The organism is Marinobacterium profundum (assembly GCF_001528745.1).
Lineage (GTDB): Bacteria > Pseudomonadota > Gammaproteobacteria > Pseudomonadales > Balneatricaceae > Marinobacterium_A > Marinobacterium_A profundum.
Genome location: NZ_BCNS01000072.1, coordinates 1 through 57,671 on the forward strand (window position 1 = coordinate 1; position 57,671 = coordinate 57,671).

The 57,671-nt window shown below is 57.3% G+C and carries 49 protein-coding genes, 4 tRNA genes and 3 pseudogenes (1 of these 56 running past the window's edge); 17 read left to right on the forward strand and 39 right to left on the reverse strand.

The window, feature by feature from the left end:
- Window positions 1-749: 749 nt before the first annotated feature.
- A pseudogene (locus MPRO_RS26275) lies at window positions 750-1,062 on the forward strand (transposase); the annotation flags it as partial.
- A gap of 162 nt (window positions 1,063-1,224) precedes the next feature.
- Here MPRO_RS26275 and MPRO_RS03240 read toward each other — a convergent pair.
- The 5 genes and pseudogenes from MPRO_RS03240 to MPRO_RS26625 form a co-directional block, all read right to left on the reverse strand.
- On the reverse strand, window positions 1,225-2,583 hold the full coding sequence (locus tag MPRO_RS03240; RefSeq protein WP_067286888.1) for a purine-cytosine permease family protein: 1,359 nt from the start codon (window positions 2,581-2,583) through the stop codon (window positions 1,225-1,227).
- A 219-nt stretch (window positions 2,584-2,802) separates the two neighbouring features.
- A complete protein-coding gene (locus tag MPRO_RS03245; RefSeq protein ID WP_067286890.1) occupies window positions 2,803-3,759 on the reverse strand; it encodes an AraC-like ligand-binding domain-containing protein in 957 nt (318 codons plus the stop codon).
- Window positions 3,760-3,931: 172 nt separating this feature from the next.
- Entirely contained in the window at window positions 3,932-6,013 is a 2,082-nt protein-coding gene (gene capA, locus MPRO_RS03250; RefSeq protein WP_067286892.1) for a caprolactamase subunit alpha, read from the reverse strand.
- Between the two features lie 28 nt (window positions 6,014-6,041).
- Entirely contained in the window at window positions 6,042-7,802 is a 1,761-nt protein-coding gene (gene capB, locus MPRO_RS03255) for a caprolactamase subunit beta (protein WP_067286895.1), read from the reverse strand.
- Between the two features lie 307 nt (window positions 7,803-8,109).
- A pseudogene (locus MPRO_RS26625) lies at window positions 8,110-8,230 on the reverse strand (helix-turn-helix domain-containing protein); the annotation flags it as partial.
- 105 nt (window positions 8,231-8,335) lie between these two features.
- Here MPRO_RS26625 and MPRO_RS03260 point away from each other — a divergent pair.
- From MPRO_RS03260 to MPRO_RS03280, 5 genes are all read left to right on the forward strand, one after another.
- Window positions 8,336-8,530 (forward strand): helix-turn-helix transcriptional regulator, encoded by a 195-nt coding sequence (locus MPRO_RS03260; protein ID WP_067286897.1) that lies wholly within the window; start codon window positions 8,336-8,338, stop codon window positions 8,528-8,530.
- A gap of 291 nt (window positions 8,531-8,821) precedes the next feature.
- Complete coding sequence (locus MPRO_RS03265) at window positions 8,822-9,478, forward strand: inovirus Gp2 family protein (RefSeq protein WP_067286899.1); 657 nt, start codon at window positions 8,822-8,824, stop codon at window positions 9,476-9,478.
- A 117-nt stretch (window positions 9,479-9,595) separates the two neighbouring features.
- Complete coding sequence (locus MPRO_RS03270; RefSeq protein ID WP_082708421.1) at window positions 9,596-10,033, forward strand: helix-turn-helix domain-containing protein; 438 nt, start codon at window positions 9,596-9,598, stop codon at window positions 10,031-10,033.
- 160 nt (window positions 10,034-10,193) lie between these two features.
- Window positions 10,194-10,400, forward strand: coding sequence for a hypothetical protein (locus tag MPRO_RS25690; protein ID WP_158651740.1), 207 nt, complete (start codon window positions 10,194-10,196; stop codon window positions 10,398-10,400).
- Between the two features lie 158 nt (window positions 10,401-10,558).
- Entirely contained in the window at window positions 10,559-12,019 is a 1,461-nt protein-coding gene (locus MPRO_RS03280) for an ATP-dependent DNA helicase (RefSeq protein ID WP_158651741.1), read from the forward strand.
- 200 nt (window positions 12,020-12,219) lie between these two features.
- Here the strand turns inward: MPRO_RS03280 and MPRO_RS03285 are convergent, their stop codons facing one another.
- Window positions 12,220-14,115 (reverse strand): AICE-type RepA C-terminal domain-containing protein, encoded by a 1,896-nt coding sequence (locus tag MPRO_RS03285; RefSeq protein WP_067286909.1) that lies wholly within the window; start codon window positions 14,113-14,115, stop codon window positions 12,220-12,222.
- A gap of 701 nt (window positions 14,116-14,816) precedes the next feature.
- Between MPRO_RS03285 and MPRO_RS03290 the strand changes: the two genes are divergently transcribed.
- The 8 genes from MPRO_RS03290 (at window position 14,817) to radC (ending at window position 22,008) form a co-directional block, all read left to right on the forward strand.
- Window positions 14,817-15,182: a hypothetical protein gene (locus MPRO_RS03290; protein WP_216821228.1), complete on the forward strand. Its 366-nt coding sequence runs from the start codon at window positions 14,817-14,819 to the stop codon at window positions 15,180-15,182.
- Window positions 15,175-15,993 (forward strand): phage recombination protein Bet, encoded by an 819-nt coding sequence (gene bet, locus MPRO_RS03295; protein WP_067287063.1) that lies wholly within the window; start codon window positions 15,175-15,177, stop codon window positions 15,991-15,993. The genes MPRO_RS03290 and bet overlap by 8 nt, the downstream gene beginning before the upstream one ends.
- A 70-nt stretch (window positions 15,994-16,063) precedes the next feature.
- Window positions 16,064-17,119: a YqaJ viral recombinase family nuclease gene (locus MPRO_RS03300; protein WP_067286913.1), complete on the forward strand. Its 1,056-nt coding sequence runs from the start codon at window positions 16,064-16,066 to the stop codon at window positions 17,117-17,119.
- A 97-nt stretch (window positions 17,120-17,216) separates the two neighbouring features.
- Window positions 17,217-18,176, forward strand: a complete 960-nt coding sequence (locus MPRO_RS03305) for an AAA family ATPase (protein ID WP_067286917.1) — start codon at window positions 17,217-17,219, stop codon at window positions 18,174-18,176.
- A gap of 146 nt (window positions 18,177-18,322) precedes the next feature.
- Complete coding sequence (locus MPRO_RS03310; RefSeq protein WP_082708419.1) at window positions 18,323-19,318, forward strand: DUF3150 domain-containing protein; 996 nt, start codon at window positions 18,323-18,325, stop codon at window positions 19,316-19,318.
- Between the two features lie 28 nt (window positions 19,319-19,346).
- On the forward strand, window positions 19,347-19,592 hold the full coding sequence (locus MPRO_RS03315) for a hypothetical protein (protein WP_067286920.1): 246 nt from the start codon (window positions 19,347-19,349) through the stop codon (window positions 19,590-19,592).
- A 133-nt stretch (window positions 19,593-19,725) separates the two neighbouring features.
- Complete coding sequence (locus tag MPRO_RS03320; RefSeq protein ID WP_067286923.1) at window positions 19,726-21,426, forward strand: VWA domain-containing protein; 1,701 nt, start codon at window positions 19,726-19,728, stop codon at window positions 21,424-21,426.
- Between the two features lie 84 nt (window positions 21,427-21,510).
- Window positions 21,511-22,008 carry a RadC family protein gene (gene radC / locus MPRO_RS03325; protein WP_067286926.1) on the forward strand — a complete coding sequence of 166 codons (498 nt, stop codon included), beginning with the start codon at window positions 21,511-21,513 and terminating at the stop codon, window positions 22,006-22,008.
- Window positions 22,009-22,168: 160 nt separating this feature from the next.
- On the opposite strand, the gene MPRO_RS03330 is transcribed toward radC, so the two are convergent.
- The 9 genes from MPRO_RS03330 to MPRO_RS03370 all read right to left on the reverse strand — a co-directional run bounded on the left by MPRO_RS03330 (window position 22,169) and on the right by MPRO_RS03370 (window position 32,805).
- Window positions 22,169-22,978, reverse strand: coding sequence for a helix-turn-helix transcriptional regulator (locus tag MPRO_RS03330; RefSeq protein ID WP_245635016.1), 810 nt, complete (start codon window positions 22,976-22,978; stop codon window positions 22,169-22,171).
- A 72-nt stretch (window positions 22,979-23,050) separates the two neighbouring features.
- A complete protein-coding gene (locus MPRO_RS03335) occupies window positions 23,051-23,671 on the reverse strand; it encodes a nucleotidyltransferase family protein (protein ID WP_067286942.1) in 621 nt (206 codons plus the stop codon).
- Window positions 23,661-24,635, reverse strand: coding sequence for an XdhC family protein (locus MPRO_RS03340; RefSeq protein ID WP_067286945.1), 975 nt, complete (start codon window positions 24,633-24,635; stop codon window positions 23,661-23,663). Before MPRO_RS03340 ends, MPRO_RS03335 begins: the two co-directional genes overlap by 11 nt.
- A gap of 121 nt (window positions 24,636-24,756) precedes the next feature.
- The gene (locus MPRO_RS03345) at window positions 24,757-26,010 is read right to left on the reverse strand and encodes a benzoate/H(+) symporter BenE family transporter (RefSeq protein ID WP_067286948.1); all 1,254 of its coding nucleotides are present in this window, start codon (window positions 26,008-26,010) and stop codon (window positions 24,757-24,759) included.
- Between the two features lie 123 nt (window positions 26,011-26,133).
- The gene (locus MPRO_RS03350; protein WP_067286952.1) at window positions 26,134-26,937 is read right to left on the reverse strand and encodes an enoyl-CoA hydratase/isomerase family protein; all 804 of its coding nucleotides are present in this window, start codon (window positions 26,935-26,937) and stop codon (window positions 26,134-26,136) included.
- Between the two features lie 14 nt (window positions 26,938-26,951).
- Window positions 26,952-28,496 carry an AMP-binding protein gene (locus MPRO_RS03355; RefSeq protein ID WP_067286955.1) on the reverse strand — a complete coding sequence of 515 codons (1,545 nt, stop codon included), beginning with the start codon at window positions 28,494-28,496 and terminating at the stop codon, window positions 26,952-26,954.
- Window positions 28,489-29,001 (reverse strand): (2Fe-2S)-binding protein, encoded by a 513-nt coding sequence (locus MPRO_RS03360; RefSeq protein WP_067286958.1) that lies wholly within the window; start codon window positions 28,999-29,001, stop codon window positions 28,489-28,491. The genes MPRO_RS03355 and MPRO_RS03360 overlap by 8 nt, the downstream gene beginning before the upstream one ends.
- Window position 29,002: 1 nt before the next feature.
- Complete coding sequence (locus MPRO_RS03365; protein ID WP_067286960.1) at window positions 29,003-29,812, reverse strand: FAD binding domain-containing protein; 810 nt, start codon at window positions 29,810-29,812, stop codon at window positions 29,003-29,005.
- Window positions 29,809-32,805, reverse strand: a complete 2,997-nt coding sequence (locus tag MPRO_RS03370; protein ID WP_067286963.1) for a xanthine dehydrogenase family protein molybdopterin-binding subunit — start codon at window positions 32,803-32,805, stop codon at window positions 29,809-29,811. Before MPRO_RS03370 ends, MPRO_RS03365 begins: the two co-directional genes overlap by 4 nt.
- 223 nt (window positions 32,806-33,028) lie before the next feature.
- Here MPRO_RS03370 and MPRO_RS26690 point away from each other — a divergent pair, with 223 nt between their 5' ends.
- Entirely contained in the window at window positions 33,029-33,316 is a 288-nt protein-coding gene (locus tag MPRO_RS26690) for a transposase (protein WP_500778568.1), read from the forward strand.
- Between the two features lie 528 nt (window positions 33,317-33,844).
- On the opposite strand, the gene MPRO_RS03375 is transcribed toward MPRO_RS26690, so the two are convergent.
- From MPRO_RS03375 to MPRO_RS26630, 12 genes and pseudogenes are all read right to left on the reverse strand, one after another.
- A complete protein-coding gene (locus tag MPRO_RS03375) occupies window positions 33,845-34,420 on the reverse strand; it encodes a UbiX family flavin prenyltransferase (protein ID WP_245635017.1) in 576 nt (191 codons plus the stop codon).
- 49 nt (window positions 34,421-34,469) lie between these two features.
- Window positions 34,470-35,396, reverse strand: a complete 927-nt coding sequence (locus MPRO_RS03380) for a LysR family transcriptional regulator (protein ID WP_067286970.1) — start codon at window positions 35,394-35,396, stop codon at window positions 34,470-34,472.
- Window positions 35,397-35,462: 66 nt separating this feature from the next.
- A complete protein-coding gene (locus MPRO_RS03385; protein WP_067286974.1) occupies window positions 35,463-37,415 on the reverse strand; it encodes a TRAP transporter permease in 1,953 nt (650 codons plus the stop codon).
- The gene (locus MPRO_RS03390) at window positions 37,412-38,440 is read right to left on the reverse strand and encodes a TAXI family TRAP transporter solute-binding subunit (RefSeq protein WP_067286978.1); all 1,029 of its coding nucleotides are present in this window, start codon (window positions 38,438-38,440) and stop codon (window positions 37,412-37,414) included. The genes MPRO_RS03385 and MPRO_RS03390 overlap by 4 nt, the downstream gene beginning before the upstream one ends.
- Window positions 38,441-38,514: 74 nt before the next feature.
- A complete protein-coding gene (locus MPRO_RS03395) occupies window positions 38,515-39,264 on the reverse strand; it encodes an SDR family NAD(P)-dependent oxidoreductase (RefSeq protein WP_245635018.1) in 750 nt (249 codons plus the stop codon).
- A 79-nt stretch (window positions 39,265-39,343) separates the two neighbouring features.
- Window positions 39,344-40,606, reverse strand: a complete 1,263-nt coding sequence (locus MPRO_RS03400) for a TRAP transporter large permease (protein ID WP_067286986.1) — start codon at window positions 40,604-40,606, stop codon at window positions 39,344-39,346.
- A gap of 4 nt (window positions 40,607-40,610) precedes the next feature.
- Window positions 40,611-41,189 carry a TRAP transporter small permease gene (locus tag MPRO_RS03405; protein ID WP_067286990.1) on the reverse strand — a complete coding sequence of 193 codons (579 nt, stop codon included), beginning with the start codon at window positions 41,187-41,189 and terminating at the stop codon, window positions 40,611-40,613.
- Window positions 41,190-41,259: 70 nt separating this feature from the next.
- Window positions 41,260-42,240 carry a TRAP transporter substrate-binding protein gene (locus MPRO_RS03410; protein ID WP_067286994.1) on the reverse strand — a complete coding sequence of 327 codons (981 nt, stop codon included), beginning with the start codon at window positions 42,238-42,240 and terminating at the stop codon, window positions 41,260-41,262.
- A gap of 88 nt (window positions 42,241-42,328) precedes the next feature.
- On the reverse strand, window positions 42,329-43,060 hold the full coding sequence (locus MPRO_RS03415; protein ID WP_067286998.1) for a sterol desaturase family protein: 732 nt from the start codon (window positions 43,058-43,060) through the stop codon (window positions 42,329-42,331).
- Between the two features lie 29 nt (window positions 43,061-43,089).
- Window positions 43,090-44,550 carry an aldehyde dehydrogenase family protein gene (locus MPRO_RS03420; RefSeq protein ID WP_067287002.1) on the reverse strand — a complete coding sequence of 487 codons (1,461 nt, stop codon included), beginning with the start codon at window positions 44,548-44,550 and terminating at the stop codon, window positions 43,090-43,092.
- Window positions 44,540-46,009: a UbiD family decarboxylase gene (locus tag MPRO_RS03425; protein WP_067287005.1), complete on the reverse strand. Its 1,470-nt coding sequence runs from the start codon at window positions 46,007-46,009 to the stop codon at window positions 44,540-44,542. The genes MPRO_RS03420 and MPRO_RS03425 overlap by 11 nt, the downstream gene beginning before the upstream one ends.
- A gap of 487 nt (window positions 46,010-46,496) precedes the next feature.
- Window positions 46,497-46,628: pseudogene (locus MPRO_RS26630) on the reverse strand (IS3 family transposase); the annotation flags it as partial.
- A gap of 330 nt (window positions 46,629-46,958) precedes the next feature.
- On the opposite strand from MPRO_RS26630, the gene MPRO_RS03430 reads away from it, so the two are divergent.
- Window positions 46,959-47,543, forward strand: coding sequence for a hypothetical protein (locus MPRO_RS03430; RefSeq protein ID WP_067287008.1), 585 nt, complete (start codon window positions 46,959-46,961; stop codon window positions 47,541-47,543).
- 292 nt (window positions 47,544-47,835) lie between these two features.
- Here the strand turns inward: MPRO_RS03430 and MPRO_RS03435 are convergent, their stop codons facing one another.
- The 5 genes from MPRO_RS03435 to MPRO_RS03455 form a co-directional block, all read right to left on the reverse strand.
- Window positions 47,836-49,668 carry a tyrosine-type recombinase/integrase gene (locus MPRO_RS03435; protein WP_067287012.1) on the reverse strand — a complete coding sequence of 611 codons (1,833 nt, stop codon included), beginning with the start codon at window positions 49,666-49,668 and terminating at the stop codon, window positions 47,836-47,838.
- Window positions 49,669-49,893: 225 nt separating this feature from the next.
- Window positions 49,894-49,969: transfer RNA gene (locus tag MPRO_RS03440), tRNA-Gly, on the reverse strand.
- A 34-nt stretch (window positions 49,970-50,003) separates the two neighbouring features.
- Window positions 50,004-50,079 (reverse strand) — tRNA-Glu (locus MPRO_RS03445).
- A 40-nt stretch (window positions 50,080-50,119) separates the two neighbouring features.
- Window positions 50,120-50,195 (reverse strand) — tRNA-Gly (locus MPRO_RS03450).
- Window positions 50,196-50,228: 33 nt separating this feature from the next.
- A tRNA-Glu gene (locus MPRO_RS03455) sits at window positions 50,229-50,304 on the reverse strand.
- Window positions 50,305-50,435: 131 nt separating this feature from the next.
- Here MPRO_RS03455 and MPRO_RS03460 point away from each other — a divergent pair.
- Window positions 50,436-51,131, forward strand: a complete 696-nt coding sequence (locus MPRO_RS03460; protein WP_067287016.1) for a hypothetical protein — start codon at window positions 50,436-50,438, stop codon at window positions 51,129-51,131.
- A 37-nt stretch (window positions 51,132-51,168) separates the two neighbouring features.
- On the opposite strand, the gene MPRO_RS03465 is transcribed toward MPRO_RS03460, so the two are convergent.
- The 7 genes from MPRO_RS03465 to MPRO_RS03495 all read right to left on the reverse strand — a co-directional run.
- Complete coding sequence (locus MPRO_RS03465) at window positions 51,169-51,726, reverse strand: acyl-CoA thioesterase (RefSeq protein ID WP_067287019.1); 558 nt, start codon at window positions 51,724-51,726, stop codon at window positions 51,169-51,171.
- A 125-nt stretch (window positions 51,727-51,851) separates the two neighbouring features.
- Entirely contained in the window at window positions 51,852-52,787 is a 936-nt protein-coding gene (locus MPRO_RS03470) for a 5-oxoprolinase subunit C family protein (RefSeq protein WP_067287022.1), read from the reverse strand.
- A complete protein-coding gene (locus MPRO_RS03475) occupies window positions 52,787-53,476 on the reverse strand; it encodes a 5-oxoprolinase subunit B family protein (RefSeq protein WP_082708420.1) in 690 nt (229 codons plus the stop codon). The genes MPRO_RS03470 and MPRO_RS03475 overlap by 1 nt, the downstream gene beginning before the upstream one ends.
- Window positions 53,473-54,207, reverse strand: a complete 735-nt coding sequence (locus MPRO_RS03480; protein WP_067287031.1) for a 5-oxoprolinase subunit PxpA — start codon at window positions 54,205-54,207, stop codon at window positions 53,473-53,475. Before MPRO_RS03480 ends, MPRO_RS03475 begins: the two co-directional genes overlap by 4 nt.
- Window positions 54,208-54,413: 206 nt before the next feature.
- The gene (locus MPRO_RS03485; RefSeq protein WP_067287033.1) at window positions 54,414-56,051 is read right to left on the reverse strand and encodes an acyl-CoA synthetase; all 1,638 of its coding nucleotides are present in this window, start codon (window positions 56,049-56,051) and stop codon (window positions 54,414-54,416) included.
- Window positions 56,052-56,104: 53 nt separating this feature from the next.
- Entirely contained in the window at window positions 56,105-57,043 is a 939-nt protein-coding gene (locus MPRO_RS03490) for a branched-chain amino acid ABC transporter permease (protein ID WP_067287036.1), read from the reverse strand.
- Window positions 57,044-57,066: 23 nt separating this feature from the next.
- Window positions 57,067-57,671: the 3' portion of a branched-chain amino acid ABC transporter permease gene (locus MPRO_RS03495; RefSeq protein WP_067287040.1), read on the reverse strand. 283 nt of this gene lie beyond the right edge of the window; only the last 605 of its 888 coding nucleotides appear in the window; its start codon lies beyond the right edge, outside the window; its stop codon occupies window positions 57,067-57,069.

Genomic DNA, 57,671 nt, shown 5'->3' on the forward strand with positions numbered 1-57,671 from the left:
AGCCTGTGGGCCTTTTCAACAGCCTCATCCAGGGACCGCCGGCATGGAGTTCCGTCCTGACACGTGCGGAGATTTGATCGCAGCGGTGACCGGGCGAACTCGTGGGCATGCAGCCCTTCTGTTCAAAGTGAGCCTGTAGGCCCCCGACGCAGCTAGTGCTTGGGACGCTGATAGCGTGGAATTACCACCGGCTCGTCGAACTAAGGGCTCCGGCCGTTTTGCGCGTATCGCGTTACTGTACCCGCACTACAAATATAACGGTATGTCAGTGGCAGCCAATCTATCGCCTATTCCAGCAGGCCTCGCTAATGCGGTTGCGCAAGACGATCCAGCAGGCGCATGTGTCGATCATCATTTTTGCTATTTCTGCCATGGTTTGATCCGATTGCAGCTCGATACGCTGAAATTTACGCAGCCGGCTGAATACCTCGGTTTTAGTGATGAGAGATAGCCTATCCCCAATCCATCCAGGACCCTGAACTGGTGCAGTTGCCGGAAACCACGTACATAAGGCTCCTGCATTACATCCAGCACCTCTTGTTCGTCCTGCAGCATCTGCCCATCCGTATGGCAGCCCAACAAAGTTCCGGCTGCGGCATTGCCGCGACCAGCCAATAAACTGCCGGCAGCAGCCGACAGTGGAAGAAAGCTGCGACAGGAGGTTATCGAGCATGACAGTGGCCGCTAGAGCGCCTTCTCATTTGAATCAACTCGTCTCATTCATCACGTTGCATTTGAGGTAACTACGGATGAGGTATTACTGGCTACGTGACGATCAGTGGGAACGCATCAATCATTTTCTACCGAGCAAGCCAGCGACAAAGGCGTGACGGCTCGCGATAACCGCCTGTTTGTTTAGGCGGTTCTGTGGATTGCACGGGCGGGATCGCCCTAGCCGAATTGACCTGGGCTCTATGGGCATTGGCACCGTGGTAAGAGGCTGAAGCTATAGGGAGGCCCAGAGGCGGACTGAGTACCAAAATCCATACGGCCGTAGATGCCTTGGGCAACTCGGTACGACTCCTGCTAACACCCGGGCAGACGTCGGAATATGGTCAGGCTTAAGCACTCTTGGAGGGTTTTTCGCCAGCCAGTGCGTTCCCAGACAGAAAAAGTGGATATGAAACAAAGACAGTCAGGGCAACCCCAAAGGTCGCCCTGACTGCGGGTCAGGAGGAAGGCGTGTATACAGGGGATATTAATGGAGCCCCGGTTTTACGGCACTCAGGCTTCGGCTTTGACGAACCAGTGCTGCCTGGCACTGTTGAGCAGCAGCCAGTAACTGCAGAACGCCACGACAAAGGTCACCGGTGAGGCAAACAGGGCCAGCTCCGGGTTACCGTAATTGAGTAACAGAATTCCGAGTCCGGCCGCGAGGAACCAGGCAATCAGGCCGCAGGGGTTGAGCGCAGTGACGCGGTCGAGCTGATACTCGATGCGGCCATCGAACAGCTGGTCGTAACGGGGCGAAAATATATGAGCCAGCGCAATTGCCACCCAGGCCACGACAAAGATGCCCTGATAAGCCAACGCCTGCAGAATGAAACTGAACACATTCAGCCGCATCAGAAAATATACCACGGCACCCACCGCCATGGCCCAGGCAAAGCGCGGAACCCGGACCAGGCCGAAGCGTTCGAAAAATGCCTGCATGTTTTCTGCGGCCAGGTAAAAGTTGGCTGTATTAATCCGTGTCTGACTGACCCAGACGAACAGCAGCCCCCAGATGCCCATCAGCTGAATGATGGCCAGTACTACGGACACTTCCGACAAGCCGCCCTCGGTCGGGATGGTTGCCGCCAGGAAAATCCCGACCAGGCCATTGACCAGGAAAGTAAACAGATAGAACGGCATGCCAAAATTGACCTTGGCATGGTAATCCGCATCGTCCTGATGACCGAAGCGGGCGTAATCCCATGTATACATCATCAGGATCCAAACACCCATAAAGTAGGTAAAGCAGTTCCACCAGCCATTTTCAACCGGTCCTGTTTCAGGCCCCATAGTCAGCCAGTCGTTGGAATAACCGAACGCCCAGATTGACATGACCACTGCGGCAATCAGACCCAGGATATAAAAAGGCAGCAGTACGCCGTTGAATTTATCAAGCCAGTTCTGGACACTGCCAAAGACCAACGGCACGCTATAGAAGACCACCAGCAAGTAAGCCTCGTTCAGCGTCAACGACGGGAAATAGCTCTGTATCGCCACCGCGATGACAGAACCTTCAAACACGCTGTAATAGATCGCCGTGGCGAAAAATATCAGGGTTGCGAGACTCGCCCCCAGATGACCGAACAATACGCGGGAGAACAAGGCTACCGAAAGTCCGGTCTTGATGGCATAACGGGCGATAATCCCGTTAACGACACCAAAAGTGATTACCGACAGCACCAGCCCGATGATCGCATTGAGGGTGCCGAAGTTCATCGCCAGGGTGGCCGCGACCACCAGCCAGAACATGGCACTACAGATGGCCCACCAGGCCATGGTCAGGGAGCTCTTTTTCATCCGTTCCCCATGGGGTACGGCCTCCACGGAATAATCGGCCTTGTTGCCGTCTAATTTTATATTTCCAGCCATGATGTCTCTCTTTATTGTTGGATTAAGACCCTCCAAAAGTACAAGAGACAGAAAATTGTTAATTGACCGAAAGCGTACGATCTATTGCACTGGACTGTACCGATGAGCGGTGGGTTGATAGATGAGGTATTGTGAACTCATTTCGAGCTCAAAAAAAAACCGGACAAAGTCCGGCGGGTAAAAATAAGACATTGCTCTCTGCTCAAACCTTTTTCATTTCTACAGGTCTTCGCGAGCGGCTTCCCGCGCTTCCCTGGCGGTGCAGCCGAAGCGTGACTTGAACGATCGGCAGAAATGAGCCTGATCTGCGAAGCCCCACCTATAGGCAACCTCGGCAAGGGTGACTTTCGACGAGCCGTTCCTGATATCGTTCATCGCCGCCTGCAGCCGAACTTCCTTAACCCACTGGCCAACCGTCTGGCCGGAGCCCTGAAATAACTTGTGCATGTAGCGTGTCGAAATCTGGCACGCTGAGGCGATCAGCTCCGGAGACAAATCTGGATTGGTGATGTTCTCGCGCACGAAATGCTCGATCCGCATCAGGTGCGCATTGCTTACGCAGGCCTCACCGCTGGCAATGACCCGGTCGTCATCCTCCAGCGTCAGTGCCAGTAATTCCAGCAGCTGCTGACTGGCCAAACTCGCACCTTGAGTGCCCAGGTAGGGTACCTGCCTGACCAGGCTAGCGAGGAAATCCGAAAACAGCGCCCCGGCCCCCTGCAGCAGGCTGAACTCCATATAAAGGAAGCGCTCCGGCGTCCGCACCCGGGTGCGCAGATTGGCATCAGGCACTCGCAGCACCCAGAGCTCATTATCCCGGGCATAGCTAAACTCATAGGGCAGGTCGCTGCGTTCCAAGATGAAAGAACCGGGATTGCAAATCACCTTGTGACGATCCTGACTAAAATCGACCGGCTGCAGTTGCGGAATGGTAATCAGAAAGGGGCTATCTTCTTCTTTGCTGATATTGCGGGCATTGCGCCGGTAACGGGTCGCGGATGTTTCCAGCCGGGAAATGCTGATCTGCTCGACGTTCCAGCACGACAGCGAACCGCTAAAAGCTTCCGGCTCACGGAAATCAAGCGTGAGCGGAAAATAAGTCTTGTCGATCACTTCACGCCAGTACCCCGCCCGTTCGGCACGGGGAATCAGGCTGGTGCTGTAACTCTTGTGCATTTGAGCACCCTCTTATTCTAGTTATTATGCTCCTTGCGATGCTGCCGGCTCCAGAGCTCCCGAAGCGGCGCCTGTCTATCCTTAAACGGTGCCACCCAGGACAACCGCGAGAGCTGCATTCTACAAGCTAACCCCGGGGTCTCCCGGGGTTAGCTTGTGGCGCCCGCGTCTCCTATGCGTTGCGCGTGATGCGATAACAGTTGTTAGGCTCGAGCACTAGCGTCCAGCCTGGACGCACAACGATATTAGTCGTCGGCTCTTCCACCACCGCGGGACCTGCGACCGGGATACCCGGATCCAGCCGCTCTCCAGCATAGACCGGTGTATCGACCCAGTGGCCCTCACCGTCGAACAACATCGGCCGGGTTTCAGTCAGGGCATCGCTCAGTGTGTAACCCGAGGGGGTGAGTTTGCGTACCGGCGGTTTGCTGACCTGCCCGACCAGCGTGGTCTCAATATTGACCAGCTCCACCGGATTATGCGGCTCAGCATAGGTATACAACTCCTCATGCCGCTTGTGAAAATCCGCCAGGATAGTCGCAAGCCTATTCGGCGTAATCGCCCCCCCTTCTATATCTACACTGCACTCATGAATCTGACCGACATAGCGCATCTCAGCGCTGCGCGAGGCCGAAATATCCTCAGGCGCGAAACCATCGGCCTGCAGGTGCTCGGTACCACGTTGCTCCAGATCGTCGAAGCGCACATTGAGCGTATCCAGGTTGGCCGTGCCATCAAGACGCATCGGTTCGGTGGCCATGTAATTATAGCGAACATCGGAAATGATCTGACCGAAGGCACAGAACACCGACGCTACCTTAGGTACAAGCACTGTATTGCTGCCGATCTCCTCGGCCAGGGCGGTGATATGCATACCGCCGGCGCCGCCGGCGCAGACCAGGGCAAAATCGCGGGGATCATAGCCACGCTCGATCGAGACCCGACGAATGCCGCTGACCATATTGAGGTTGACGATGGTGCTGATGCCGTAAGCTGCCCGTTCGACACTGATACCCAGCGGCTCGGCGACATGCTCGCGCACCGCCGCAAGGGCGGCTTCGGCATCCAGCCGAATGGTACCGCCGAGCACGGCATCGGGGTTCAGGTAGCCCAGTACCAGGTTGGCATCGGTCACCGTTGGCCGGGTGCCGCCCTTGCCATAGCAGACCGGTCCGGGCGCCGCGCCTGCGCTCTCAGGTCCCACCTGCAGCATACCGTATTCGTCCACCTGACAGATAGAGCCGCCGCCGGCACCCAGGGTCTCAACCTGGATCATCGGCACCCCGATGCGATAGCGCAGGAAGTCGATGTTCTTATTCAGGTTGGTCTGCCCACCCTTGGTCAGGGTGATATCGAACGAGGTGCCCCCCATATCAACAGTAATCACATTATCAATATTAAAGGGCTTGGCGACGTAGAGCCCCGCCTGCGGCGCCGAAGCCGGCCCCGAGTTGATGGCATTCACCGCCCGCCCCTGCATTGCTTCGCCGATGGACAGACCGCCGTTGGACTGGAAGTAACGCACCGGATGACGCACGCCCAATGAACGGAAATAGTCGTCAATACGTTCGACATAGCGCCGCATCACCGGACTCAGGTAAGCGTTGACGACGGTGGTGGAGGTACGGGTGTACTCACGCACTTGCGGATCAACCTCGGTACCGGTGCAGACGAACACCCCCGGCATCATCTCCTGCACGATCTCACGGGCACGGCGCTCGTGATCAGGGTTGCGCACCGCCCAGACAAAGGAGATCGCGACGCTTTCGACGCCTTCTTCCTTGAAATAGCGCACAGCCTCGCGCACTGCCGCCTCATCCAGCGGTGTGTGCTCCGATCCATCGACCAAAACACGCCCAGGAATCGGCCGGCGCAGATGGCGTGGCACTATCATATGGGCCGGAGGGAAATCGGCATCATAACGGTAGCCTTCCTCCTTGTGACCGAGGCGGATCTCGATGCTGTCTTCATGACCTGCGGTGCAGAGCAGCCCGACCTTGGCCCCCTTCTTCTCGATCAGCGCATTCAGCGCCACCGTGGTGCCGTTGATGCAAAGGTCACACTGCTGAATAATCGACTCCACCGATTCACCCAGCGCCTCGCTGATCTGGGCCAGGCCTGCCTTGATGGCAATGGTGCCGTCGTGCGGGGTCGACGGACTCTTGAAGACCCGCACGTCGCCAGTCTTCTCAGCCAGCACGAAGTCGGTAAAGGTGCCACCGGCATCCACACCCAGACGATATTTACTACGCATATTATTATCCTCAGTCGTTGGCGTTTGATCACGCAGAATGTCGATGGGCCTGTTCACGCAGACGAGAGGTCTGCTCCTCGTCAAGAGAGCCATCCTGCGGCCGGATGGCAACGCCGTATTCGAGCTCGGCACCTTTCAGCGATACCAAACCATTACGATAATCTTCCAGCACCGCATCGATAGTGCGGCTAAACGGATCGCCGTAGCCACCGCCGCCCGGGTTAACATTAGTGACGCGCTCGCCCGGGTTGATGGTGACGATGGTATTGGCCCGGTAGACCTGTTCCTTTCCGTTACCGGACACCACCAGCCGGCCGAGCTTCTCATCCTGCAGCCCGTTCTTCGCCCCAGCCGCGCCCATAGTCGGAATCTGTCGCCCCTCACCGAAGGCAATCACCGTCATCTCGTGACCAATCGGCTCGACCTCCCAAGCCGTGCCCGAGCCGCCCCGGTGGTAACCTGCCCCGCCGCTGTCCTGCACCAGGCCATAACGATGGATGATGATCGGGTAGGCATATTCAAGTAGTTCGATATCACCGGAACTAAGAGCACCGAAGCAGCTCAGCGGGCCACAGGCGTGCCAGCCGTCCATCACCTGGGTGGCACCCGCACCGGAGATAATCGACGCCAGCACCATAGTGACGTACTGTTCGTCACTACGGGGATCGATGCCGGCGATATTGATACCGCTGGCGTGTCCCCAAGAGGCAGTGACCCGTTCGGGCGCCGCCTTTTCCAGCGCCATGCGCACCGCATCGGTCAGAGTCTCCATGGGAGTCGTGGTGCAGTTGACATGGGGCGCGGGTTCCTGGGCGTTACAAAGGGTGCCCTTCTCGCCCAGATCCACCGTTACGCAGCGATAGAGACCCTCGTTGTAAGGCGGCGGCAGCTGCGCAAACATCATCAACCCCAGGTACACGCCGGACATCGAGTTGCCTTCGTAGGAGTTGATAAAATAGGGTATCTGCGGCGGGCTCTGCACCTCGATATGCAGGCTATCGCCCTGCACGGTCACCTTGGCGGTGATTTCCATCTCACCAAAGCCATGGCCGGCGTCTTCAAGCATTGCGCTGCCAAGATATTCACCATCGGGCACCGAGCGAACCAGGGAACGCATCTGCTGATCGGCCGCGTGCTTTAGCTCGGCAATACAGGCCTTGACCGTATCCACACCGTACTTGTCGAGCAGCGCAACCATGTTGCGCTCGCCAACACGGCAGGCGCCGTACTGCGCATTGATATCGCCTTCCTGATCACGGCGCGCACGCATGTTGGTCAGTAGCAGATTAACCACATCCTCGCGCCGCTTGCCTCGTTCCCACAGCTTGACCGGTGGAATGCGCAGGCCCTCGGCATAAATCTCTTTGGCATCCGGATTATAGCCGGCGGGTACCGGGCCACCGATATCGGTCAGGTGACCCTTGCAGACGCTCCAAAATACCAGCTCGCCCTGATAGAACACCGGTTTGTACATGCAGCAGTCGAGAATGTGACTGCCCTTGTAGGCGGGATCGTTGTGGTAGATCACATCGCCTTCCTGAATGTCGTCTCCGAAATACTCGGCCACACACTTCATCGCCGGAATCAGCGAGCCCAAGTGAATCGGGATATCCTGCCCCTGCAGAATCATCTCCGGAAAGTGATCGAACAGCGCATTGCTGTAATCGTGCGCCAGATTGAAGACACTGGAACGCCCGGTTTTCTCCAGCGTCAGCGTCATCTCTCGCTGCGCCGTCTCAAGCGCGCCGCGGACAACGGCCAGCGTGATCGGGTCTACTGTAGCAGCCATAAACTACCCCTTGTTTGTTCTTGTAGGTCAAAACCCCGTAAAGACCATAAAGCCTTCGCAGGAGATTGAAGCCAGTATAAGAACCGGAACCAGGCATTTATTGACGGCCAGTGAACAGTAAATTGTTGCAGAGGGACACAGAGCGGCAGAGGCTGTAGTAGCGGAAGCTGTAACCGACCTGCGCTGTCACCTAGCACGCAACAGAACAGTCGCTGGGATCCAGAGCGAGCGGCTTCAAGTCGCTCCTGAAGGTAATGCGTGTGTAGGGGGCGTTCAGGGGCTAGGGGGTAGCGTGAAGTGCGCGATCGCGCTCTCAGATACTTACGTATGGTGTTGCGTGGCAGTCCAAGTTCCCGCGCGACTGTATTGATGCCATAACCCTGGTGAGCCAGCACGTTGGTCTTCACTGCTTGCTCCTGGGTCAGCATCTCGGCGGCTCAAACAGGGCGCGATGAGACGCGGTGAGTCCCCTCGGAGTAAATTCTTACAGGTCTGCCCTATCGCATGAGTCAATCTGCTAAGGAGTAATACTCATGCGACTTTTACGCTTACCCGAAGTCCTGTACCTGACAGCTCAGTCCCGATCCGGCCTTTACCGCAAAATTAAAGATGGCGCTTTCCCAGCATCCGTGGACCTTGGAGCTAATTCTGTTGCCTGGGTGGAGGAAGAAGTGCTTGCTTGGATTCAAGCGCGTATAGACGAGCGCGACCAGCCAGATACTCAGTAAACCTTGTAAAATCCAAGAGGCTGTCGCCTCATCTATTTATTTTCCTGCAACCTTCTTTTTTCCTCGAGTAGCCAGGGCATCAAAACGCCGTGATTTGTGGGGTTTTTGGGGCTATTTGCCAAGGTTTGCCGTCCATATGGCACCGGTATAATAATATAACCCCCCTCCCCACTCTCTGAGCGCTCAAGTGCGCCAAGTCTCCATACTATATACATAATTTACTGACTAAACATTTTGTCAGTAATGGTGCGTGCATGGCTACTGAGGATTCTGACTTCAACGGAGTTCATCATGTATCAAAAACGTGTACCGGGAAATCATAATCTGACATTCTGGAACGAATCCGATTATCGCGGCTGGCCTGTCTACAACGGCGGGTTACTGGTCAAGGAGTATCTGGATCGTCTACTTTACGTTATCGACAACGCCACACAGGACTTCACGAGAGTATTTGCTGTACGGGTAGACCTGAGGTGTGCCGGACCGACAGGTGACATCATATCCAGTAATGAAGTCATCGATCGCTTCAAGAAATCGCTTGATTCCAGACTGGATAGCTATCAGAAACGTCGGGCTCGACAGGGCAAGCGTGTCTGCCGCTCAGCGGTCAGAATGGTCTGGGCCAGGGAGTTAAAGGACTCCCGTACGCCACATTACCATCTCTTACTGCTATTCAATCGTGAGCAATTTCACAGATTGGGGGAGTACCACTCTGTTTCTGGCAGTCTCATGACCATGATCAGAGATGCCTGGTACTCGGCTTTAGGTCTCTCGCTGCATTTGGCGCCAGGTCTGGTTTATATCCCAGAGAACGCTGAGTACCACCTTAACCGATCTGATCACTACGCACAGCTGCCGGCCCTGTTTTTCCGTGCCAGCTATCTATGCAAGGTCGACACCAAGTGCTTTGGCCAAGGGCTCCAGAACTTCGGTGGGACGCGCAAGTAACAAGGTCCCGACTGTCGGGCTCTCCTGCAGATGATATGGCTGCGGCTTTGCCGTATGCCCCCTTACAGCAGGAGAACGATTATGTCCGACGATAGCCTATCCATCACCGAACTCTGGATGAGGCGCTACGAACAAGCGCACCCTGAAGCCTTACAGCAGGGGATATGTAGGCCTCATGCCCCGAAGAACCACTGGCAAGCCCATCCGCATAATTCCGAAACTCCGTCACAGCCGTCGAAAACAGGGGGTAATGCGTGTCTTTGGCCCGCTCCCGGAGACCCTATTGTCAGGACAGCCGATCCGGTGGTGCTGGCGGCTATAGAGGCGCGTAAATCGCTGAAGCTGACACAGGCAACCTTTGCCCGTTGCTTGGGGATCAGTCCTCGAACTGTCAGTGAGTGGGAGCAGGGGCGCCGTCAACCCAGTGGTGCTGCACGGACGTTACTGCACTGGGCGGCGCAAAGGCCTGAATACCTAAAGCAGGCCCTTCAAACCTATAGGCAGTGCAAGGCAAAAGGTCTGTCACCAGGAGGAGCCAGTACGTCAGCGCAGTAAATTTCTACGGATGATGACAATGATACAGACAGGTATGTCACTTCAGCCCACGGACGGGATTCCCACACTTTCAAAGGACCTCATCATGCTAGACCTTCCCTCAATTGACGACTCTCAAGAGAATGCAAAAATACCAACTAAACCTATTAATAAGCGCGCCATGAACCGTGAATCCAGCCGCCAATTGCTGGAGAGCCGAAACATCGAGTACTGCACCAACAACGACGGTATCCATCTGATAGTCACCGGTAACGGCTGCTTGATCGACTTCTGGCCAGGCAAAGGCAAGTGGATAGCGCGTGACCACAGCATGTCTGGCTTCGGCGTCTTCAATTTGATCGACATGATCGAATCAGGCCAGCTCTGACTTCGACTGCTCATCGCCGGCTCACATCGTAGAGCCGACGCCATCCGGTGCAGTATTCTGTTAATCGCCTGCACCTTTCAACACCTTCCCTGCGACAGCTTCTGCATATGGGCTACCCGAGCTTAGGGGAAGCTGTGGCCTTTTCGGACGTATATCACATGCACAAACAGATTCAGCTCAACCCGGATCAGCTCGAAGCGCTGAAGGCTATAGAGCACTTTCTCAACACCCCATCTAGCCAGGCGTTCGTCCTTTGCGGCAGCGCGGGTACAGGCAAAACCACACTCGTCGCCAAGATTATTGAGCTTGTTCATCGCTTGGGGATGAACAGCATGCTGGTGGCCCCGACCGGCCGTGCGGCCCAGATACTGCAAGGCAAGCTCGATAGGATGCTACCCAATGCGATTGGGCCTGCCACGGTATCCACACTCCATGGGGCAATCTATTACATGGCGAGCCTGAGCGTCGACGACACGCGCCCAGAGGAAGGGCTCAGTGCTGTACAGATGGATTTCCCAATCAGGAAGCAAGGTAACCCCTTTGATCTGATGATCGTTGATGAAGCCTCCATGGTCGGTGATACCGCGACCTACCAGTCTTCTATGCGCTTCGGTTCGGGCAAGTTGCTGAGTGATCTGGTGGGATACGTCCAACACCTGTATAGGGAGGGGCTAGCGAGTCGTCCGATTAAGTTGCTCTTTGTCGGCGATCTGGCCCAGTTACCTCCAGTAGGAAGTAAGCAATCACCCGCACTTTGTCCAGAATACCTTCATAACAGGTTCGGACTTCAGACTCGGCGGTATGAGTTAACGACGGTCATGCGCCAAGGCGAGAAAAGCGGCATTCTGTCGCTGGCCAACTCTATTCGAGACCAGATCTTTCGCGTAACGGCTGGAGGTATTGCGATACCCTTCAACGGCCAAGATATACGTTCCATCGATTTCCACTCAGCTGTGGGCTTGGTTGCTGCTAATAGCCGTGAGAGGTGTTCATCTGTAGCCGTGGTCTACAGCAACGCGATAGCAAGCGAATATAACCTGGGAGTCCGATCGCAGCTATGGGGCAACTCTTGGGCTTCAGTCACACCAGAAGACCGGCTGCTCGTGACTCGCAACTGCCCGGCTGTAGGACTGAGTAATGGTGACCAGGTGCAGGTGCATACCGTGATGTCGTCGACTGTGATTGAGCAGGTGCGTCTACCGAGTGGTCAGGTAGTCACGTTGCGTTTCAGAGAGCTGAGGCTCCTGTTCAATATCACTGATGACTCCTCGAATACTGTGGAGTGCTTGGTGTTAGAGAATTTATTGTTCTCTGACAAACGGGACCTTGAGGATACCGAGCAGTATGCGCTGCTTGAGCTGCTCAGGCAACGGCATCCCTACGTGGATCCGGATAGCGTCGAGTTTCGGGATCTGATGCAAACAGACCCCTACTACAACGCGTTACAGGTGAAGTTCGGCTATGCCATGACCTGCCACAAGGCCCAGGGTGGTGAATGGGAGCAGGTGATCGTAGATCCGATGGGGCTAAGGCTGGACACCGAGGAGGGTTGTCGTTGGCTGTACACGGCGGTAACGAGGGCGTCAGGTTTATTGATGGTTGTAGATGGATGTCTATGAGGACATTGAGCGAGAGTAGATGATGAGGCGCTTTGCCTCCTGACAGCTGCCGATCCGTCATCTTGATTGCGAAATCAGTGACATTGTGATGTTTAAAATTCTAATTTATATGAAATATGGCCTTAAAATCAGCCTTTTTTCAGAATTCAATCTCACAATGTCACTTTGGTAGAGGGAGTGGCGAGCTTTCCCGTGCCGCCCTACTCTTTGCCTTCAGAGGAAGGATTCCTGAAAAGCCTCCAGTGGCGATTGGCGGTTCGTTGTCCTAGCGGCTCGAACGTGACCCCGAAGGATCGGAGTATCGGCGCCGCAATTTTGAACTTTGCACCCATTGCTCGCGGGGTCTGGGGCCAGACGAATTGCTTGCTATCTGGCCGATAGTCAGAGAGACGCTCTTGCCAATCCTTCACTGCCTCCTCAATCTCGGCCTCGCCGTTGTTCTTGAAACAGCTCAGTAGCGCCTTGGCTACTGGGTTTTCATCCAGTTCATACTCACGGCGAATCTGCTGGTTCATGTTCAGCTGCTGCCAAAAATCTGCATCACCCCGATCAAGGCTTCTAGCAACAAGAACGCCGACTCTACAGAGGTCGTTTAGTTCGCCGTACCGTTCAAAAGCAGGGTCAGTTTCCACCAATGCCCATTGGCTATTCACGTATCCAAAGACTGACAGCAAGCCGTTGAATGTGTTGTTCAACAATGTGCTAGTTGCTGGATCGGAAAAGGATACAGGGGGGGCACCTTCATTTTTTGAAAGCTCAATGGTGAGGGTTCTATCTGCCAAAGGTGTATACGAAACAACACTTTCTAAGCTGTTCAGCATGGCAGGGCAAACCACTCTGATCTCAGTGGGTACTGAGGTGGATTTTGACTTCCACGATATAGTCTTTCCATCGAGTAGGTGTAGCAAGCCTTTCTGGATGGTCTCGGAAACCTCGTCCACACGATCGAAGCTCAACAAGTAATTTCTTAGTGCACAATCATCCAGTTGCTTTAGGTTTTTAGGTAATTGTGGGTCAGCCCACATCGTCGCAGGATCCAATAGTTGCTTTATGGTGGCCTGAGTTGCAGCAGGGGAGAATGGAGTGTCACCGAGTAGCTCTAGCAGCACCTGCTTCCGGTCAGGCATCCAAGACAAGATGCTCCATGCAATGATTAACAGGTCGCTATCTACAGGGAGGTCTGTGGCCTCGAAGAGATGCTCGACCAACCTTGCAGGGATATTGCCTTTGTGAACGTTAAACTCGCAGGGTAGACTGTATTTGGGCTCGATATGAGGATGTTGTTGATTCCATACTTCGTATGAAGGGTCACCCTTGGCGTATCGGACAGTCTCGTAACCGAGAAAAATGTATCGGTTTTTTTCTAAGTCGTAACCCGCTCGACCGAAACAAGGAACGATATCATTAGGCGGCGTAGACGTGCGAAATGTGACAAGTGCTGACTTGACGGCCTTGGAAGACAGGTCTTGTTGGAACTTGTTGAAAAATGCCAGTTTGAGCTGGTCTTCGATCGCTTCAGGCGTTGCCGGCAAGACCTTTCCACTTTTCCACTCTAGCAGCAGAACGCTTTTGATTTCATTTCTGACCAGCGAGAGCTCCTGCTTTAGGATCTCAAGTGCGCTGGCAACCTGCTTATCATGTGCACTTAGCTTGGACCCAAACGGAGTGGCGGTAAAAAGGGAAGTTTGCTTGGACCCAAACGGAGTGCCGGTAAAAGGGAAAGATTGATTGGTGGTTGGCGGACAACTGCTAGGCGAGTGAGGATACCGTCCCTCTGTAGCGAAGCTGTTCGCTGCCCTGTTGTCACCAAAAACATTACCGTGGGCTCCTGGCACTCCAGTGGAGGGGCGAGCGCCTCCATCGTTCAGCCCTTGAGCGCCCGGTACTGCCTGGCAGGGCTCATTCATATTTGTTGAAAACTTGTTCTCCTGCCCAGAATTCTCAGTGGTTTTCGGAGAATATCCATCGCAACCATCCTGAGCCACATACTTCGCTTGTGCCAATAGATGTGCCTTGAGCCGTTTTCTCCTGGCTTCCTTAGACCCAAGAGGCTCATCTTGTTCGCCGTCGTGGGTTACGTCGTCTGCTTCGTCCATGCGCTAACCTACCGGTATTAAAAATGTATTTCTTCGTAACAGTAAAGAGAGGCTGCATTGGGTGCAACTGGAACAGCGAATTACGGGCTAAGCTCCTGATGTCCGCCCCTCTCCATTCGTTGCCTGATCTTACCCAGCCCACTTCAGGTAGAATGAAGCAAGCGTACGGTGAGCACACCGGCGGCGCCCATACACGGCCACGGCAAGAGCCCTGCATCGGCACCTAGATGCTCGAGGATTATCGCCACGCCGGGGTTCGGGCAACCTGAACGCACCGTGATGCAGACGCCGTGCGGCCTGCCAGACGCCCAGACCGTCGTGTGCCAGTACAGTTCATGCGATTCGTGCGACGGTTGGCGAAAAGATAAGCGCAGTGCGGCTTCACCGCACCGAACACCGCGACGCCCCGCGCCAGGTTTGTATCGGACCGGACCACTTATCCAGCGGCTGAATGACCCGCCAGATCCCATCAATGCGCACCGACGCTGCCTGCCCGACCTGCTGAATTTACTAGATCCCCGCTAGCCCGCGCCCCTGATATCACAAATGGTGATCCACCTTATTGCGAACCTGGCACGTCCAACTCAAACAAAAAAATCTCAGATACATATTACCTACCCGATCACGCACCAAGTGCCGTGTTTCAGGGCCGGAGCTCTCCCGGCCCTATTCAATAGCTCATTCGTATCTGGAGGTTTCTCATGACTATTCGTTGTTCAGCCTGCGGTTCGACGCAGGTATTTACCCATGACTATGGCAAAAAGGTGGGCGCTATAGCAGGCGGCGTGGCCGGTACGGTGACGGGGTTCAGTGGCGCCTTGTCCGGCTCGCGTATTGGTATGGCTGTTGGTGTAGTGGGAGGCACGGTCGGCATGGCTGTTGGCACTCTTGCCGGCGCCATCATTGGCGGGTTGGTAGGATGTGTCTCAGGCAGTGTCGCAGGTGCCAAGGTGGGCGCGGTGATTGATGATCGCGTGCTGGATAACTTTGAGTGCCGCTGCTGCGGTCAAACCTTCTCGCTGAGCCTGCCGGATCAGTTCCTGGATGGAGCAGACCGCCATGGATAAGCCTACACTCACCGCGCGCTTTGCCGAGCGTTTCAGTGTCGATCCCGCCAAGCTGTTCGAGACACTCAAGGCCACCGCCTTCCGGCAACGGGATGGCAGTGTACCCAACAACGAGCAGATGATGGCCTTGCTGGTCGTCGCGGACCAATATGGCCTGAACCCCTTCACCAAGGAGATCTATGCCTTTCCGGACAAGCACGCTGGCATTATCCCGGTGGTTGGGGTCGATGGCTGGTCACGGATCATCAACCAGCACGATCAGTTCGATGGCATGGAGTTTCGCAGTGCCGACACCCGCGTCACGCCGGAGGGTGCCAAGGAATGTCCGGAGTGGATGGAGTGCATCATTTACCGGCGCGACCGCTCCCATCCGGTGAAGATCACCGAGTACCTGGACGAGGTCTATCGACCGCCGTTCGAGGGGATGGGTAACAATGGCCCCTTCCGCAGTAACGGCCCCTGGCAGACCCACACCAAGCGCATGTTGCGGCACAAGGCGATGATTCAGTGCTCGCGCATTGCCTTCGGCTTTGTCGGCATCTTCGATCAGGATGAAGCCGAGCGGATCCTTGAAGCCCAAGCCACGGTCGTGGTTGAACCTCAATTGGCCGATCCCGCTCAGGTTCCGGCACGGACCCAGGGCCTGGTCAGCAAACTCATCGAACGGGCCGAGGCGGCCGGTGCCTGGAATAGCGCCCTGGAATACGCGCAGGAACATTTTCAGGGAACGGATCTGGCGTTTGCTCAGCAGCAGATCCACATCGCCCGTCAACAGGTGCCCGCACCGCTTGAGGCGCGCCAAGCGTCCTGAGCCTTGCCCACTAACCCACCCGGGGAGACTGTCACCCCGGCCGGGTGCTGTCTCCCGTTCAGGAGGCTGCATGCGTATCGTGGATCTCTCCCAGCGAACACCCGCCTGGCACCAGTGGCGTAATGGCGGTATCACCGCATCGGAAGCGCCAGTCATCATGGACCGTTCGCCCTATAAAACGCCCTGGCGCCTGTGGGCCGAAAAAACGGCATTGGTACTGCCGGATGACCTGTCCGCTAACCCTAACGTGCAACGCGGTATCCAACTGGAACCCAAAGCTCGCCAAGCCTTCGAGCAGGCGCACCAGGATCTGCTGCTGCCGCTGTGTGCAGAAGCGGACCACAACCCCCTGCTGCGTGCCAGCTTCGATGGCATCAACAACGCCGGTGAACCGGTCGAGCTGAAATGCCCAACCGCCAACGTATTCGAGGAGGTACGCTCAGCCGCAGAACAAAGCAGTGCCTATCAGCTGTACTGGGTTCAGGTGCAGCACCAGATTCTCGTCGCCAACGCGCCCCGTGGCTGGTTGGCGTTCTTTTATGCCGATGAGCTGATCGAGTTCGAGATTGCCCGGGATGATGCCTTCCTTGTAACGCTGGAGGAAAACGCCCGTCAGTTCTGGACGCTGATCCAGACCCGACAGGAACCCGCCAAATGCCCGGAGCGGGATTATTTTGTTCCCGCGGGGGCGGATCAGTCGCGTTGGGCGGCCCTGTCCCACCACTACCTGGAGGTGAACCATCAAGCCAAAGCACTAGAGCAACAACTCAACACCCATAAGCAGGCCATGACCGAGGTACAGCAGCGCCTGGTGGCGATGATGGGCGCCTTCGCCCATGCCGAGTATGCCGGCATCAAGCTCTGTCGCTATTGGGTCAACGGTACTGTCGACTATCCCGCGCTCATTGCCGAGCAACTGGGCGAGATCGATGAAGCCACACTATCACCATACCGCAAGCCCGCGGCGGAGCGTATTCGCCTCACCGTCACTCAGCCCGAGACGGCAGACACGACTATTCCTGCAACGGTCCCAACTGAGGAGCACACGGCTCAGGTGCGCAATACGCCCGACAATCAGCCTCAACCCGCGTTGTCCCCACAGCCACCGCGTTCATTTTATTTCTGAATAGCCGACCTTCGCGCTATCCACAACCATCACCCCATCCATAAAAGCCCCCAGACCTGAAGGCCTGGGGGCTTTTGTATTTATGCCGAGGTTAATCATGACGGATACAACGCACTACCTGGTTCAGGTGAACACCACCTTCAACGTGCCCGCCCCCGACAGCTTTGTGCTGGAGGGATACGGCCCTGACAATGACCATCCCAATATCCCGCGCCGCAGAGATGAGTATGTGTTTCGCAAGGAGGATCTGCGCGATGTATTGGCCTTTTTGTCCAACCCAGACGGTGACGGTCTGTACATCAGCGGCCCCACCGGGTGTGGCAAAACATCGCTGATCTGCCAGATCGCCGCACGCCTTAATTGGCCCGTACAGCAGATCACGGCCCACGGCCGGTTGGAGCTGTCGGATCTCACCGGGCATCACACCCTGGTCAACGGCAACATGGCCTTTGTTTACGGTCCCCTGGCGTTAGCGGTTAAACACGGCCACCTGCTGATCATCAACGAACTGGATCTGGCAGAACCGGCGGAACTGGCCGGGCTCAATGACATCCTCGAAGGTGCACCGCTGGTCATCGCCCAGAACGGCGGTGAAATCATTCCGCCCCATCCCAAGTTCCGCTTCATCGCCACCGGTAACAGTGCCGGCAGCGGTGATCAGACGGGGCTGTACCAGGGCGTTATGCAACAGAACCTGGCCTTCCTGGATCGCTTTCGCCTCCTTGAGGCCCGCTATGCCGACACGGCTATAGAAGAAGCCATACTCGAGCGCGTCGTGCCTGCATTACCGCAGCTCTTCCGGCAGAAGATGGTGAAGGTCGCCAACGATATCCGACGCTTGTTTATCGGGGGTGCCGACAACGGCGCCGAGCTCAGCATCACGCTGTCAACGCGCACCCTGCTGCGCTGGGCCAAGCTGACGCTGGCGTTCAAGGGCGCACCCAATGCGGTGGAATACGCTCTGGTCCGTGCGCTGACCGCCCGGGCGGAACCGGAGCAGCGCGAAGCCATTCACCGTATTGCGGCCGATGTCTTTGGCGATCACTGGGAGGCATGACGCAAGCACATCTGGGTATCGACAACACCACCAACACTGCCAACAGCCATTACCACCCGCGACTCCATAACAGCTCCATAACGCCCCCGGCGACGCGTCATCCATCAGGCTGGCGTGTATCCCCCATATCTTAAGGAAACACCATCATGAGCATTAAGACCCTGGAAAAACTGGTGATTTGCCATATCGATTGTTCCATCTGGAGCGGCCGTAAAAAGCTGCGTCCCGAGGACCTGCGTCTCGTCGATGGCAGTGAGCTGCCCCCCACCGATGTTGCGAGTCTGGGCAGCAAGAAGATCTGTGATCCCGAAGCCCTTTCGCAGTTTGAGCGCCTGAAGAAGGAAGCGCAGCGTCTGTGTGAGCAGATCGGTGTGCGCTTTCTCGGCGGCTATGCGGTACCTGAGGCCCGTATAGCGCAGATACTGCCGGAACTGGACCGAATTGGCCGAGAATTTGCGGCCTGCAAAAACACCTTCCTCGATAACTATGATCAGGTCACCCATGCCTGGATCGCCAAGCACCCCGACTTTGCGGATGCGATTCGTCGCGCCATTGCCCCTGTCGCCGATGTCGCCCAGCGACTGCAGTTCGATTACACGGTCTACCGGATACAACCCTCCCACCAGGCAGCCCCGCTGGATGACAAGATCAACGGCATGGGGCATACCCTCCTGTGCGAAGTGGCCCGGGATGCCAATGAACTCTTTGAGCGCTCCGTGGCCGGTAAAAACCAGATCAGTCAGCGTTCCCTCAACCCCCTGCGACGCCTGCATGACAAGCTCAACGGCCTGTCCTTTCTCGATCACCGCGTACAACCGATGGTCGATGCAATGGACCGACTCTTTCCACAACTGCCCAACGCCGGGCCGATAACAGGTCACCAGTACCATGAACTACTGGCCCTGATTCTGATCCTGTCCGATCCGGACAAAATGAAGCGCCATGGCGAAGGGCAACTGACACTGCAGCACGTGCTGGCCAGTACCCTCCCCCAAGCCGATATGCCCACCGAGGAGGATACCCAACCCACAGCGCTGTCCACACCGCACTCAAAGCCGCACACCGGTCCAGGTTCCAGACCAGCGACGCTGCCGTCGCGCACACCGGCGGCTCCTGCCCAGCCAGGGTCCTACTATTTCTAGCCCAGAGCACCAACACGGAGATATCACCATGCGCTCAAACGCCTATCTGCACTCAGCTACAGAACTGCAACGACTGGAACCTGAACTCTCGGCCTTGATAGAGCCGGTCGACAGCGAGCAGCTGTTCGATGTTCAGCGTTGCCGCCATATCGCTCAACAAAGCTATGCCACCCACAGCGTCGTTATTCCGAAAAACCCGCTGGTTGTTGCATCCGCCGATGCTGCAGGTATCTGGGTGACAGCGATGGTGTTCCTGCCGGCAGGCCCTGACTGAGCGCACCAAGCGAAGTGGTGCAAAGCAACAGCATACAAAAACCCATTCAGGTGATCTCTCACCCGGCCAATCCATTAACCCAACCGGGGTGTCACTCCCTGTGGGGAGTCGCGCCCCTGCCAAGGAGCAACAGATGAACCACCCACTGAAGAATGCACTGCCGATCGTGGCTGCGGCCTATGGTGAAAAGTTTGGCGTCAAAGTCCTCATCCAGGGTCAGGACGCCTATACCGACGGTGACAGCATCGTTATACCGGCCGCCAATCCGGATGATCCCCGTTTTCAGCAGGTCGCCTGGGGTTATCTGGCCCATGAAGCCGCACATATCCGTCATACCGATTTCGACGTGGTGGCTGCGGCGGCCTCCCATCCGCTACGCAAGGCACTGTTGAACATCATCGAAGACATCCGTATCGAAGCCGCACTCGCCCAGGATTACCCCGGAACCCGTCGCACCATTCACGAGGTACTGAGATACATGGTGGATCACCAGCAACTCAGGGTGCCCACGGACAACCACCCCGCTACGTTGTTACAGAGTTGGTTACTGTTCCGGCTGCGTAGCCGCTTACTGGGGCAGTCGGTACTGGCCCTGCTGTATCAGGCCGTGGATGCCCAATTCAGTACGCTGCTTCCGGCGACTGTGCTGTCACACCTAACAGTTATCGCGGATGGCACCCAATACTTGGCGTCCACGGCAGACGCCCTGCAGAGTGCTGATGCCATTATTCAATTGTTTGAGGAGGTTGAGGCGCTTGAGGAGGATGCTGAACAAGTGCCGAGCCCTGCGGGCCAACACGACACCCCTGCAACGGGGAACGAGCCCGATACCTCAGCCACTAACGAGGAGAGTTCTCAGACCTCCCCGAACAACAACACCCAGGACGCCGACTCCCCCCACGAGCCCGGCAGATCATTCGAAGACCAAGACAGGTCATCCGCAGATCGACACGAATCCGTGTTAAAGCAGATTCTGTCAGTGGGCGAAGGTGCATTCACCGCAGACTTGTTCACCCAGGTCGCGACCCTGTTACAGGCCGAAGCGCAGCAACATCAGGGGGCTATGGCATTTAACATGCCCCGGCCAGAGCTGGCACAGCCCGGCGACCCGGGCATTCTGCAACGCGCAGCAGGAGAGTCTGCCCGAATCCGTGCCCGCTTGCGGGGCCTGGTGCAGTCCAGTCAGGACAACCGCCCCCATGCCAAACACCAAGGACGACAGATCGACCACAACCGACTCGCCCGTTCCCAGACCGGGGAATCTCGCCTGTTCCTGACACGCAGCCACCGGGTGGCACCGAATGCGGCGGTGCACCTGCTAGTCGATATATCAGGCTCCATGGCCAAAACCTCCGCTGACAGCGGTCGCAAATACTATCAAATCGCCAATGAAGCCGCCCTGGCCTTAGCGCTGGCGCTGGAAGGCATACCCGGTGTATCGACCGCGGTGAGTTTCTTTCCAGGCTGCGTTCAAGTTGTAGCGATGGCGTTACGACCCCGTCAATCCGTACGTCGAGAGGCAGCGCGCTTTGCCCAGACACCCCGAGGTTGCACACCACTGGCCCCCGCCATGTGGTTTGCCGCCCATGACCTGCTCAGACAAAAGGAGAAACGCAAGCTGATGATCGTACTGACCGACGGTGAGCCGGACGACTGGAACGCCGCCCACGATATCGTCAACCGTTGCCAGCGCAGTGGCTTTGAACTGCTGGGCATCGGCATACAAACCCGCTCGGTGGAGCGGTTCTTCCCCTCCAGCCTGGTCATCAACGACCTGAAAGACCTGAAATGCGAACTGTTCAATGTCACGAAAAACCTGCTGTTAACGCCATAACCCGACACCATCCACTTTCCCATGGGAGACAGACCGCTCCCATGGGAGCGGTCTGTCTCACGGGGTCTCCCGGAGTAGCCTTCAATGAAATATCACAAATTCAAAGCCGGTGAGAAAGCCGGTACCTATGTTGCTGAAACACCTGTCACTGAAGAGGACATTCTGACCATGGCCCACCAGCTATCACGCCAGCGCCTGGCCAAGGGGCGCCGCATCGAGCAACCCGCCGATGCCTTCAGCTATCTGCAGACCCTGATGCATGCCTACGAACATGAAGTCTTTGGCGCGTTGCTGCTGGATAACCGTCATCGGATCATCACGTTTGAGGAGATTTTTCGAGGCACACTGGATGCAGCCAGCGTCTATCCGCGGGAAGTCGTAAAGATCGCGCTATCTCACAACGCCGCCGCCCTGGTCTTGGTCCATAACCACCCATCCGGTGACCCGGAACCCAGCGAGGCCGATAAACGCATCACCATTCAGCTTCGAGATGCCTTAGCTATGGTGGGCGTGCGCACTCTGGATCATGTCGTCGTCAGTACAGAGGGGCATGTATCGCTGGCAGAGCGGGGGGTGTTATAACCGATTTCTGAACATATAGTTCGTTTGCCACCACACCTGACCAAGAAGTCAGTGTTGGTGGCTCCGGACTAAGCTACCTCCTACATTAGCGGTGCTACCGCACACGTGATCTAAAGGCAGAGGCCTAAACCTGACTCACCTCGCAGTAACTGCGCGCCGCTCAGTCAAAATCCTTGTCCTGCCGGTAGCTATCTAGCACGCGCTGGTACTGGCTGGGCGGCGCACCAATATGACGCTGAAAAAAACGGGTGAAGTGCCCCTGTTCGGAAAAGCCCAGCTCCTCGGATAGTTCGCCCAAGGTCCCACCGCGTTTGTCAGCCAGCCAGTTCAGCGCCTTGCTCATCCTCGCAGTATTCAGAAAGATATTTGGCGTCATGCCAGTTTGGTGCTTGAAAAGGGCAAAGAAATGCGCGCGCGACAGTCCACAGGCCCGCGCCGCATTTTCAATCAGATCCTTGTCATCTAGATGCCGCAGCATGTACTCGATGGCACGACGTACTCGGGCATCAGCACCCTCGTAGCCAACAGCGGCCCCGAGCTTCATCAAATGACGCCATTCCGAAAAGTCTTCTATCAACGCAATAAGTAAATCCAGCAGCAGGAACATGATCTTATCTTTCGGTACCAGTCCGAAGCTGCACATTTCCGCAATCAAACGGTCCGCCAAGCGGCGGTTACGCGGACTGAGGTCGATGCAGGGCTGGCGGAAGAAGTCCGGACGAGCGCTAAGCAGCAGCGACTGCTGCGCGGTCGCGAGCCACTGAGGTTCGATATAGAGGGCTAGTATCAGGGTAGGACCGGCACCGGGCTGATAGTCGTAATAATGGGGCTCCCAAGCATTAATAAGCACGGCCGTCCTGTCGGTCAGCGGCACCTGGTGGTCACGCACATTGAAAAACGTGTCCTCACCCGACACCTTGATCAGCATATGGCACTCAGAGTGGGCATGCATTACCAGCGGCTTGTTCATGTCAAGCAGCGCGGCACGCCCGAAATCGCCATGGAATACACGTTGCGCACTGGACACGCTAAACCTCCGGCTTCATTCTGACAACAAGGCCTTGCTGTCGACTGGCTCCGGCTCGCAAGCAAGTCCGGCTACCGTGTCGACGTCTCTTATTATGTTAGGGTCACTGAGTTCGACCCGCATACAGGCCTGCGGTTGCAACTGCAGCACGGCTCGCGCCCCTTCGTCGCCATCGAGACCTTGCAAACGCGGCCAGAAGTCCCGACCGAACAGCACCGGATGACCACTGCGCCCATTATATATCGGTCGTAAAATCCGGTCATGCGTCGCCAGGCGGGCCAGCCGGCGATGGGAACTTTGCGCGATCCAGGGCATATCACCCAGCACCACCGCCAGCGCCTCGGCTTCGATACCCGCCAGTTGTAGCGCACTGACGCCATCCGCCAGGCTGGCACCCAGTCCACGCCCGGCATTTGCAGCCCGTACTACGCCAACCGGTTCCGTCACACCCAGTTGCCGAGGGTCGTCTGTTTCGCGTAGCACCACGAAAACGGCACTGTAAACCTCAGCAACTGACGCTAGTGTAGCCTGCAGCAGGGTCCGGCCATCAGCCAGTGTCGCCTGCCTCTTGTCCGATCCAAAACGGCGTCCAAAGCCCGCGGCCAGCACTAGGGCGACGACTGGATCAGAGCTCATGGCGCGCCCGCCCCCGATACAGGCGCAGCACATCGGCCATCGCCGCTAGGGCAATCTCGGACGGTGACTTGCTGCCCAGGTTGAGCCCGATCGGCATATGTATACGTCCAAGCTGTGTCTCATTGAGGCCGCCGATGCGTTGCAGACGTTCGGCACGCTTGGCCGACGTCTTGTCGGAACCCATCACGCCAATATAGAAAGCGGATGTCCGAACCGCTTCCATCACCGCCAGATCATCGATCTTGGGATCATGGGTCAAAGCAAGTACCGCCGTGGCGGCATGGCAGTTCCCAGCGGCAATATAAAGTGAAGGCAAAATGGGTACGACCTGCGCATCGCCAAAGTCATAGAGTCCCTGTACTTCATCTCGCGGGTCACAGGCGATTACCTCGCAGCCCAGTGTGCGGGCAAAGCTGGCACAGGCTTCAGCCACCGGTGAAAATCCAGCCAAAATAACCCTCAACACAGGGCCGAGACGGATGCTCACACGATCCCTAACCCGTTCTACCCGGGCACCGCCTTCTGCACCGTCTTCAAGCAGCCACATGGCGCCGGAGTCGAGATCGACCTGCCTAATCAGCCGCTGCTGTCCCTGTAAGACTTCCAGAATCGACTGCAGATGCTGTACCAGCTCCTGACCGCCAGCCGGGTGTTCGACCAGCACCTGCAGCGTACCACCACAGGGCAGCCGCAACCTCCGGCTCTCCTCCTGGCTGTCACCGTAGCGGATCTGCTGAACCGACTGGCTAAAGCCTCCTTTTGCTAGGCTGCCCAGAAACTCTTCCTCGACGCAGCCTCCGGACAGAGAGCCGACATACTCACCGCTGCCAGTGGCTACCAGCATTGCACCCGGCGCACGCGGGGACGAACCATAGGTCGATATCACAGTGCAGAGCCAGATTGGCTGGCCAACCCTCGCCCACTCGAGCGCACGGGCGACCACCTGAAGATCAAGATGACGCATGGAGTCACCTCCTGCAAGGTCTGTTACGCTGCGGCTCCCTGCTGCGCGAAAGTTAACGACGATAACGTCCGGCACTTGCTGGCTTGCAAGCGCCGGAAATATCTGCGGCTACCCCATACGATCAGGCTTTTTCCTTGCCTTCGTTCAGCAACATCGAAACGACCACACCTGCGACCAGAGCCCAGAAAGGTGCACTGACTCCAAACAGCGATAACTTGCTCATCGCCACAACAAGCGCGATGAAGGCACCAACCTGATAGCCCGAAACCTTGTTGAAAGCCTGTTGAAAAGCAGCCAGTAATACACCGATCATCGCCAGTCCCGCCACTACCACAATCAGCGACTTGGGCAGTGCCAGAATGAAAGGCACCGCGCCACCGGCAAAAAGCCCGAACAAGCAGAACAACACACCGTTGACTAGAGTGGCGCCGTAGCGGTGCTCCGCCTCATCGCCGGCCTGGGGAGACGAACAGATAGCAGTCATCGGGCCCGCTATATTCGCATTGTGGCCACCCAAGGCTCCGGCCAGCATGCCACCGATACCAGAGACAATGGTCATTGCATTGACTGGAGGCTTGTAGCCCTCGGCCATCAGCACACCAGTTGCCTGGGCATTTTCGGCCCCGACCACCAGAGCCGCCAGCGGGATCGATATGGCAAAAAACGCATCGAAGGTAAATGTCGGGACAGTAAATTCCGGTGCCACGAAAGCGATATTAACATCGGCCGGATTGACGAGTCCCATAGACAGCGCCGCACCAAAACCCACCAGACCAGCCGCTAACACGGGTGGTACGGATTTCAGATAGCGCGCAACCAGGAAAAATACCAGCGCAGCCAAACCGGCCATGATTGGATCGGCACCGATTGACTCGGCGGCACCAATAGCGAATCGAATCAGCGCGCCGGCGATCATCGCCATCACGATCGGCATCGGCAGCCAGCGCATCAGTTTGCCAATCACACCGGTCAGTCCCAACACCAGTACGATGGCACCGCTCATAATAAAGGCGCCAACCGCTTCGCTAAACTGCAACCCACCCAGGGCCGCAATCAGGATAGCCGCGCCCGGAATTGAATAGGCACCGCAAATCGGCTGACGGTAGCGCAACGCCATGCCGAGACTGATGAGTCCGCCGAGAAAATAGATCGCGAACAGCCACGCCACTGTCTGACCGCTGCTCAACTGACCGGCTTCGGCGGCACGGATGACAATCAGCGCTGGCCCCGAGCAGCCAAATAGTGCCGCGACCACTCCGGCACTGATGGACTTCAGATTCAGCGCCTGGCGCAGGCTGCCTACATTTGGGGTTTTCTGCATCAGAGAATCCTTCAGCGCCGTGGCAGCAGAAGATTGGGAACTGTTGGTACTCATGGTAGTACCCTCCATCTAATTATTTTTATCGCGTTTGTTGCCGAATCCCATCGAGTCACGACAGGTCCGGCAAACGGAGTCCGGGTACCGCTGAGCAAGCGGTATCCGTGCATTCATACCGACTTAGTTGCCACAGAACACCGCCTTGCGCTTCCCGTGAAAGGCCTCGACCCCTTCACGGAAGTCATTGGAACTGCGCAGACGGCTGTAGCAGTGGCCTTCCATTTCGATGGCAACAGCCAACGGCGCATCCTCATTGTCGTTGATGAGTTTTTTCGCGGTCCGCTGGGCCAGGGGCGAATAACGGCGCAGCTCATCGACCAGTGCATCGGTCGCCTGAACCAGTTCGGCATCCGGCACCGATTCGGTGGCAATGCCCCAGTCCAGTGCCTGGTCAGCACCGATACGCTTGGCCCGCATAACCATGTGTTTTGTACGGGTGTTACCGATGATTTTCTGCAAGCGCGCCGACCCACCGGAACCCGGAATCTGACCTAGGTTCTGCTCCGGCAGTGCATACAGGGTCGAACTCGCGGCAATACGAAAATCGCAAGCTAGCGAGAGCTCGAAGCCAACACCGAAGCAGTACCCCTTGTTCGCCGCGATCACGGGCTTTTCGCAACGCACAGGCGCCGCGACATTCCAGGCCAGTTTGGAGACATGCTCGGGCGATGCCTCGAGGAAGCCCTTGATATCGCCACCACTGGAGAAGTGTTCGCCCTCAGCCCGTAGCACAATAACCCGTACCGCCGGGTGAGCATCCAGTGCCTCGAATACCTGTCGCAACACATCGCGCTGCGGCATCGCGATAACATTCAGCGGCGGCCGCTGCAGGATAATGTCGCCCCGCTCGCGGCTGGCGTCGACCTCGACCCGAAAGCCGTCGAATTCGGATGCGAGGAACTGTTCGATATTTATATTCTGCATGATGCTTTCCTGTATTAAGCGGGGATTGAAATAGTAGGTTTCTGACTGTTCTCGCCTGCCCGGAGCAGACGTTTCAGTACCTTGCCAACCGGTGATTTCGGAATCTGGTCGACGAAGATGTAACGGCGCGGGCGCTTGAAGCGTGAAAGCCCGGACTCCAGACAATACTGGTCTAGAACCGCATCCTCGATCGGCTCGCGGGCCTTAATATAGGCGGCGATAATCTGTCCCCACTGCTCGTCGGGCAGACCCACTACCGCGACCTCCTCCACCTGGGGATGGAGCGATAGCGTATTTTCGATTTCGGCGGGACTTACGTTTTCTCCGCCGGTGATGATCATGTCGTCCACTCGACCGGTGACGAACAGGTCGCCCTCGTCATCGAAATAACCAGTGTCACCGGTAAAATACCAGCCTTGTCGCAGCGACTTCGTATCGGCATCCGGTCGGTTCCAGTATCCCTCGAAGGCTTCGTCACTGCTCAGGTCGGCAATGATCTGTCCCTCCTCCATCGGCCGTGCGGAGGCTTCGGGCGATCTGGCCTCGATCGGGATCACACGGATCCGCTGATTGAGCCCACTGCGACCCGAGGAGCCGGGCTTGTAGCTGGCCTGCTGATCGATGGTGAATGTGTAGATTTCCGAACTGCCGTAGTGGTTGACGAACAGCTGCGGGCTGAATGCCTTCTCGACTCGTGCCATCAGACCCGCACTCATCGGCGCTCCGGCAAACCCGATTTTCTCGACACTGCGAACCCGCTCGGGCGAGAAGACCGGGTGCTCGATCAGCATGTGGTACAGCGTCGGTACCAGATACAGATTGCTGACGCGCTGCTGTTCGATCGCATCCAGGGTGGCTTCGACATCGAACTTGGGTACGCAGACAAAGCAGCCGTCTACCAGCGCCATTGACAGCAGTGACCGCACCCCCATGGTGTGGTAAAGAGGCATCACACCGAGGGTGCGTTCGCCCTGTCGGTAGAGGTTCTGGGCGACATGAGCCACGGCCGCCGCCCGTTCGGCTCGATGCCGTCTGGGCACGCCTTTAGGCTTGCTGGTGGTGCCTGAGGTATACAGCATCAGGGAATAGTCATCGGCGCCAGCACGCTGGATGGTCTCGGCTGGTGCCTGCGCGCACAACTGCGCAAAGGTCATTGCCTCAGCATCGTCCGTTACGTTCACGGCAATACGTGGCAATACACCGGACTGGGCGCAGCCACGGACGGCCTCGGCCGCGGAATCATCGTAGGCCAGCGCCCGAATCTGACCGTCCTCGATACAATATCCCACCTCCTCAGCCGTGGCTCGCCAGTTCAGCGGCGTGATAATAATGCCGGCAAACTGACAAGCCCAGTGCAAGGTCGCCATTTGCCAGCGATTCTGCATCACCACCAGCAGACGATCACCCTTGACCAACCCCAGCGATTCCAGTCCACAGGCCGCGCGCTGAATATCGTCGAACCACTGTTCGTAACTACGCTCAATATCACCATCCGTGACGGCGATATCTCTGGGCCGACGTTCTACCGAGGCGAGGAAACTGCGTCCGAGATCAAACATTGTTATTGTTCTCCTGTTGGGTTTTTCGTTCATGGGCAACGTCGAGCACCGCTCGAACGATGCCGGTGTACCCGGTGCATCGACACAGATGTCCGGATAACATGTCACGTACCTGGGTTTCTGTCGGTTCAGGTTCACGCTCGAGATAATCGACACAGGACATCAGTATTCCGGCGGTGCAAAAGCCACACTGCAGCGCATGGTGGCGCCGGAACGCCTGCTGCAGGTCGCTCATCAGATCCTCATCGGCCAGCGACTCGACGGTCTCGACCCTACTACCCTGAACCTGAACCGCGAGCATCAGGCAGGAACGTACCGCCTTGCCATCCACCAGCACCGTGCAGGCACCGCAGACGCCATGTTCGCAGCCAACATGCACCCCGGTTGCCCCGGTCTCATGGCGCAGGAAATCGCATAGCTGTGTACGCGACTCGGCATAGCCTTGGCGCGCCCGACCATTCAGTTCGAACTGCACGACAGTGCGCGGTTTCACAACGGCTTCCATATTAGTACCCCTCTTCTATCAATCGCTTGCCCAATTCCCGCACCATCTGGCGCCGGTAGGCCGCGGTGGCCTGCACATCGTCCTGAGCGTCCAGCGACCAGGCCGTTTCATTGAGCGCGCCGGCCAGATCCTGGTCGCGCTCGAGATTGCGTGCCACCGGCCGGTCGGCCACGCCACCGACGCCGAGTCGGATCGCATCGGCGCCGATCACCGCGGCCAGCGAGACAATCGCGAAGTCGCCGTGACGCATCGCGATTTCGTTAAAGCGGTACTCGACACCGGGCTGGCTCATTGGGAAACGCACCTCGGTCAGCAGCTCGTCAGGCCGCCGGTCAGTGGTCAGGATGCCTTGGAAAAACGCCTCGGCGACAACAGTGCGCCGCCCGCGCTTCGACTCCAGCACCACCTCGCCACCCAACGTCGTCAGGCACAGTGGCAGCTCCGCGCTGGGGTCGGCGTGGGCCAACGAACCGCATACCGTGCCTCGGTTACGAGTCTGGAAATGGCCTATCCATGGCATCGCCCGGGCCAGCAGCGGCACCGCCTCGGCCAAGCCAGGCCAGCTCAGCAGCTCGGCCTGGCGTACCCCAGCGCCGACAGCGAGATGTCGCTTTTGCGGTTCGATGTAGTGCAGCTCATCGATACGGTTGATATCGATAAGCAGCTTCGGCTGGGTCATGCGCATGTTCAGCACCGCCATTAGCGATTGGCCGCCGGCGATGATGCGTGCGTTCTGGCCATGTTCGGCTAGCAGTGCCAGTACATCCGACTTGCGAGTTGGGGAGACATAATCGAACGCGGCGGGTTTCATGATTCATCTCCTTTGCTGATAAGGGCGTTCAGCCAGGCCTTCAACCGCAACCAGAGTCCTGCCTGAGGAGCCACACCGCCAACCTGCTGGGATAGGCGACTGAAGATTTGGCCGATGATCACTCGCGAGGCGCCCTGCAACATACGCCCACCGACCGCCGCGATCTTGCCGCCCACAGCCGCGTCGTACTGATAGTCGAGCCGCGTGCCGCCATCCTCCAACGAGCTCAGCCTGATTCGGGCACGCCCTTGGGCGGAACCCATCGGGCTGTTGCCCGAACCGCTGAGACAGAGGCTATGGGGAGGCTCCAAGTCGCTGAGTTTGACCCGAGCCTGAAAGCGCGCGCGGATCAGACCAACCCCGATGGTGACATCCGCGCAGTAGCTATTCTCGCCCTCCAGCTCCAACTGATGACAGCCGGGGATGATCACTGCCAGCACCGCCGGATCGAGCAGGCTGTCGAATACCTGCTCCGGCGACGCCGGTATACTCACGCTGCCGCTGGCCTGTAGAGTCGAGCCGCCCGGTATGGCCGGTGCTTCCGCGCTCTGTTTCAGGTGTTCGGGTGCTTCCGGTTCGTCGATACCGATCAGGCCGCGGACCCGCGACGGTGTCAGCGGTAATCGGATGTCATCGCACCCCAGCGCATCGGCGACGGCGTTAGCGATACAGACCGGCGTACTCATGTTGTTGCCTTCACCGGCACCCTTGGCGCCCAGCGGGGTAAAGGGTGATGGCGTTTCCATATGCAGGATCACCGGTTCGATAACCTCAGGCGCCGTCGGAATCAGATAGTCCGCCAGGGTGCCCGACAAGAAACTGCCGTCGCTGCCATATGCGAACTCCTCCATCAGCGCAGCACCGAAACCTTGAGCAAAGGCGCCGCGCACCTGGCCGTCGACCAGAGCCGGATTGAGCAGGCGCCCGGCATCGTGCATGGTCACATAGCGGTCCAAGCGAATTTCGCCGGTCACGCGGTCGATTTCGAGACCGCAGAAATCAAAGATGAAGCCATAACAGAGCGAACTGTTGATGCGGTCGTCGTCCCCCGGCGCCGTCAGCTCGGGCGGCGACCAGAAGGCCGTTTCGCGCAGGCCCCCGCCTTCGTGTTCAGGTAATGTAGCCGGCGCCCAGTGGGCGGCCCCTGCGAGACGGTGAAAGGGCATCGGGTTGGCACCCTCAGCAAACACCTTGCCATCAGCAAAGCGAACCGCCTCGGCTTGGACACCCAGTTGCCCGGCCGCGATCAGCGCCATGCGGTCGCGGATAGCCACGGCGGCCCGGTACACGGTGCCAGCCACAGCACCGGCGAAGCGACTGGAATAGTTACCGGAGGCAATGGACCAGGCATCCTTCTGGGTATCCAACTCGACATTGACGCGGATCGATGCAAAGGCGACACCCAGTACTTCCGCCACGACCTGGGCCACCACCGTCTGATGACCCTGCCCCTGGGGAGTGGAGGACACATGTACACTGACATCGCCCAGCGGCCCGACAGTAATGGTCGCAGTGCTAACGGCACCATTCTTCGGGCCGGCTTTGCGCCGCTCCTCCGGCGTCATCGCAGCGGTGATATAACCCATGTTTGAAATCGAGGGTTCGACCACGGCGGCATAACCGATACCGTACAGCCGCCCTTCGGCACGTGCGTCGTCACGCCGGCGCAGCAGCTCGGCCAGACCGCCGTCCACCACAGCCTGGCCAACCGCGGCCGGATAATCGCCGGAGTCCAGCAGCGCGCCGGCCGGGGCCTGGTAGGGAAAAACGCCGGCGGGGATCAGGTTGCGACGGATCACTTCCAGCGGGTCGAGGTCGAGTTCGACCGCAATCCGCTGCATCAAGCGTTCCAGAGCGAAGTAGACCTGGGGCCCGCCAAAGCCTCGGTTCAGGCCGGTCGGCGTCTTGTTGGTCAACACCACGCGGTTGCGTACCAGCAGATGGCGAATACCGTAGGCGCCGGTCAGGTTGCCATGCATACGATAAAAGGTGGCCGGCTCCGGAGCGCGAAGATAGGCACCGCAGTCGTCGATCTGGTCGTAGCGCAGTGCCGTAACACGTCCATCGGGCTCAACGGCGGCTTCGATCTCGGTGACTCGATTGGTCGCAGAGGACGCTGCCTGCAGGTGCTCCAGTCGGTCTTCGACCCACTTTACCGGCGCGCCAACCTTGCGCGACGCCAGACCCATCATCACGATGTAGGGAAAGACACCCTGCTTGATGCCGAAACTGCCGCCGGAATCCGGCGGAGTGCGCAGACGCAGGCAGTTACCGGACACTTTCAACGCCCGTGCCATCACCGAGTGCAGCGCATAGGGCCCCTGAAAGTTAGACAGTACATCATAGGTACCGGAAGCGCTCTGGTAATGAGCCAGCACCACGTAGCACTCCATTGGCGTACAGGCGCTGCGGGGATATTTAACCTTTAGCGAGACCCGGAACGGGGCCTGTTCGAAGGCCTGCTCGGGCTCACCGTAACGGAAATGGCGTTCGTTGACGACATTGCTGCCAACCGCCTCGTGCAGTACAGGTGCCGTATCTTCAATGGCGGTTTCAGGATCGACCGACACCGGCAGTGTTTCATATTCCACCTCGATCGCGTCGGCAGCATCCTCGGCTAGGTAACGATTGTCAGCGATTACCACACACACCGGTTCGCCCGCATAGCGGACCTTATCGATGGCAACGCACCAGTGCTCCATGGGCTGCCTGACACCGACTGCAAAAGGCGCTGTCCAGCGCGCCACATCGGCGCCGGTCAGCACCCCATGCACGCCCTGCATGGCCAGGGCTTTTTCGGTATTGAGGGAGAGAATCCTGGCATGGGCATGGGGCGAGCGTACAACTGTCGCATGCAGGGTACCAGGCGCGGTCGCGACGTCGTCACCATACCGACCAAGGCCACGCAGCAGCGCTTCGTCTTCGACGCGCTCGGTACGGGCACCGATTCGGTTGGGGCGGTCTTCAACCGCTAGGGACTGATAAATTGTCATCTCGTACTCTCGCGGCTTCTTTGTTGATATGAGTGCGCGGATCAGCGACTGAGACCAGAGTATCAACCGCCAAAAACTTAAGCCTTGCCTCTGCCAATGAATATCTACCCTAGAATCCAGAGATTTACCCTGGGGTCTGATTTCGCACGCTGTGGATACTCCCCCCGAGGTTTAGAGCCTTGGTAAACAGCCAGCGGCAATAACACTTTGAAGCGAAGAATACATGCACGGCGAAGACATTATTCAGGAGCCACTCTTCACAACGGTGCACCTGGACACTTTCATTCCCAATGACCATCCGCTGCGGCCGATCCGGCAACTGATAGATGAGGCCACGAGGCGTTTCAAACGACTGTTTAATCGCACCTATGCCGAAGGCGGCCAGCAGTCGATTTCCCCCGGAGAGCCTGATCCGCGCGCAACTGCTGCAAGTGCTCCATACTATTTAGAGAGTGCCAATTATCCGAGTCGGTCAGTTACAACTTATTTGGTTCGTGAGACTGACTATTAAGATCCAATATGGCACCTCTCTAGCCTCAGACAGAATCACCTACTGGAACAAGGTGTCGTGACACAGCTGCCAAGGTAGCGGTCAACTCGGCACGGGAACACAAGCTACTGTCCGACGAGCACTTCAGTGTCGATGGCACCCAGATTCAGGCATGGGCGTCGCAGAAAGGATGGTAGCGACGACAAGGGACCGGACGGGCCCGCCGGCCGCAATGCAGAACGCAATGTCCGGGTAAGAAACGCAGCAAAGAGACCCATCAGTCCACCAAGGATACGGAGGCTCGGTGACCAACAAACGCCATCAGCAATGGTCACATCAGGCCTATCTGGTCCATACATCATGAAAAGCCGTTATGGATGGATTGTGAAGGCCAGCGCTAGTCTGACGGCGGGCACAACCGAGCGTGACGTCGCGATTTTCAAAACTCCGTTAGGGTAAACACCCAAAATAAAAACGCCGAGCCCCCAGGAAAAAGAGAGCAGGGCGATTTTCATACCAAGGACAATAGCTTGAGCGATCCAAGGCTGACTACTTCTCGCGCCAGCGACGCACAACGCCCAGCTCAATATCAAACAGGTCCAACACCCTGCCTAGGCTATGACGAACGATATCATCCAGCGACTCCGGGCGCGCATAAAAGGCCGGAACCGGGGGCGCGATAATAGCGCCGACCTCGGATAGGGCCGTCATATTACGTAGATGATTGGTATGCAGCGGTGTTTCACGCACCATCAGCACCAACCGCTTGCGCTCCTTCAACACCACATCCGCCGCGCGGGCCAGCAAGGAGGATGTGGTGCCGGTTGCAATTTCCGACATAGAACGGATGGAACAGGGCGCAATCACCATACCCAGAGTTCTGAATGATCCGCTCGAGATGGCGGCACCGATATCCTTGTTCGAGTAGCACGCCGTAGCCAGCGACTTCACATAATCAAGCTTGAGACTGGTTTCGTACGCCAGGGTCACCACCGCCGAATCGGTGACCACCAGATGCGTCTCGATCGGCGTATCCCGCAGCAGCTCGAGCAGTCGGATACCATAGATGACACCCGAGGCGCCGGATATGCCCACCACCAACCGCTGCGGTCTGCTTGCTGTCACTGTTTGCATAATGTCCTCACTTAACTTGAAACCGGTTGGCACGCGTACTTCAGCGATGCCCCTTATAAAACTCGGCGGCTTCGATCTTTGCCTGCATATGTTGGCTGATGCTATCGACAAACAGCCGAGCGGCCGGGCTCAGCGGACAGCGGTAAGAATGCACACAGGCCACATGCCGGTGGATACCGGGTTCGGCAAGTGATTGGACTTGCAGCGCGCCAGCCTCTAACCCGTCAGCTATGGTGATCGCCGGCAGGATCGAAACCCAATCGCTGCTCCGGACAAACTCCTCGATGGCCGCCAGGTCATCGATCTCGAGCTTTGGCTGCAGCACCAAGCCCTGCCCGGCCAGAACCTGATCGATCAGGATACGCAGACCGTGCCGACGTGACGGCAGCACCAGGTTAAGCTTTGCGAGGTCAGCGAATGCCAAGGGTCCGGCACCCGTTGCCTGACGGTTGTGTATACCAGTTACGACAAAGAGCGATTCATCCACCACAGGCGTACTAATCAGCGAATCCAGTTTCTGATTCTGGTTGATCAGTGCGAAATCAAGCTCCCTGTCCAACACGCTGTTGACGAGATCTTGGGTGTAGCCGGTGGTAACGTAAATCTCCACTTCCGGGTGATTGGCGGTAAAGAACCGCAACACACTGGGCAGCGCCGTGGTTGTCGCCGAGGCGATTAACCCCACCGCAACCCGGCCGCTAATTTCACCGCCGCGGTCGATCATAGCCCGGCGGGCTTCTAGCAAGCTGCTCAACAGCGGCAAAAAATCCCGGTAGGCCTGGTGTCCGGCATCGGTTGGTTTCATCCCTCTGGGCGTGCGCTCGAACAGCAGCAGGCCGAACTCCTCCTCGAGCTTGGCAATCTGAGCGCTCAGGGCCGGTTGCACGATATTGAGTCGCTGTGCCGCGCGCGTGACCGACCCCTCGTCATAGAGGCAGACGAAGTACTTCAATTGTCTGAATTCCATCACAATCCCCCATCAGGTAGTGATTAGGCCGACGAGAAGAGCCGCTATCTACCAGGCTAATGGGCTTCAATCCTTGCCCGGAATCGCCGCAGCCCTTGCCGTCTGGGCGGTCGCACGAGCACGGTAGCCGTACAACACCAACGCCGCCGCAAACCCGTAGCCTGCAATCGAAAGCTGTGCCGAGGGCAGTATGATCAGCGCCACCGCGGTCAGGGCCCCGGCCCTGCCCACGACGTTCAGCGGCCGCCCCAGCCAGCCCACCACCACAACCGCGATTAGGGCGGTTGCCGTCAGCGCCTGGACGACAGCCACCGCAACCTCGAACACGCTCCCCCAGAGTACCAGTGTCGGCTGCAGCATCATGGTCCAGGCGATCGCGAGCCCGGGCAGTGCCAGCTTGAAAGCCTGCCAACCTGCACTGTTGGCGCTACAACCAGCGATACTGGCCCCAGCATAGGCCGCCAGCGCGACCGGCGGCGTCACATTGGCCATCACCGCGATATAGAAAATGAACATGTGTGCCACCAGCGGATCGAAACCCAGTTCCGCCAGTGCCGGCGCCACCAGAATTGCCGCCATGATATAGGCCGAGGTGGTCGGCATGCCGCAACCCAGTACCAAGCACCCCAAGCCGCCGAGCGCCGCCGCCAGCCAGAGGTTGCCGCCGGCTAGGTCGAGTATCACCGAAGTGAACTTGGTACCCAGGCCAGTCATACTAATCACCATCACCACGATGCTCGCCAGGGCACAGGGCAGCGCCACCACGACGGCCCTTTCGCTGGTACGAATCAGAGCTTCGACCACCGCGCGCAGCGGCTGTCGCGTTTCCTTGCGCAGGCAACCCACTAGGATAGTCAGCAGCGAGGCTTGGGTCACCGCCGACACCACGTCGTAGCCGCGGGCGATCTGCCCGACCAGCCACAGCAGCGGCAGCAGCATATGCCAGCGCGCCAGCAGCGAAGCTTTGACCGAACCGACGTCAGCCAGCGCGATCGGCTTGATGCCTTTCAGGCGTGCCTGCAAATGCACGGCCACCATGATACCGGCGAGATATGCCAACGCCGGTATTAGCGCCCCGAACGCCACTGTCGAGTAAGGCACCTGTAGAAAGTCGGCCATGATAAAAGCTGCCGCGCCCATCACCGGCGGCATGATCTGACCGGCGGTTGATGCCGCCGCCTCGGTGCCGGCGGCAAAGGTCGGCGAATAACCGGCCTTTTTCATCAGCGGAATAGTGAAAATGCCGGTACTCATGACATTGGCGACGGCACTACCGGATATCGATCCGGTCAGGGCCGATGCGACCACCGATGCCTTGGCGGGCCCCCCGACCCGGCTACCGGTCAACCACATTGACAGGTCCATGATCAAACGGCCACCACCGAAGGTATCGAACAGGGCAGCAAACAGAATGAAATAGAAGATCACCTCGGCCGAAACGCCGGTAGGTACACCGAAGAGACCACCTTGCCCCAGAAACAGCGTATCGACGAAGATATCCAACCCTTCTATGCGGTGCCCCAACAGCCCCGGTATCTGGCTGCCCAGTAACTGGTACAGGATAAAGGCCAGGGCCAGGATCGAAAGCCCTGCGCCTAGGCGTCGACGCGCGGCTTCAAGCACCAGCAGCAGTAAAGCCCCTCCCAGTAGGTAATCCCCCGAAAGTACCGGGTCTAGCTCCGGAATCCGGTCGTACAGTCGTTCCAGACTCAGGGCCAGGTAGACTACCGGCGCCAGTGCCAGCGCCGCGGCCAGCATCTGCACCGGGCCATTGACCCGCCCACGCAGCGCCAAGGCAAGCCCTAGGGCACAAGCAAAACCGATGTGACCGGCACGCCGGATCAGCAGATCCGTATCCGGCCAAATCAGCAGTGCCAACTGAAACAACACCCAGCCGAGTGCCAGCAGGTTCACCGGCTGCCAGAATGCCCGCCAGCTGGTAAGTGCTACTTGCGAGGAAGCCTCCGGATCGCTCTTCAGGACATAGGCTGGCGCCGTGGTTATCAATGGTGCGCTCATTGAATCCACCCTTGCTCTCGGTAGTAGCGTGCCGCACCGTCATGCAGTGGCAGGCCGATCAATTCCTCGTTCCAGGCAAGCGTCGCGCAGTCAAATTCGGACAGCGCCTTGTGTCCGGCCTTGAAGGCGTCCTGATTCTCGCAAATAGTTTTTACGACCCCATAGGCCAAACTATCATCCAGCTCGGCGGACGCAATGATGCTGGTTGTGGTCAGCGGCAACCTCAGCGGCAACTCCTGACTCCGATAGATACCCGCGGGCAACGTGCCGGTATTCCAGCCATAGCGGGCTTCCATCCCGTCCAGCGTCTCGTCGGTCAACTGCAGAAAACTGATGTCGCGGGTCTCGGCCAACTCAGTAAAGGTCGGCTGGCCGCGAGTCATGACCTGAATGAAAAGATCACCGCGCCCAGAAGCGAAGGCCGATTTCACGGTATTAAAATCGGTGAATGTATAATTACCGCCTTGGCTAGAAACAGCCTCTTGCGAGGCTCCGACCAGGTCCAGAACCTGCTCACCGGCATAGGATCCAAAACTGCCTTTTTTCAGCAACAGAACATTAGCATCAGGCCGGTGCTGCACATAAGCTTCCAGCGTATCCGGCGCTTGGGGTTCATTGGCGGTAATCCCCAGGTAGTAGCTGTCCAGTCCGCCCACCAGGCCGCGGATATTACCGAGCGGCTGATCATAGAAGAACTGCCCTTTTTGCGCCCAATTATTGACCACGCCGAACCCCAGTCCGAGATCCGCCTTGCCTCTGGCGACAAGCAGCGGGTTCGCCGTGCCACCGCCACCTGGCGGTGTATCCACAATCGAGCCCTCTGCGAAATGCTTGCGCAGCAACTCTCCCAGCGTAACCCCGTATACATACCAGCTTGAGCCGACCTTAAATGACGAGACCTTCAGACTGACCGGCTCCTCGAGCGGGTCGATAGCCTGGGCGGCTGGTACCACGGTGAGGGCGGCGGCGGCCAGCAGCCAAATTTCGACAATCTTGCCGGGCCTGCGGGCTTTTATTGTTATCATCTAGATTTTCCTTTTTATTGCGATAGCTATATTTATATTGTCGCATCTTGAAGGATATTCGACGCCGGCCCGAGTCAGTGCATCACCGAGCCGCCGTCAATCACCAGGGTTTCACCGGTCATGAAGGCACTGTCATCGGACGCCAGAAACAGCAATGGAGCGATCAGGTCCTCGGGCATCTGATCGCGCTTGATCGCCCGACTGGCAATCACCGGCCCGGTCAGCCGGTCGCGCATTTCCTCGTTTTCGATCACCCCTTCGCTCAGTACCAGACCCGGTGCCAGGGTGTTGACACAGATTCCGTAATCCCCGGTTTCACGGGCCAACGCTCGCGTCAGGGCTAGAATGGCACCCTTGGATGTCACGTAATGCAGCATATTCGGTGTTCCCTTGAAGGGGGTACCGGAGGAGATATTGACGATGCGGCCGTAACCGTTGCGTTTCATGTACGGCACTACCGCCCGGGCGCAGACAAAGGGACCGCGGACATTAACTGACATTACCCGATCCCATTCCGCGAGATCAATCTGCTCGAAGGGTTTGAGCTCCAGCGAGGCGTAGATCGCCGCATTGTTGATCAGCACATCGATGCGACCAAAACGCTCGACTGTGGCTGCCGCCATTGCAGCTACAGAGGCTTCATCGGACACATTGGTTTTAATGGCAAGGGCTTGACCACCCGCGGTTTCAATCTCACGGGCAACCGCCGTCCCGTCCAGGATATCGGCTAATACGATTCTGGCGCCCTCCGACGCCAGCGCTCTGGCATAAGCGGCTCCGATGCCCTGAGCGGCACCAGTAACAATCACAACCTTGTCTTTCATTCGGTTCACAACACGTCTCCAGTTTGATGCGAGGTCCTCAGGATCGAGCCTCGTTTGAAATCTCTTTTTTCCGGGAAGGTTAGGAAATAAAACCGGTCACTAACCCCGGCTGCCAGGTAATCAGCACTATGACCAGCAGGGTCACCAGTAGAAACGGCAGCAACGGCCAGATAATCTGTCCGGGCCGGCAACCGGTCACCCGGGCTGCGACGTAGAGCGCCGCACCCACCGGTGGCGTCAGCAATCCCAGCGTCAGCATGATGCACATGACAACCCCAAGATGGTAAGCATTAATTCCATAGACGCCTTCCGCCACCGGTAGCAGGATCGGCACCAGCAGAATCAGCGCCGCAATACCGTCAATCACCATGCCTACCACCAAAAGCAATCCGATCACCAGCAGCATGTAGACGAACGGATCTGAGGTAATACCTTGCATCAGCGCGCCGAGATGCTGAGGGATCTTTTCGAACACGATCACCCAGCCAAACACTCCAGCGGCTGCCACCAAAGCCAGCACCACACCACTGTTGATGCCTACACGCAGCAGCATGGCACCCATGTTCTCGGACTTCATTTCGCCGTGGGCAAAGCGCCCGACAAGTGCAGCCATGGCTGCACCGACCGCCGCCGCTTCAGTCGGTGTGGTCAGACCACCGAGGATGCCGCCAATCATGACCACCGGTACGCTGAGTGAGGGCAGACTGCGGAGGATATTGTTCAGCTTCTGTGCCCGGCTGAGGCGCTCGCTGGCAGGGTACTGATAGCGCAGTCCTAGCAGCGCAATAACCAGGATAAAACCACCCGCCATCAGTAGGCCCGGAACAATACCGGCGATGAACAGGTCACCGATCGAGATCTGCGCCAGCACCCCAAAAATGACGAACAGCATCGAAGGCGGAATCACCGGTGCCAGTAAGGCGCCAGCCGCAGTGGTGGCGGTAGCAAAATTGCGGTCATAGCCCTTTCGTTCCATTTCCGGCACCATCACCTGTGCCATCACGGCCACCTGTGCATTGGCGGAACCGACAATGGACGCCAAAATCATGTTAGCGATGATATTGATATAGGCTAGGCCGCCGCGCACCGAGCCCAGGAACACCGAGGCAAAGGCCACGAGTCGACGGGTGATGCCGCCCTCGTTCATCAGTTCGCCGACCAGCATGAACAGCGGAATCGCCAGCAGACCATAATTTTCCAACCCACCGAAGAATTGCTGTGGGTAAGACAGAAACAGCACACTGTTACCACTCAGCTGGATGTAGGCCATTGCACTAACCGCTAGAACCAGCGCGATCGGCAAACCAACAAACAGTAGTACCAGAAAAATCGTCGCAGCCATGGGATCATTCTCCGGAATTAACAAGAACCACGTGCTCAGCGAATTTCGCCTGCGACGCTGTCAGCGTTTGTAACAAGTTGGCTAGGGCATGCACACTGCTACACAACGCCACCAGCGGCAAAATCAGCCAGAACCAGTGTTTGGCGATACCGAGGGTTGCGGTGGGCTCTTGGTAAACGAAATTGAACGACTGCGCGGCAAATACCTCGATATCGAGCCCGCTGCCGATTAACCGAACCGGGTCGAACCAAACGTAACAGAGCACCAGCAGCGCCAAAGTAAAGAAAAGCACCAGAATATCCGCAATACAGACCAAGCACCTCTTGAGCACCAATGGCACTGCATCCTGCAGTAACGTTACCGCTACAGCATCACGGCTCTTGAGCGTCATAGAAAGACCAATCATGGCTAGCCAGACCATGGTAAGGACAGCCAATTCATCAAGCCAAAAAATCGGTGTCTTAATGGCGCGACTAATGACGTTAGCCAGGATCATGACAGGGAGAGCAAGGACCAAGGCCCTCACCATGACCCGCTCACAACAACCGATGCCGTCACTCAGTTTTTGAATAAAATGGATCATGGACACGCCCTAAATACTCGAGAAAGACCGTCGAGCCCGGAGGCTCGTCGGTTGGTTATCAGGCAGAGGGTTACTGGACGCCAGCTGCCTCGCGGCGCAAATCTGCCAGCACTGGCGCCTTCTTCAGCCAGATAGCTTCCCATTGGTCAAGACTGTCACCGAAAAACTCGGGCTCGGCCTGAACTACCTTAACCCCGGCGCCCTGCACGTTCTCCAGCATCTGGGCCTCGATATCGGTATATTGTTCGAACAGTTTGTTCAGGTGTATTTTCGTCACCTCGGCGATCAGGGCTCGGTCTTCCTCATTGAGCTGACTCCAGAGCCGACCAGATATCAGACCTACCACCGGAAACATCATGTGGTTACTCCGCACCAAAGTACTGCCACGCTCATACAATTTCAGCTTCCAGACCAGCTCCATGTCGGCATCGACGCCGTCAACCTGTCCATTAGCCAGCGCATCGTATACATCGGTGAGTGGCATCGGCGTCGCCGCAGCACCGAGCAGTTGGTAGAAATCCAGGACCGGAGCAAAGGGAGTAATGCGCATTTTGCGGCCGTTAATCGACTCGGCACTGTCAGCAGGAAAGGCATTTAGCATCAAGCGCATACCGGCGATGCCGTAGCCCAAACCTACTACGCCCGCTTCGGCTGGCAGTTTCTCGAGCATGCCTTGAGCCACGCGCCCATTCAGCAGTTTGCCGGCCTGTGCGACATTACGAACTAGGTAAGGGGCATAGAGTGCCCCGAAATCGGGGATACGGTTGGTGATCTCGGCCGTCGTCATGAAAGCCATGTCTAGCGCACCGGTCTGCAGTTGCTGCAGCATCCGTGCCTCACTCCCAAGCTGCCCGGACGGAAAGGTGGTGATGCTATAATTACCGCCGGAGCGCGCTTTCAGCTCATCACCCATCGCCGCAGCCGCGACGGTCCAGGCATGAGAGCCAGGAACAATAAGACCCAACCTCAGATCCTTTGCGCTCGCCACGCCACTGAATACAAATGCCACCACAGTGAACAGGGCACTCATCATTGTTATTTTTAGTTTCATTGGTTTTTCCTCGTGGATTATTGTTGCTTCAGGCGGTTTCGTGCCGTGAATCTCTATTCTCTTCGGGCTACCATTTCGGGGTATCGCCTCATTTATAAGTATTGAAGCGCTCTCGGTCTTCTTCACGCATATGCTTATCGCCGGCACCACTAAACAACGTGCCCCAGAACCCCCGATCCAGGTCACTGGTACCGAACAAAGCATCACAGATGGGAAAGGTCAGATTGAAATTACGCTGCTGCATCAGTGCCGGATGATGATGGCTGACATGCATTCTGCGTACTGTATTAACCAGTGGCAGGTTATCCAGAAACTGGGAGTCTTCAATATGGGAAAGCGTATGCAGCCCTTCATACATCAAGTAGTACCCCGCCATCACGATCACGGTGATATAACCGGCATTATTCGACCAGAGAGTCCCGATCAGCAGCCCCACCGGCACCGCACTGAGGATAAACATCACCGGTGCGAACGGCGGGAACAGCAGGGCGCGCCAGTCTTTCTGGTCTTGGAACGAAAGATCTTCATGGGTAAAAAAGCGGTGATGGGAGTGCACATGACGCTGATAAACCATGCGCAGCCCCTTGATAGGCCGATGTAAAATATAACGGTGCGCCGCCCACTCGATATAATTCCCGAACAGGAACATCGGAATAATAAGCAGCCACTCCCAGCGGGTGGCATTGTCGATCTGGCTCCAGCAGTAGTAGAGCGTGCCGAAAGTAACGGTCAGGGTGAATCCGAGGTGCAGTTCACCGCGATACCAGCTCGGGGTGGCGTCACGGTATTCCTGCCGAAACGTTTTTTGTTTTTCGCTCATTTTTATTTCCCTCATTATTGACGGAAGATCTAAAGGGTCGTCCCGCAATTCTGGTAAATATGTTTTATCTCGGTGAAATCGTTCAGCGCGTCATAACCATGCAGACGTCCGATGCCACTCTGGCGATAGCCACCGGTTTCTGCCTCGGCGAACAGCTTGTTGTGGTCGTTCAGCCAGACGGTGCCATTGGCCAGGGCCCGGGCAACCCGCAGCCCGCGGGCACCCTGCTCGGTCCAGACGCTGGCGGAGAGCCCGAAGCGCGTATTGTTCGCCTTAGCGACCGCTTCAGCCTCGGATCCGAAGCTTTCAAGCACCAGCAGCGGACCAAAAATCTCGTCCTGGCAGAAGAACGCATTGTCGTCGCGATGGCTGACCAACCCCGGCGTCAGATAGGCGCCCTGGGCGAGTGAACCGCCGGGCTCCCCGCCCATCAGGACTACTTCGTCGCAGCTGCCGTAAGCCTCTTCCATCTGCCGGGCCACTTGGTCGCGCGCGGTCCAGTCGATCAGTGGACCCATCTGGCTGGAAGGACTCAGGCCAGGCCCCACCTCAAGACGCTGTAGCGCTTGGCACAACTGTTGTTTCATTTCGAAAAGTCGGCTTTCATGCACCAGTACACGACGCACCGCCGTGCACTGTTGTCCCGAAATGACCGTCGCGGCAGCGGCCAGCCTAGGGGCAATGACACTGATATCAGCATCTTCAAACACCAACGCGCAGGACTTGCCTCCCAACTCAAGCGACAATTTCTTCATCGTCGGCGCGGCGTCGGCCATGATCCGCTGACCGGTCGCCGTCGAACCGGTAAAGCAGAGCACCTCAACGTCTGGGGTGGCAACCATATATTGAGCGCCGGAATGGCCGGTCTCAGAAAAGAAATTGATGACGCCTGACGGCAACTCGCAGACCGATGCCAGCGAGGACAACAGTGCGGCCGTGATCAGCGGTGTCTGGGGAGCCGGTTTAACAACGACAGTACAACCGGCCGCCAGCGCCGGCCCAATAGCACGTGCCAGCAACGTCGCCGGCGCATTCCAAGGAATAATCAGCGCCGCCACGCCCGCGGGCTCACGCAGTAGTGATGAAAATTCGCCAGGTGCTACTTCCAGTACATGACCAGGATTATGCCTAGCGAGCCCGGCATAATAGCGAACCTCGGAGATGGTCGCCATTAACTCGCCGCGCGACTGACTCAACACCTTGCCGTTTTCCCGGGTCAGCAGCTCGGCCAGGGCCTCGCGCTCTGCCTCCAAACGATCGGCCCACTGCAATAGCACCTGTTGCCGTAAACGGGGATTCTGAGACCAAGCCGGCAGCTGAAATGCCTTTCGGGCCGCCGCCACTGCTGCACGAGCTTCCGCCTCGCCGCCATCGGCAAAGCGGCCAAGAACTTCGCCTGACGAAGGGTCTAAGCTATCGGCCCAGCGGTCGTTGTCCGAGGGACACCACTCGCCGCCGATCAAATGTAATGCCTGTAGTTTAGTTGTCATGATCGGACTCCTGAGGGGACGGATAGGTGCAGTGCTCACGCCAACTGCCACTGGAAGTGTCGATAACTTGCTCCATATCTAAGTCACTCTCGCCCGGCACGCGGATCCGTAAAAACTTGAAAGGCGCTGCGCTCAGCGGCACTGTCGCATCGAACCCCATCTTGGCGCCAATACCGTCGCAGGTAGAAGGATCTAGCTTGGAACCTTGAGACCCGCTTATCACCACCAAATCCCGGTCGGCTTGGAAGCGAGTTGCCAGAGCCCACTCGACCTCTGTCGGGTTATGGATATCAACATCGTTATCGACGACGGTGACATGCTTGACGTCATAGTGGCTGGCCAACGCACCGAGAATCACGTTTTTAGCCTCCCCCTCCGAGCGCTTATCAATCTGCACATAGAGGTGGTAACGACAGACGCCGCCCTTGGACAAGTGAACGTCACGCACGCCTGAAAAACTGCGTTTGAGATGCGCTAGCAATGTTGCTTCCCGCGGGATACCGCCGAGCATCAGATGCTCCAGCCCCCCGCCAACAATGGTGTGAAACAGCGGATCCCTACGATGGGTAACCGCTTTCACCTTGATTACGTGACCTTCGTCCTGGTCGCCGTAGTACTGCGGAAATTCGCCGAAAGGGCCCTCGGACTCCCGGGTATTTGCCAGCAACCACCCCTCTATAACGATTTCGGCATGTGCCGGTACCCGAATCTGATTAGTTATACAACGAATTACCTCCAGCGGGCGCCCGTGCAGCGCTCCGGCGATCTCGAGTTCATCATGATTGATCGGTACGATCGCTTGGGACGCCAGCAGAGTCAGCGGGTCAACACCGATCACTATGGCGACTTCAAGATCCGCACCCTGTTCTTCAGCCTGCTGGAAAAAGCTCAGCGCATGGCGCGGCAATAGCAGCGCACCCAGGCGATCAGGCCCCGATACCTGCAGTCGATGAATCGAAACATTCTGAATGCCAGTAACAGGATTTCGGACAATCAGCAGTCCCGCGGTGATATAGGCACCGCTGTCGTGCTCGTTATGGGTCGGAATGGGAAACAGTGCTTCGAGGTCAATATCGTCAATATGTTTGACCTCCTGACACTCGGCCTCAAGGATTTCCTGCCAGGCTATCGGGTGCTGACTGGCATTGAGGTATCGTGCCAGAACTTGTGACGGCTCGACCCCCATTGCCTCGGCCATCCAGCGGCGATCGGACAACAACCCGGATATTACAGTTCCTCTATGACCATCCGGCCAGGGGAACAACGTCGCCGCTGTACCATCCAACCGATTGGCGACGGCCGCCACACCAAATTTCAGTGCTACACCAGGGCGGATCACGCTTAGGCGTCCTTGCTGCTGCAAATGATCAATCCAGCCTCGCAAATCGGCGCCTACCGGCAAGATATTACGGGCTTTATCGACGCAGGATGACAGAACTGGAGAGGATACTCCTTGCATAAATACCTCTGAATCACTGTTATTGTTAATGTCCTATTTCAGGACTGAATTAGGTTATCGGAACCTGATAAAAATTCGGGATCGATGAGAGTCAAGCCCTGTTTTTAAGACACTAATACAGATACGAAACCTATTCCATTAGGAAATAATGATGATCGACATCATTAATAGCTATACTAAAACTCTAATTAAAAAATAAAATCGCCATCATCAGAACAGAATACAAGAAGTTAAATAATAATTAAAATCCATACATGGAACTTAATTCTACGGTACTGATTAATTTTTTGGATTACTTAAAATTTTACCAGCGGTTTAACCTAAGCGCTTTTCCCCTGCCTATGAATATCTGCCCTAGAATCCGGTGAATTACCACTGAGTCTGATTTCTTGTTGACCCCAACCAAGCAGATGACACGGCACGGGCCAGCTCACGACCACGTTGCCAGCCGGACGCGGGCCTCGAGGCGAATCCGAGGATCAGCGCCCTTCTGCTGTGCGTCCGTTGCCGTAAAATTCTGTTGCAGCAGGTTCGGCGCCACAGGTAACGAGTGCCGGGAGTTCGTCGTTGCCTTGAACTTGCGCGCCGCCTTGGCCCTCAAGCCCTGGCGACGCAGGCTGGCCGCCACCGTTTTGCGGTTAATCGGTAGTCCCGCGTCATGCAGATCCAGGACTAGGCACGACCTTTGCGTCGATGAAAGGCTTGAGCGACCTGGTGATCGGTATCTGCCTGCCGGCTCTGACGCCGCGAAGGGCCTCGCCCACGCAAGCGCCACGCGTAATAGCCGCTGGGGGATACCTCCAACACGCGGCATAGGCTGCGAACGTTGAAAGCGCGGGAATTCAGATAATAAGTGCGACACTCATGGTTGAACGGACCTGTACCATTGATGAGCTGAGAAATAGGTATATTGTCACCCGAAATCCGGGATTCCAAGAGGAGCACAGGGATGTCAGTACCCCATACCACACTAATTTGTAATCAATGCAATGCATCGGCCTCAACGCTACAGCTCGACAAATACCGGATCTATCTCGATGGTGGTGCTGAGGTGCCTGTACGCAGCACCTTCGGCTGGTGCGAGGAGTGTGCCTCCATCCGACCAATCGAGCGATTCGACGATGCCGCTCAAGTCCGCGCAGAACTGAATGACATCGAGACCGAACTGAATCAGCGCAGTAGCTCCTGGCTTAAACGGCTTTTCAACCGGGATTTGCCAGCGCGAAGCAGCTCATTAATCCAGTTATCGACGAAGCATGTCACACTTCAGCACCGGCTGGCGCTGATCGAGAAGCGCCACGGCGACGAAGCCTGCCTGAACTGTGGTAGCCGACGCCTGCTGCCGTTCACCGGCGACTATGATCTTGAACTGGGGATTGACTTCTTTTACAAGGGCAGCAAGCCTACGGGCTTTTTCCATCCGGGTTGTGGCGGTGAGTTCATAGCCGAAGGGAGCGATATTCGGTTCCACTTTGCTCGGATAACCTATTGCTACAGCCCAGTAGGTGAGCTGCTAGAGGAACGAAGAACCTGAGCCGGTGATAGCCGCAGATGGATACCGGAATGGCACGGCACCTCAAGAACAGCTCTAACCCGCTGATTCAGCTAGCTACCCCTTAGTGCAATGCAGTGTAAAAGCGGTTCAAAAAGCAGGTTAAACCGACCAATTTGCAAACGGTCACAGAACGGGCACGAGAAACGCTAAACCCCAGAAACGACAAAGGCCGATAGATGATCTATCGGCCTAAGTGTTTGAATTTGTTGGTCGGGACGAAAGGATTTGAACCTTCTACCCCTTGCACCCCATATGAAGTACAGCGGCACATTCAGCAAGCACGGGAAACGACAATTTCTGCAACTGTATGGAAATTCTCCAGCGTTACATAATCTATCGGCGCCTTCCCATCCAACTGCCGATACGGTTGTGTAAGTGCGTGGTAGATTTGCCACGAATCGCCCTCTAGGGCCTGCTTGAGCACCGCCCGAACCAATCTGTTTTTGATCGGATCCAACTGCCAGCCCGGGACACGTTGCCCACGCTTGCCCATATTCAACGCGAGTAGCTTGCCAGTCTTGAGCTCGCGATTAACCTGATCTCGGGACTTTCCGGCCAGCTGCGCAAACAAGGGCATTGGAATATTCTGCGGCGCCTCGTATATCGCGAGCATTTCCTGATGCTCTTGCTGGATACCGGAGACTTCTTGTGCCACAACTGACTCCGGTACTATAGGCAAAGGCGATAGCCGCTGATTCGATTGACCACCCTCGCTTGAGTTGACGACAGTCGAAGCACCCAAAGCTGGATTCTCATCAGCAGCTACCGACATACGACTCGCAGTATCAGGTAAGTTCGCAATGCTCTTGACCGACGGCATCCCCTCTATATGAATCGCTAAGTGAGCGCTGGCAGCCTGTACCTGCCCTTGCTCCAGCATATCCAGCCGGTCAGCCCAATCCTGCATCATGCGCCGGCGTGGCTCGACATGCATCGCATGGTTGTATGCCGCACTGACTTTATTAGTATCCGCATGCGACAACTGAGCGTCCACCCAAATTTTGGGATAGCCAACTTCATTGAGCGCGGTCGAAATCGTACCGCGGATACCATGCCCAGTAAGGCGATCTTCGTAGCCCATCTGACGCAGCGCCCTGTTTAACGTATTTTCGCTGATACGCTTTCTAAAATCACTGCGGTGCGCGAACAGGTAGTGCTGGGCCGGCTTGACCCTGCTGAGCAGGCAGCCAATGACCTCGATGGCCTGTACGGACAGCGGCACGATATAAGGTGGTACGTCTTGCGGCCGTCGTCCAGACCTGCGCATTTTGTTCTGCAGTTGCTTAACGTTCTGCGCCGGAATGATCCACAAGCCACGCTCAAGATCAAATTGCTCAGGAGTGGCTGAGCGCAACTCGCCTGTCCGCACGCCAGTCAGCAAGAGCAACCTGATCCCTAACTGGGTTTGCGGACCCTTTCCCGGATAGATACGCAGTTTCTGCAGCATTACAGGGAGCTCATCCATACGCAAAAAAGGATTATGTTCGACGGGCGGTTTGGGAACGGCGACAACATCCAGATCAAAGGCAGGGTTAGTTTCTAGTCCATCGACGATAACCAATGCGTACCGAAACAGCTGGCGGAACCAGGCGCGGACTTTCTCGGCGGTCGTAAATGCTTTGCGCTGTTCGATCCGTGACAACAGCTCCAGTAACTGAGGCCTTCTGATGTCGTAGATAGGGATCTTACCCACGCTCGGCAGGACATCCTTACAGAAAATGCGCTGGATCTGCGAGAGGGTACTTTGTCGCCCGATCTTGAGCACTTTACGACGGTGCTCAACCCAAATCCAAAAGATGGCTTCGAACGTATTCTCAGCCGCCAAGCGCACGGCGCGGCGCTTCTGCTTTCGCTCGGTATGGGGGTTGATGCCGCTGGCCAGCAGTGCACGGGATTCGTCACGAAGAGCGCGAGCTTGGCGCAGACCGATCTCGGGATAGGCGCCCAACGACATGCGTTTTTGCTTGCCTAACCAGTAATAACGAAAGTACCAAGACTTGCCGCCAACCGGAGAGACGACCAGCCCCAGCCCGTCTGTGTCGACGAGATTGTAGGTTTTACCGGTGGCCTTGGCCTGACGAATGATCAGATCGGAGAGTGCCATCACATAGCTCCTAAGCTGAGACTTAGGCTCTATGATCGTCAAGGCTCCCGCCCAGCCCCAGTAACAACCCGGATCCGACACCACCCGTATAGATTGGCCTTAATTCTGGCCTCAAAAAGGCTGGCCGTTGGTGGAATTCAGTGGATTTGGCTGGAACGAAAAAAGGAGCTTTCGCTCCTTTTTCAACGACTTACAGACGTCAGTGGACGTCTGTAGATCAAAATTTGGAGCGGGAAACGAGATTCGAACTCGCGACCCCGACCTTGGCAAGGTCGTGCTCTACCAACTGAGCTATTCCCGCTAATTTTTCTGCCAGCCGATCAACTGCCAGAAAGTGGCGTCCCATAGGGGGTTCGAACCCCTGTTACCGCCGTGAAAGGGCGGTGTCCTGGACCACTAGACGAATGGGACTTACTAACACCTCTTGCGAGGCATATCCTCTCTCGAGGATTGGAGCGGGAAACGAGACTCGAACTCGCGACCCCGACCTTGGCAAGGTCGTGCTCTACCAACTGAGCTATTCCCGCTTATTTTCTGCCAATCTATCGACTGCCAGAAAATGGCGTCCCATAGGGGGTTCGAACCCCTGTTACCGCCGTGAAAGGGCGGTGTCCTGGACCACTAGACGAATGGGACTTTCCGCTTTGACTTAGCGTCAAATGCGGGGCGTATATTATTGCCGACGCCGACGCAGGTCAAGGGTTTTTTAAGGTTTTTTTCCTATAAAATCAATATGTTCATTTTTTAGCTAACTCGTCAGGATATGCATGAGCCCGACCGAAACAGGACTATTGATTCTTGCCGCCATACTGCTCTGTACTCTGGCAGTCAGCCTCACCCAGCGCCTTGTAAGCCGACGGCAGCTTCGCCTTGCACGCAGCACCGAGTTGCAGGAGGACATACGCCACCTGAACTACCTTGCGGACAACCTGCCCGCGCCTTTTCAAAGCACGGACATCCGCCATGCTCTGGCGGCGAACCTGACTCTAAAGCTGACAGAGCTGCAGCAGCTGGCACCAGAAGTCTGCAGCGAAGAGGAGCGCCAGATGTGGCAACAGCACCTGGAAGAGCCGCTGGACGAGGCCGCCCTGCCTCCAGGCGCACTGACACGACTGCCGGATCAGCACAGCGCCCGTCGCGTACGCGCCCTGCTGCGCGACCTGGCACAGTTGCTGCGACTGCAACAGGAGCGCCGGGAACTGCCGGGTGAAATGGCCGAGCAGTGCCTGCGTCATATCAAGAGCGGCTACCACCGTGTGAGCTGCGACTTAGGCATCATGGATGCCCAGGCGCTGGAAGCCGATGGGCGCGCCCAGCTCGCCGCGCATCAGTACCGCAGCTGCCTTGGCAAACTGCGGGCCATTCGCGCCATGCAGGACACCGCGCCCCAGATTCAGAACCTGCAGAGGCACCTGGAACAGCTCGAGCGCGAACTCAACGCTTCCCAGGCGCAGGGCGACTAGAACCGCGCTGCGCCTGCCTGCAATTTATTCAAAAGCATTAGCGCTGCAGACGGCAGTTCTCCCCGTCAAGGCGCCCAAGATCAATCTCCACATCCAGTTCCCGGCGCGCCTGGCGCAGCTCGTCTTTATAGGTACGTTTGAACTTGCGCCGCGTAATACCTTCCAGGAAGCGTTTGACTTCAACATCATCCTCGAGCACCAGGCCCGGCACCTGCACTGGCAGACGCGTTTCCTCATCGACGGCCACCATGGTGAAGTAGGAAGTATTGGTCGGCTTCACGATACCCTTGTGAAAATCCTCGGACACCACTTTTATGCCGATTTCCATCGACGATTTTCCCACGTAATTGACCGACGCATAGAGCGTCAGCAGCTCCCCCACTTCCACTGGGTTAAGGAAGTCCACGGAATCAATGGACGCCGTCACGCAATAACAGCGCGCATGGGTCGCTGCACAGGTGTAGGCGATCTTGTCCATCAGCGACAGAATGATACCGCCGTGCACCTTGCCACCGAAGTTTGCATAGGATGGCACCATCAGCTCCTTGAGTACCTGCTGGGATGCCTTGACCGTTCTGAATTCATTTTCTGACATCTGCCGAGTCCTTACTGACACTGAAATAAATGCGCAAGGCCTTGCGGCCTTAACATACTTGCCCGAATTTTCACCCGGCCGCCTAAGATAGCACTAGCACCAAAGCCCCTGCGACTGAATTTCCGTCACCGCCGAGGTGCGCCTATGCCAAAGAAACGATTAAAGGCCAGACGCTCCGCTTCGATGTCGCTGAATTCACCGGGGGTAAAGCGAATCACAGCACCCGGCCCACGCTGGGCCAGCTGCGCGGCATCGAGCGACGCCACACAACCAATCTTGGGGTAGCCACCGATAGTCTGGCGATCCCGCAGCAGCACTATGGGTTGTCCATCTCCTGGCACCTGCACGGCGCCATAGGCAATGCCCTCGGAAATAATACCGTCCAGGCGCGAGGGGATTGCCGGTCCTGATAATCGATAGCCCATGCGATCGCTGCTAGGCGATACCAGATAGTCGCTACTGAAAAAACGCCTGACCTGGGCCGCATCAAACTGATCGTACTGATAGGCAGGCAGCAAGCGCAGACACAGCGGTGCGCTGTAGTCAGGTACATAGCCCGGGGGTACCTGCCGCGTCCGTCTTCGCGGTGCCGCACAGCATTCAAGCCGATCACCCACCTCCAGACGCCGCCCGTCTCCCTGCAGGCCACCACTGAGTTCACGCATCACTGTGGCACAACTGCCGTGCTGCAGCTTAGCCTCAAAGCCGCCCATCACCGCCAGATAAGCCCGCATGCCACTGCGTGGCGCAGCAAAGCTCAGCTCATCCCCGGCCTCGATCCAGTAACTGTGCCAGGGCTCAATCGACAGCTGATTGATACGGGCCGCAAAATCAGCCCCGGTAATGGCGATCTGGGTGGCCTGGAGCGCGCGCAGGCGCACCGGGCCCAGAGTAATTTCCAGCGCCGCACAGTTGTAATGATTATCCAGCAATCGATTAGCCCAGAGAAAGGCCTGTTCATCCAGCGGCCCACCGCTGGCCATGCCCAGATGCTGCATGCCATAGCGGCCATAGTCCTGCAGCAGCGTCAGGAATCCGGGTTTGACAACCTCAAACGCCATCAGACCTGCCCCCCGGCCTGCACAAAGCCCTCAAAGCTCAGTGACTCAAACCGCACCCGGCTTCCGACCTGCAACGGACGCTCCATACGCTGGCACAACGCCAGCATATCCACCGCCGTACGCCCGATAACCTGCCAGCCCCCCGGCGACACCCAGGGATAGATCGCGGTCTGCCGGTCCGCCAGCGCCACACTGCCGGCCGGCACACTTGTCCGGGGCGAAGCCTTGCGCGGCACCTGCAGGCGCGCATCCGTATTACCCATAAAACAGAAGCCGGGACTGAAACCTATGGCATACACCAGGTACTCCTGAGCGCAGTGCAGCGCTATGACTTCATCACGAGCCAACCCCGTTAGCTGAACCACCTCATCCAGGTCAGGCGCCACCTCCGGGCCGTAATAGACGCCAACCGAAATAACCTCACCGCCGGCCAGGCTCCCAGACGCAACGCTGTCCAGATCATGCAGGGCTTCGCGCAACAAGGCGCAAAATGCCGTTACGCCGGTGCGGGACAGATCCAGACTTATAAAAATACTGGCGTAGGAAGGCACCAGGTCGGTGATACAAGGTGCCAAACGCCGACGAATCAGCTCCGCAGCACGGCAAACGCGAACACAAACAGCAGGCTCGATCTGCTCGCCCAGGTACAGCATGCATCCGGACTCGCCGGCGGGTTCGATCCGTATCATGACAGCGCCGCGCGTATGCGCCCGACCGCTGCCAGCAGCTGTTCGTTGTCGCCATGCAGGCACAGAGTATCGACCTGCAACGGGATAGTAGTTCCCTCCAGAGTAGTGACCTGCCCCTGCTCTGCGATCTCCTTCACCTGGCACAGTACGCGATCGACATCGGTATGCACGGCGCCGGGTTTGATGCGCGGCACCAGTCGCCCGCTGGCATCATAGGCGCGATCAGCAAAGGCCTCGAACCAGAGCTCAACGCCCTGAATCGCCGCCCGTTCGCGCAGTGCCGCATTGGCACTTTCCCCCGCCCCCAGCACCACCAGCGGCAGACCGGCATCGTAGCGCCGTACGGCCGCGATCATGCTGTCCAGGGTTGCTTCATCGCGCATCATTTTGTTGTAGAGCGCCCCATGGGGCTTAACATACTCGACACGCCGCCCCTGGGCACGGCAGATTCCGTCCAGCGCACCTATCTGATACAGCACGCAGGCCTCCAGCTCATCAGCCTCCAGGGCAAATTCGCGGCGCCCAAACCCCAGCAGGTCGGGGTAGCCCGGATGTGCGCCTATGCTGACGTTATAACGACAGGCCAGCTGTACGGTACGCGCCATCGTCGTCGGGTCGGACGCGTGCATGCCGCAGGCGATATTGGCCATATCCACGAATGGCATCACCGCCTCATCGTTACCCTTGACCCAGCTGCCAAAGCTCTCGCCCATATCGCAATTAAATTTCATCCAGTGACCTTCCGTAATCGTCTGATCACTTATGATAAACAAAACTTGAGCCTTTTTGTCGCGGCTTTGGCGGCCTCCCCAGCCGTGCTTCACTCTATCCGCCGCGCCCCAAGTCGCTTTTTACTAAACACGCACAAGACACGCACAAAAAAGGCTTCCCGCAGGAAGCCCAGAATGCACTCAGAGTATTGGCATCAAAACGCCGGCTACGGGAGCTCTTTGGCCTGGGCCCGCAACACGAATTTCTGAATTTTGCCGGTGGAGGTTTTGGGCAGCTCGCAGAAAACCACGCTCTTGGGTACCTTGAAACGCGCCATATGCTCGCGACAGAACGCGATTATCTCATCCTGGGATGCGACAGCCCCGGCCTTGAGTGACACGAAGGCACAGGGTGTTTCACCCCATTTTTCATCCGGTCGCGCCACCACGGCCGCTTCCGCGACGGCGGGGTGGCGATACAGAACATCCTCCACCTCGATGCTGGAGATATTCTCACCACCGGAAATAATCACATCCTTGGAGCGATCCTTGATCTCGACATAGCCATCAGGATGCCATACCGCCAGATCGCCAGAATGAAACCAGCCACCGGCCAGACTTTCCTGAGTCGTGGCGGGATTTTTCAGATAACCCTTCATCACCAGATTGCCACGCATCATGATCTCGCCGATGGTCTGACCATCCTTTGGCACCTGTTGCAGGCTTTCGGGATCCGCCACCATAAGTCCATCCAGCATGGGGGCACGTACGCCCTGGCGTGATTTGAGACGCGCCTGCTCGGCCAGTGGGCGCTGATTCCAGTCCTCATGCCAGGCACAGATAACCGATGGGCCATAGGTTTCGGTCAGGCCATAGACATGGGTGACCTTGAAACCCAGCTCCTCCATGCCCTGGATCACCACCGCTGGCGGTGCGGCGCCTGCGGTCATAACCTTGACCTGGTGTTCGATATCCTGCTTGAGTTCATCCGGCGCGCCGTTGAGCATATTCAGCACTATGGGCGCACCACAGAAATGATCCACTTTCTCGCGCCTGATGGCGTCGAAAATCGGCTCGGCCCGCACATGGCGCAAACACACGGAGGTGCCAGCAGCCAGTGCCAGGGTCCAGGGAAAACACCAGCCATTGCAGTGGAACATGGGCAGGGTCCACAGATACACGGGGCTGTCCCCCATATTCCAGGACACCAGGTTACTGGTGGCATTCAGATAGGCGCCGCGGTGGTGGTACACCACACCTTTCGGATCCCCGGTGGTGCCGGAGGTGTAGTTCAGCGAAATCGCCTGCCACTCATCATCTGGCATGGTCCAGGCCTCGCTTTCATCCCCCTCTATCAGCAACTGCTCGTAGGTCAGTTCGCCAAGCAGCTCCCCCTCCTGCCAGCTCGGATCATCAATATCGATCACCAGCGGCGGATGGGCCATGCCTTGCAGCGCCTTGGCCACGACGCCTGAGAATTCCCGCTCGGTGATCAGCACCCGGGCCTCGGCATGTTGCAGGATAAAGGCAATAGCCTCGCTATCCAGCCGGGTATTGATAGAGTTGAGCACGGCACCGCTCATGGGCACACCAAAATGTGCTTCAAAGTGTTCAGGCAGGTTCGGTGCGATGATCGATACCGTATCGCCCGGCTGTACACCGCGTCGGCGCAGCGCACTGGCGAGTTTCACACAGCGCTGGTAGGTTTCCCCCCAGCTGCGCCGCAGCGAACCATGCACCAGCGCCGTGCGGTCTGGGTAGACAAAGGCCGTACGCTGCAGAAAGCTCAGCGGCGTCAGGGCGCTATAGTTGGCGGGCGTCTGTCCCAGGCCCTGCTCATAAGGGTGCTGCTCTTGATCCTGCATCGAACATCTCCGCTAGACAATTAACTGCAGCCCGGGACTCAGCCCAGGCCCGCTCAGAAGTTCTGCTTCAGCACCTTGCGGAACTGGCCGACGATGCCGTTGCGAAACGCCAGTACGCAGATCACGAAAATAGCCCCCATGATGATATGGATATAATTCCCCAGTTCTCCGCCAGACAGATAGTTTTGTATCGTAACAATGGCCGCCGCGCCCACCAGGGGCCCGAACAGTGTCCCCATACCACCCACCAGGGTCATCAGTACCACCTCGCCGGACATATGCCAGTGCACATCGGTCAGCGATGCCAGCTGAAACACCAGCGTCTTGGTGGAACCCGCCAGCCCTGCCAGCGCCGCAGAGATAATAAAGGCCACCCATTTATAATCGTTAACATTGTAGCCAAGTGAAATGGCGCGGGGCTCGTTTTCGCGAATAGCCTTGAGCACCTGGCCAAAGGGCGAGTGCACGGTGCGCTGAATCAGCCAGAAGCCAAACAGGAAGATGGCCAGCACAAAGAAGTACATCTGCAGGTTGTCAGACAGATCAATCACGCCGAACAGATGTCCGCGCGGCACACCCTGCAAACCGTCCTCACCGCCTGTAAAGGGCGCCTGCAGGTAAAAGAAGAAAGCTAGCTGAGCCAGCGCCAGGGTCACCATGGCAAAGTAAATGCCTTCGCGGCGCACCGCCAGCTTGCCGTAGAGCGCACCCACCAGGCCCGCCACCACAGTGCCGGCCAGAATCCCAAGCTCAGGCGTGATGCCGGTGTTAATCATCAGATAGCCGGTGACATAGCCCCCTGTTCCCAGAAACACCGCATGACCAAAAGACAGCAGCCCGGCAAAGCCCAGCAGCAGGTTAAAGGCGCAGGCGAAAAGAGCAAAGCACAGCACCTTCATCAAAAACACCGGATAAAGCACAAAGGGTGCAACCAGTGCCAGCAGCAGTAACACCAGATTGAGCTTCGAATGGGTAAAGATTGCAGTTTTCATAAACAACTCCTCGCGATGCCGGCTCAGGCTTCCTTGCCAAACAGGCCCGCAGGCTTGATCAGCAGAACGATCACCATCACCAGGAAGATCACCGTACTGGAGGCCTCCGGGTAAAAGTACTTGGTCAGACCTTCCACAACACCCATGCCAAGGCCGGTCAGAATGGCGCCGCCAATCGAGCCCATGCCACCGATAACAACGATGGCGAAGACGATAATCAGCAGATTGGAGCCCATGTCCGGCGACACTGAATACACAGGCGCTGCCATCACACCGGCGAATCCCGCCAGCCCCACACCAAAACCGAAAGTCAGGGTGACCATCAAGGGCACATTGATGCCAAAGGCCTGCATCAGCTGGGCGTTCTCGGTGCCGGCGCGCAGATAAGCTCCCAGGCGAGTCTTTTCAATCATCCACCAGGTCGCGCCGCACACCAGGATAGAGGCAACAACAATCCAGGCCCGGTAGGCCGGCAGGTACATGAAGGGCAGTTTGAAACCGCCCTGCAGCGCTTCGGGAATGGCGTAGGCCATGCCGGAGGAGCCGAAAACATGGGTAAAGGTGCCCTGCAGCATCAGCGCTATGCCAAAAGTAAGCAGCAGGCTGTAAAGGTGATCTTCCTGGGCGA

Bases quoted from the DNA above. Each gene is read 5' to 3' on its own strand.
- bet (WP_067287063.1), top strand. From the start codon at position 15,175: ATGGATAAGCCTACACTCACCGCGCGCTTTGCCGAGCGTTTCAGTGTC.
- MPRO_RS03400 (WP_067286986.1), bottom strand. From the start codon at position 40,606: ATGGCTGCGACGATTTTTCTGGTACTACTGTTTGTTGGTTTGCCGATC.
- MPRO_RS03415 (WP_067286998.1), bottom strand. From the start codon at position 43,060: ATGAGCGAAAAACAAAAAACGTTTCGGCAGGAATACCGTGACGCCACC.
- MPRO_RS03300 (WP_067286913.1), top strand. From the start codon at position 16,064: ATGCGTATCGTGGATCTCTCCCAGCGAACACCCGCCTGGCACCAGTGG.
- MPRO_RS03320 (WP_067286923.1), top strand. From the start codon at position 19,726: ATGAACCACCCACTGAAGAATGCACTGCCGATCGTGGCTGCGGCCTAT.
- MPRO_RS03285 (WP_067286909.1), bottom strand. From the start codon at position 14,115: ATGGACGAAGCAGACGACGTAACCCACGACGGCGAACAAGATGAGCCT.
- MPRO_RS03245 (WP_067286890.1), bottom strand. From the start codon at position 3,759: ATGCACAAGAGTTACAGCACCAGCCTGATTCCCCGTGCCGAACGGGCG.
- MPRO_RS03290 (WP_216821228.1), top strand. From the start codon at position 14,817: ATGACTATTCGTTGTTCAGCCTGCGGTTCGACGCAGGTATTTACCCAT.
- MPRO_RS26690 (WP_500778568.1), top strand. From the start codon at position 33,029: ATGCACGGCGAAGACATTATTCAGGAGCCACTCTTCACAACGGTGCAC.
- MPRO_RS03315 (WP_067286920.1), top strand. From the start codon at position 19,347: ATGCGCTCAAACGCCTATCTGCACTCAGCTACAGAACTGCAACGACTG.
- MPRO_RS03360 (WP_067286958.1), bottom strand. From the start codon at position 29,001: ATGGAAGCCGTTGTGAAACCGCGCACTGTCGTGCAGTTCGAACTGAAT.
- capB (WP_067286895.1), bottom strand. From the start codon at position 7,802: ATGGCTGCTACAGTAGACCCGATCACGCTGGCCGTTGTCCGCGGCGCG.
- MPRO_RS03490 (WP_067287036.1), bottom strand. From the start codon at position 57,043: ATGAAAACTGCAATCTTTACCCATTCGAAGCTCAATCTGGTGTTACTG.
- MPRO_RS03335 (WP_067286942.1), bottom strand. From the start codon at position 23,671: ATGAGCTCTGATCCAGTCGTCGCCCTAGTGCTGGCCGCGGGCTTTGGA.
- radC (WP_067286926.1), top strand. From the start codon at position 21,511: ATGAAATATCACAAATTCAAAGCCGGTGAGAAAGCCGGTACCTATGTT.
- MPRO_RS03465 (WP_067287019.1), bottom strand. From the start codon at position 51,726: ATGTCAGAAAATGAATTCAGAACGGTCAAGGCATCCCAGCAGGTACTC.
- MPRO_RS03405 (WP_067286990.1), bottom strand. From the start codon at position 41,189: ATGATCCATTTTATTCAAAAACTGAGTGACGGCATCGGTTGTTGTGAG.
- MPRO_RS03240 (WP_067286888.1), bottom strand. From the start codon at position 2,583: ATGGCTGGAAATATAAAATTAGACGGCAACAAGGCCGATTATTCCGTG.
- MPRO_RS03270 (WP_082708421.1), top strand. From the start codon at position 9,596: ATGAGGCGCTACGAACAAGCGCACCCTGAAGCCTTACAGCAGGGGATA.
- MPRO_RS03470 (WP_067287022.1), bottom strand. From the start codon at position 52,787: ATGGCGTTTGAGGTTGTCAAACCCGGATTCCTGACGCTGCTGCAGGAC.
- MPRO_RS03260 (WP_067286897.1), top strand. From the start codon at position 8,336: ATGCGACTTTTACGCTTACCCGAAGTCCTGTACCTGACAGCTCAGTCC.
- MPRO_RS03330 (WP_245635016.1), bottom strand. From the start codon at position 22,978: ATGAACAAGCCGCTGGTAATGCATGCCCACTCTGAGTGCCATATGCTG.
- MPRO_RS03385 (WP_067286974.1), bottom strand. From the start codon at position 37,415: ATGAGCGCACCATTGATAACCACGGCGCCAGCCTATGTCCTGAAGAGC.
- capA (WP_067286892.1), bottom strand. From the start codon at position 6,013: ATGCGTAGTAAATATCGTCTGGGTGTGGATGCCGGTGGCACCTTTACC.
- MPRO_RS03410 (WP_067286994.1), bottom strand. From the start codon at position 42,240: ATGAAACTAAAAATAACAATGATGAGTGCCCTGTTCACTGTGGTGGCA.
- MPRO_RS03460 (WP_067287016.1), top strand. From the start codon at position 50,436: ATGAGCCCGACCGAAACAGGACTATTGATTCTTGCCGCCATACTGCTC.
- MPRO_RS03475 (WP_082708420.1), bottom strand. From the start codon at position 53,476: ATGATACGGATCGAACCCGCCGGCGAGTCCGGATGCATGCTGTACCTG.
- MPRO_RS03390 (WP_067286978.1), bottom strand. From the start codon at position 38,440: ATGATAACAATAAAAGCCCGCAGGCCCGGCAAGATTGTCGAAATTTGG.
- MPRO_RS03395 (WP_245635018.1), bottom strand. From the start codon at position 39,264: ATGAAAGACAAGGTTGTGATTGTTACTGGTGCCGCTCAGGGCATCGGA.
- MPRO_RS03435 (WP_067287012.1), bottom strand. From the start codon at position 49,668: ATGGCACTCTCCGATCTGATCATTCGTCAGGCCAAGGCCACCGGTAAA.
- MPRO_RS03355 (WP_067286955.1), bottom strand. From the start codon at position 28,496: ATGTTTGATCTCGGACGCAGTTTCCTCGCCTCGGTAGAACGTCGGCCC.
- MPRO_RS03430 (WP_067287008.1), top strand. From the start codon at position 46,959: ATGTCAGTACCCCATACCACACTAATTTGTAATCAATGCAATGCATCG.
- MPRO_RS03380 (WP_067286970.1), bottom strand. From the start codon at position 35,396: ATGGAATTCAGACAATTGAAGTACTTCGTCTGCCTCTATGACGAGGGG.
- MPRO_RS25690 (WP_158651740.1), top strand. From the start codon at position 10,194: ATGAACCGTGAATCCAGCCGCCAATTGCTGGAGAGCCGAAACATCGAG.
- MPRO_RS03425 (WP_067287005.1), bottom strand. From the start codon at position 46,009: ATGCAAGGAGTATCCTCTCCAGTTCTGTCATCCTGCGTCGATAAAGCC.
- MPRO_RS03370 (WP_067286963.1), bottom strand. From the start codon at position 32,805: ATGACAATTTATCAGTCCCTAGCGGTTGAAGACCGCCCCAACCGAATC.
- MPRO_RS03280 (WP_158651741.1), top strand. From the start codon at position 10,559: ATGCACAAACAGATTCAGCTCAACCCGGATCAGCTCGAAGCGCTGAAG.
- MPRO_RS03305 (WP_067286917.1), top strand. From the start codon at position 17,217: ATGACGGATACAACGCACTACCTGGTTCAGGTGAACACCACCTTCAAC.
- MPRO_RS03480 (WP_067287031.1), bottom strand. From the start codon at position 54,207: ATGAAATTTAATTGCGATATGGGCGAGAGCTTTGGCAGCTGGGTCAAG.
- MPRO_RS03420 (WP_067287002.1), bottom strand. From the start codon at position 44,550: ATGACAACTAAACTACAGGCATTACATTTGATCGGCGGCGAGTGGTGT.
- MPRO_RS03310 (WP_082708419.1), top strand. From the start codon at position 18,323: ATGAGCATTAAGACCCTGGAAAAACTGGTGATTTGCCATATCGATTGT.
- MPRO_RS03365 (WP_067286960.1), bottom strand. From the start codon at position 29,812: ATGAAACCCGCCGCGTTCGATTATGTCTCCCCAACTCGCAAGTCGGAT.
- MPRO_RS03350 (WP_067286952.1), bottom strand. From the start codon at position 26,937: ATGCAGAATATAAATATCGAACAGTTCCTCGCATCCGAATTCGACGGC.
- MPRO_RS03340 (WP_067286945.1), bottom strand. From the start codon at position 24,635: ATGCGTCATCTTGATCTTCAGGTGGTCGCCCGTGCGCTCGAGTGGGCG.
- MPRO_RS03265 (WP_067286899.1), top strand. From the start codon at position 8,822: ATGTATCAAAAACGTGTACCGGGAAATCATAATCTGACATTCTGGAAC.
- MPRO_RS03485 (WP_067287033.1), bottom strand. From the start codon at position 56,051: ATGCAGGATCAAGAGCAGCACCCTTATGAGCAGGGCCTGGGACAGACG.
- MPRO_RS03345 (WP_067286948.1), bottom strand. From the start codon at position 26,010: ATGAGTACCAACAGTTCCCAATCTTCTGCTGCCACGGCGCTGAAGGAT.